Origin of the sequence: Lachnoclostridium sp. An196, from assembly GCF_002160135.1 — a bacterium.
Classification (GTDB): Bacteria; Bacillota; Clostridia; order Lachnospirales; family Lachnospiraceae; genus Hominiventricola; species Hominiventricola avistercoris.
In genome coordinates, this window is record NZ_NFJZ01000003.1 from 115344 (window position 1) to 171335 (window position 55992).

Consider the following 55992-nt stretch of genomic DNA (forward strand, 5'->3'; position numbering starts at 1 on the left):
GTAGAACGGGCTTTGGGACGAGATACAGTCAAAACAATTATTTTGAGAGAAAAAAGGCTGGAAGAAGAAAAAAGAGTGCAGAAGCGAAAGCAAAAAAGAAAGATGGACAGGGATGCCAGATAATAAAAAAGATATAAAATAAAGGGGGAACAGATTTAAAACTGCTCCCTTTTTCCATTATTATAATACCACAAAATTGCTCTGAAAACAAGACTACCAATGCTTTGGAGGCGGTGCTATAATTCTTTTCCAAATACGAAGATGGGGAGGGGTTCTTTTGGACAAGGACTGGATGGTTTTATTAAAGGGACAAAATCAACTGAGTAATGTGATTAAAACAAACGAGACAACGGAACGGTTTGGACTTTCCTTAACAGAGGAAGACGCTAAATTGATTTTAGCGGAACGGAAAAACGCACTGGCGGAACAAAAAAGAATTGAGCTTGGTGAAGGAATTGCGACAAAAATCATTTATGAATTTTGCGATTCTGAGTACATTCATCAAAGCAATTATGTAGAAACAATTATTCGATTGCAGGAAATATTTTATCTATATAAAAATGAAATGCATGATGAAATTACAGATGATGAACTTCTCCATTTAATGAAAGAACAGTTTGAAAATATATGTTTTGGCGATTTGGATTATTTAGAGAGTACCTGCCTTGCTAATTTTGCAGAAGCAATCCGGGCTGGCTACGAAGGATATAAAAGTTCGGACGGCTATGGAGAATATTCAAAATTTGATGATGTAAAGAGATGGGATTATGACTTGTATCTTGAAACCCTGAAAGAACTCTGTTGGAGGTAAATCTGATGGACTATGAAATGGAAGAATTAGTGCCGATTGTGGGCAAGCTGGCTGAGAAATATACATCACATGAAAGTACATCCATAACCTACGAAAAAGCAGAACAGCTTATGGGGGCTGTCTTATATTGTATTCACGAATTATGGGAAAGCAGTGGAAATGCGCCGTCCCTAAATGAAAAAATACCAGCGCAGAGAGCGTATGAAATAGGTGCGGAATATGTTGAGAAAAAGACAGAAGAAGCACTGGATTTATATAACAGGATTCTGCCGGAATTTTGTCACTATGAAAATAAATGTCTGTATGATACTTTTGTTAAAGGGATACCAGAATTTTTCAAGTGGTATGATATCCAATTTGAACCTCAAAATACAATTTTGACTCTTGATTATCCTATACTGAAAGATATTTCAGAATATACAGGAATAGATAAGATTTTTGAATTTATCAAGGCTATTGGTCTGGAACAAAAATTTTTGAAATTATTTCCTGCAGGTTACGTTATAAATGTCTTGTCAAAGGATAACGGAAATTGGAAGGAATCAATGGATAATATATGTGAAATAGTTTTTATCCATGTAATAGGACATATAATACTGGGGAAATCCTTGACAGTAATTGAGTTGGAAGAAGCCGATTATTTTTATATGCAGGAGATGTTTGAACAGACTGATTTGGAGGATATAAAAAAACACTTGGAGGCTGCATTTGAAATTTTTATAAAGAATTACTATGAAAATGACAGAGAACTTTTGAATTATCTTTCAGAGTCTATCGGTGGTATCGTTGCCCGTTTGAAAAATGCTGCTGATAATAAAGTGCTTCGCAATATGATTTAACGCTTGTAGTTATCCAATAAGTGTTTTTAAATTGGCATTTGGTAAGAATTTTAGAGTGATATAATGAAGATATGAAATGTTTTAATACTTATACCTAGAAATGTATTCCTACCGTGTAACAATTCAGAAATAGGTTGTCAATCTTGGTCAATTTGTTATAATAAAGTCGTGGCAGAATTTTTATAAAATAGTCTGTTGCATTTAATAGTATGCCAATTCTTTAATTTGGTTGCTAAAGGATGAATTCTAAGAAGGTAAAATTATGTTTGGAAAAAGGGAAAATTCAGTAGAAGAGTTACAAGAAAAAGAAGCTGATGTGATGGATATTTTAAGTAAAATGATTGAACTTGAGAAAGAGAAACATAAAGTAAGTCCCATAAAGATAACGGTATGTATTGTTGGGGGCATTGCAACGATTATGTTTGTTGCTCTTCTGTGTTACAGGTTAATCAAGACGGACTTTTCTTTTGATAGTATATTATCTATTTTATTAGCATTTTTCTCTATTTTTATTTCAATTTTCTTTTATTTTAAAGCAGATGAAACAAGTACAAATTTTTATAACTCATCTTATGAATTTATGAAAGATATTTCTGTTACTTTAGGAAAAATAGAGGAGAGATTTGGGGAAAAATTAAATAGTCTTAACGATAAGGTATCTCATTTGGATAGGATTAGTTCGGAAGCTAGTGAGGAGATTGAGGATAAAAAAGATGATAAGGATAGTATTCTTAATGATCTAATGGATAAAGCAAACTTGAATGAAGAAGAAAGAAATAAATATAAAAAAGAACTTGAAGAAAAAGATAATGAAATAGAATGGTTGAGAAGAAATAAATTTAGAGCAGAAAGAGAAGCAAGGGCATTAAGGAGAAGAATTTCTGAGGTGGAAGATGAAAAAAATAATATAAGAATTCCAACAAAAAGCATGCTTGAGAATCTTTTAGTAACACATAACACAAGTCGCTTTTCAGCAGCAGGTATGCATAATTTGCGCAAGTTGGGAATTATAGATGAAAATGGTAACGTTAGTGAGGAGACCATTCTTGAAATGCTAAATAGTAACTATTAACGCGTGGCAACATTTTGGCAACGGAAAATCAGTAAAGCAAAATAAATGATGTAATTGAAGTAAAAAACGGTGTGGATTAATACTAAACTTAAACAAATATAGTTAACAACAACGAAGAACACGCCGAGTTTGAATAATTACATTTTTACTCAGATTACATTAAATGGCAGATATTCTACGGGTATCTGCCATTTGATATATGGCATATGGTTATAGTTTTAAAAAGATTTTTTGTTGCCAGTGCGGATAAATTATCATACACATTATTGACACCAAATATGACACCACATATAATGTAAACAGGAGGTATTCAAATGTCAAAATGGGATAAACTATTAGTGCGTATCTGCACTTTATCGAGAGACCTCCGGTTTGATGAGCTGCGGAAAGTATTAGAAAGTTACGGTTACAAAATGAATGCTCCAAGAAGTGGGAGTAGTCATTATACATTTCGAAAATCTGGATGTCAGCCAATTACGATACCAAAGCATGAACCAATTAAGAAGGTTTATGTGGAACTTGTGAGACAGGTTGTAGAAAGTGAGGCGAGAAATGATGAAGACGCTGAATGATTATATGAAGATGTCTTATCGAATGGAAATCGTAGAAGATAAAGATGAAGGCGGATATGTGGTTTCTTATCCTGATCTGCCGGGCTGTATTACATGTGGACAGACGATTGAAGCTGCGGTTGCAAATGCGGTAGACGCCAAGAAGGCATGGATTGAAGCTGCACTGGAAGAAGGAATTGAGATTCACGAACCGGATAATTTAGAAGATTATTCCGGACAATTTAAACTAAGAATTCCTCGGAGTCTGCATCGGTCTCTGGCAGAGCATTCTAAAAGAGAAGGGATCAGTATGAATCAGTACTGTGTGTACCTCCTTTCTAAGAATGACGCAGTTTATTCAAAATAGAGAAGTCTACTGCAGTGGAACATATAAGATGAGTGGCAACATTTTGGCGACAGAAAATCAGTAAACCAAAATAATTGATGTAATTGAAGTAAATATCAGCATGAATTCGCGCAAAACTTAAACAAATATAGTTAATAACATCAAAGAACACGCCGAGTTTGAATAACGGACAGAACCCCGGAAATGCTGATAAAATGGGCATTTCCGGGGTCGATTTATGTCTGTTGGTTCTAAAATGGCTCTAATTGTTTTCTGCGAAGTTATTTTCGGAATAATAGCGGAAGGCTTTCACAATATATTCACTGCTTCCTGCACCATGTTTTGTGTCAAATACTTTGCTAAGATAATCATTAGAATAAGTGTCAATCATCATTCGGCAGTAATTTTCCGCACTTCCAACCAGCAGTTTTGAGGTAGTGGTTTGTATGCTGGCTATGATTTCCTCTACAATGCTTTGAACCGGTTCCGAAGCCACATCTTCCCCTTTATGGGAAGCCAGTTTCAAAAATTTATCCTCTGTCCGCATTTCTTCCGTTATCTGTGACTGCCACTTTTCCATAATTTCAGAGAAATGTTCCAGATTATGCTTCATTTCTTCGGTATATTTTTCAATACTGCCAAACTGCTGGATGGCGAGTTTTGCCACATGTTCTTCATCATCTCTAATTTTCTGGATGAACATATCAAAATTTTCAATACTTCCCCAGTGCTGGATAACGGTTTCTGTCTGATTGGATTTGAAATCTTCCAAAGCGTTGATGTAATCAGATAGGTCAAATTCTTTAAAGCTCATACATTGCTCTCCTTTCTCTAAGCGTTCGAGAAGCTGTATAAGCCGGTCAAGACGCCCCCGTTTCAGCAAGAACAGTTCTTTTTGCTTTTTAAAAGCAGCAATCCTGTCAAAATCTGGTTTCTCCAAAATCTCTTTTATTTCTTTTAGTGGAAATCCCAGCTCCTTAAAAAATAAGATTTGTTGTAAGGTCTGTAATGCGTTATCATCATACATTCGATAGCCGGCTGCAGTAAGTTCGCTTGGTTTCAGCAGCCCGATTTCATCATAGTATTGAAGGGCCCGTATGCTGACGCCTGTCAGCTTGGCAACCTGACTTATACTTTTCATCAAAACAGCTCCTCTCAGTAAAGGAAAAACAGGACTGACCGGTCATATCTGTTATGTTTTCCCTGAAAAAAGAATACCGTATCACGCGGCGTGAGAGTCAAGAGAATTTGACGAATATTTTTCCGGATTACCGGACAATTAAGGCTGCCGCATCATCTCCGCCGCTATCTCCAACCCCATCAGAATATACCTGTTGGCCTCCCGGAATCCATAATCAGCGATATCCCGCGGCTCCCATGCCGCAGCGTCCAGATTGTCTGCGCCAAAGAGGAATTGGACAATAGGTATATTCCTGAACTTTGCGACGGCCAGGGATGCCGAGCATTCCATATCGACGGCAAGACAGCCCTGCTCTTTCCGCTGTTTGATAAGGTCTGGGGTCTCCCGGTAAATTCCGTCTGTGGTCCAGATTTTTCCAAGGACATAGGGGATGCGGTGTTTTTCAAAACAGTGCCTGGCAATATTTACAGAGGTGGTCTCCGCAGTGATTTCCTCGCTTTTTTCAATATAATGGTAGCTGGTGCCTTCATCTCTGATCGCGGAGGTCGGAATGATCATTTTGTTTTCGGCTGCAGACTGATTGAGAATGCCGCAGCTTCCGAATTGTATGATTTTTTTCGCGCCTAATGCGATCACTTCTTCCAGTCCTGCCACGCAGGCGGGAGCGCCGACACGGGAAAGGAACAGGCCTATAGACAGATTCTGATATCTGACTTCATAGACGGGCAGCATGCCATTGGCGGTGCAGAGTTCAGCAATTACCTGAGCATTATGATTTGTGACAAATTCGGTAATGATGTTTTGTGAGAAGGTAGTGATACAGATTTCCGGGAATCCGGGCAAGGGCATCACACAGTCAGAAGGATTGATAAAAGCGGTTGCTTCTTGACTAAATTCATCGAAAATAGTTGCCATGGCATTTACTCCTTTACGATTATTTTTCGGATCTGTTCTATGATCCCCTGCGGGATCTCCTCATTGATGGGCATGAGCTTACTGTACATCCGTACGCCCTGGTAGGAAAATATGATTAAATCAAATACCGGCCGGATATCTACAAGGTTAAATTCTCCCGTCTGGATACCATAGTCCAGTAAATTTTTCCATGCCTTGAAGGATGCAAGGTATTGCGCGTACAGTTCATTTTCTGTTTCTGAAACGTCTGCAATGGAAAAATATTCATAGATTGCCAGACTTAATGAAGCCTGGCCGTCCAGCATTTCTGCTTTGTATTTCTCCAAAACCTCATTTAATATTTCCTTTGCCGGTATATTTTGCGCTATTTTTTCTGAAAAAGTATCTTCCTGCCGACTCATAAAGTCATTTATGATTTCCTTGAAAATTTCCTGAGTACTTTCATAATGGCAATATAAACCGCCGCGGCTCAATGATGCCGCTTCGCAGATATCTTTCATTGTAACCTGTTTAAAGCCCTTGCTGGCAAATAAGCCGCAGGCACATTTTTTTATAAGTTTTCTGGTCTCTTCTCCTCGTTTATTTATCATATCGCACCGTCACTTTCCGACACATATGTCTGAAAATAATTATACGACACGAATGTCGTAAAGTCAATGGAGAAGAGCACCTGTTTATCAGCGAATCATGGATTCTTTGGATTTCTTGTTTGTGGATAAATAGACAGAACTATGGTAAGATCAAAGTGCAAAGATAAAAACGCAACGTAAGAGATGTCTCTTACAGAGCCGGTAGGTAGCCCGGCCGCACCTTATGGTGTAAGTAACCCTCCCTCCTTAGGGTCGTCCATTCTTTGTTCATTATATTTTTTAAGGAGGAATTGTCATGGACAAAGTATCGGGCAGATTGACAGTATTTTTTGAGGAACCATTCTGGGTAGGTGTTTTTGAACGCATATCGGAGGGCGGGTTATCCGCATGCAAGGTCACATTTGGTGCGGAACCGAAAGATTATGAGATATATGACTTTGTTCTGAAAAAATACGGTCGGCTGCGATTCAGTCCGGCTGTGGCAACTGATGTAAGAGAGGCGGGGCGCAATCCTAAACGGGTGCAGAGGGAAGCGCGAAAACAGGTAGAGAGCACTGGAATAGGTACAAAATCGCAGCAGGCTTTGAAATTACAGCAGGAGCAGTGGAAAACGGAGCGGAAGAATGCGAACCGGGAAAGGCGGGAAGCAGAGAAAGAGCGTAAGTTTGAGCTGAAACAGCAGAAAAGGAAAGAGAAGCATAGGGGCAGGTAACAAAGCCCCGGAAAGGCACACCAATGATCGAAGTCGAAATAAAGCTTCCCATCCCGGAAGCGGATAATTTCAAAGCAAAGCTCCTGAACCTGGGTTTCCGGGAGAGCGGTTATCTCCAGGAGCACGACACCTATTTTGACAATCCGGAAGGCTCCATACGGGCAAACGGCCAGGCGCTCCGGGTGCGGGTCACGAAGGATCCGGGAACCGGAAAGAGCAGCACCCAGATTAATTTCAAGGGGGAAAAGCTGGACAGGCAGACGGCGGCCCGCCAGGAACTGGAGACGGGTGTGGAAGACGGAGCCGTCTGCCGTGAGATCCTGCGGGCGATTGGATACGTTCCGGTCACACCGGAGGTGCGGAAAGACCGGCGGATGCTGTGTATGGATCAGGTGACGGCGTGCCTGGACCGGGTGGATGGTCTGGGAGATTTCCTGGAGCTTGAGATTCTGGTGGAGAGGGAAGAGGAGCGGGACGCGGCGGTCGGCAGGATAGAAGATATCCTGGGACATCTGGGATACCGGTTGTCCGATACCACGCACACGTCTTATTTATCCATGCTTCAGAAAAAATACAGTGGTGTATGATGAGGGGGAATGCGGGATGAAATTAAAGAATATATTGATTGTTGTAAAAGATATCGAAAAGGCAAGGCAGTTTTATCATGAACTGTTCGGGCTTGATGTGCTTTTGGACAACGAGGGCAATATGATCCTGACGGAAGGGCTTGTGCTCCAGGGTGAGAAGATCTGGAGAGAAGGTCTCGGAAAGGACGTGGTTCCGGAGAGCAATGCCTGCGAGCTGTATTTTGAAGAACGTGACATAGAGGCGTTTGCCGGGAAGCTGGAACGGCTGTATCCTTCCATCCGGTATGTCAACCGGCTGACGACGTACAGCTGGGGACAGAAGATGATCCGCTTCTATGATCCGGACGGAAATCTGATAGAAGTAAGAACGCCTGTGTAAACACTCACAGCTCGCGAAATGTATGAACTCGGTGTTGCAGCGGCACGGTTTCTCTGATATACTCATCCTGCACGTGCGAAAATGAAAGACAGGAAGGGGTATGCTGTTTGAAGAACAACGGATGTACGATTGTACCAGGCCGGGAGGCTTGCGTGCAATAACCCGGCAAACCTCCCGGAGGATTTGGATATAACAAATACTTTCAGGAGGAAAAACAGTGAATCGAGAAAATAAACGAAAAAAATACGAAAAACATTATTATAAAAACCATGCCTGTACGGACACCTTCACATGCAAGGTGTGCAGGCGGCTGGTGGTCCCGGAGGGAGCAGGCTCCGGACACAGGAACCATTGTCCGAACTGTCTGGCCAGCCAGCATCTGGACAACGAGCCCGGAGACAGAGAAGCGGACTGCGGCGGAATCATGGATCCGGTGGCTGTGTGGGTAAGGAAAAACAGAGAATGGGCGATCATTCACAGGTGCCGGATCTGCGGCAAACTGTCATCAAACCGGGTGGCTGCGGACGATAACCCGATGAAACTCATGTCGATCGCGATGAAACCTTTATGCGAACCTCCGTTTCCGGTGGAGCGCATCGAGGAACTGACCGCGCTCATGGGCGGCGAGGGATCGGTCCGTTGAGAAACGTATACGCCGCCCCGGCCCGGAGAAGCGATAGTAAGGAATAAGATATGGTTACTTGCGAGGACATTTTAAATCTGAAACTGGACGGCATGCAGCTGATTGCCGGGAAAAAGGGGCTTCACCGCATGGTGTCCTGGACGTATATGGTACAGACCAGGCCCTATGCGGACCACATGAACCGGGGAAATTTCGCGCTGATCGTGGTGGATTATGTCAGATTTGACTACGAAGAAGCCGCGCGCAGCATGGAAGAGCTGAACGAACTGGGCATCTCCGGCCTGGCTGTTTCCACGGTGGACGACAGGGAGGAGGTGCCCCAGAGCATGATCGACCGGGCAAACGAGCTGGAACTTCCCCTGTTTTACATCCGCTGGGAGGGAGCTTCTTTCGTGGACATTGCCCAGAGCATCGGCAGCCTGATCGTGCAGACCGGGGTGGAGAATAAGAAAACGGGAGATTATCTCTACAATCTGTTGTTTGGCTATGAGATCAATGACAAATACGTGGAGAAAATCTCCGGCCAGTTCGGGCTGGACTTTTCCAGACCGTACCGGGTAGGCGTGATTGTGATCGACCGGAAATACGGCGTCAACCTGGAACAGGATGAACATACGTATGAATATTATGCGGACTGCCTGAACCGGGAAGTGAACAACATGAAGGGAAGCTCCATGTTCATGCGATTCCTGAATAAATTTGTACTGCTGTTTGAAGCGCGGGAAAATAAGGAGATCGAGCATGAACTGGAGCAGATCTTACGCAGACTGGACGACAAGCCCCAGTTTAAGGGCCTGATCCGGAGCACCTGTATCCTGGGGGCGGCGTATAAGGATCCCCGGGATTTTGGACAAAGCTACCAGGAAGCGAAAAATCTCATTGCCAAGAAGGATATCCTGCCCAATCCCAAGAATAAAAAAGTGCTGAGCGCCAGTTCCATGGGTATTTACAAATATATGTTCAACAGTGGAAACCAGGCGGAGATCCTGGATTACTGCAATGAAAAGCTGAGGACGCTGGAGGAATATGACCATGCCAACGGCACCTTTCTGCAGGATACGCTGCTCGCCTATTACATGAACGGGTTCAGCGTGGGGAAGACGGCGGAGGCGCTGTTTATCCACCGGAACTCCCTGCAGTACCGCATCAACAAGATTGAAGAGCTGCTGGGAATGGAACTGGACGATTACATGGAATATCTGAATCTGATTAACTGCATATTGATAAAAAGGCTGATGTTCTCATAGTTACTGTGCAAAATGACAACTATGACTGTGCGTTTTGCATATTGAAAAAACAGTTATGTTTGATTAAAATGCTCATATCAGCAAAGGCGCTGGGGAAATATTTCCCTGGCGCCTTTTTTGTTGAAATCTTTTTATGAAGCTGCACGGCAGCGGAGGAGGAATGTTATGAAAAAAAGAAGATTTTTGACAGTGATGATGACGGGTATGATGGCGGTATCCATGCTGAGCGGATGCGGCTCCGGTTCCAGTTCCGCGAGTTCCGCGGGAACGGAAACCGCGGAGAGCACAGGCTCCGCAGAGGAAAGCAATGTACTGAGAGTCGGCATGGAATGTGCCTATGCTCCGTTTAACTGGACGCAGGATACGGATATGACTCCGGATGGAAGCACCGCGGAGCCTATTTATGGTTCTGACTATTATGCTTACGGCTACGATGTGGCGGTGGCGCAGATGCTGGCAGAAGAGATGGGCATGGAGCTGGAGATCCACAAGGTAGAATGGTCTTCCATCGGAATTTCCATGGATGCCGGAGATTATGACTGTATCATCGCCGGTATGGGGCGCACTGCGGAAAGAGAGATGTCCTACGCGTTCACAGAACCGTATTATTACAGAGACAACTGTATCGTGGTAAAGAAGGGCGGAGCTTATGAGAACGTGACCGGACTTTCCGATCTGGCAGGGACAGGGTGCAAGGTGACGACACAGCTGGGTACCGGCTGGGTACCGCTTCTGGATCAGATAGAAGGCGCTGAGACCGGAGCGAATTACGAAACGACTTCAGAGTGTTTTATGGCGATTTCCAATGAAACGGCAGATGTGTGCATCGTGGATCTGCCGACGGCTCAGTCGGCGGCGCTGACCAACGACGATCTGGTAGTCATTACCCTTGACGAAAACGATACGTTTACCGATGACGACGAGATGGTCAACGTGTGTATCGCCACCAGAAAGGATGACACGGAACTTCGTGACAAGATCCAGGAAGCGATGGATTCCATCGGCTGGAACGACAAGGAGCAGATGGATGAACTCATGAGCGAAGTGATCACGCAGCAGCCGGCGGCGAACTAGATCCGTGGCATTGCCCGGATGAATCCTGGTGACTGATCATACGAGCCGGTAAAAAGGATAAAGAGAGGTAACAGCATGTTAAATATATTTTCGATTGAAAATCCGGAAAATTCCATTGAGTGGATGATTTTTCTGGCCAATAAATATTCCAGTATGTTTTGGGAAGGGACCAAACTCACCCTGTTCATCGCAGTGCTGGGAACTCTTCTGGGATTCGTTCTGGGTTATGTGATAGGGATTATTCAGGATGCGAAGATCAGTCAGGGCGATCATGCAGTCAGGAAAACACTGCTCAGGCTGATAAAATTCATCGCATCCGTGTATGTGGAGATATTTCGGGATACCCCTATGATCGTGCAGGCGATGATTATCTATTTTGGTATCAGGCAGGCCAATATCGAGATCACTCCCGTAAGCGCGGGCGTTCTGGTTACGGTATTAAATACCGGGGCGTATATGGCAGAGACCGTCAGGGCCGGTATCGGTTCCATCGATCTGGGGCAGAGAGAAGGCGCGTGGGCCATGGGTATGTCCCCCATGAAGACCATGGTGTATATCGTACTGCCCCAGGCGTTCAAAAATATCATCCCGGAGATGGCCAATACCTTTCTGACCAATCTGAAGATGACTTCCGTGTTGAATGTCATCGCCGTACAGGAGCTTTTCATGGCGGCCAAAACCGTGGGCGGCAATTACTATAAATATTTTGAGTCTTACCTGGTTATCGCGGTGATCTATTTTGTACTGTGCTTTGCGTTCAATAAAGTCTTCAATTTCCTGGAGAAGAGGATGGAAGGAAAGAGCGACTATGCGCTGGCGGTCGAATATATGGATAATGATTAAGGAGAATTGATATGAGCGAGACGATTATTTCTGTTCAGGATCTGAGCAAATCCTTCGGGGATCACGAAGTACTCAGAAAAATAGATATGGATGTTCACGTGGGAGAGATTATCTGCATCGTCGGTTCTTCCGGTTCCGGAAAGTCCACGCTGCTCCGGTGCATCAACCGCCTGGAGCGCCAGACGTCCGGAAAGGTCATGTTTTACGGGAAAGAGGTCCGCGACGTGCAGAGGGAAATCAATGAATACCGGTCCAAAGTGGGTATGGTGTTCCAGTCGTTTAATTTGTTTAACAACATGACGGTTCTGGAAAACTGCATGCTCTGTACCAGAAAAGTGCTGCATCTGCCGAAAGAGGAGGCGTTTGACCGGGCGATCACCCACCTGAAGGCGGTCGGCATGGCTCCGTATATTCATGCAAAGCCGTCTCAGCTGTCGGGCGGACAGAAGCAGAGGGTGGCCATCGCCAGGTCTCTCTGCATGAATCCGGAAGTGCTTCTGTTTGACGAGCCTACTTCCGCCCTGGATCCGGAGATGGTGGGCGAGGTGCTGAACGTGATGAAGCAGCTTGCTACGACCGGGCTGACCATGGTGATCGTGACCCATGAGATGGCGTTCGCGAGAGACGTATCCACCCGTACGATCTTCATGGACGGAGGATATGTAGCGGAGGACGCGCCGCCTTCCCAGCTGTTCACCAATCCGAAAAATCCCCGGACCAGAGAATTTCTCAGCAGATACCTGGCCGGGTAGAGAGACAGGAGGCATGTGATATATGGATAATTTTGTTGTTACATTCGCAAGAGGATTTGGTTCCGGCGGGAAGGAGATCGCGTCGTGCCTGGCCAAGGAACTGGGAATCCACTGTTATGAAAACCGTATCCTGACGCTGGCCAGCCAGATGAGCGGGTTAAATGAGAATCTGTTTAAGGAAGTCAATGAAAAGATCCGGGACAACGGCGGTTTTGCCAGTTTTATGCGCGGACTTCCCAGAGCGAGAAACTATATTGCCCGGAATGAAAAATTTGTGTCGGACGACAAGCTGTTTGAGTATCAGAGCACGATCATCAAAGATCTGGCCGACACGGAGTCCTGCGTCATCGTGGGAAAATGCGCCGATTATGTGCTCAGAGGCCGTCCCAATGTGGTCAGCATCTACATAGAAGCGCCCAGGGCGTTCTGCGTAGAGCGGACGATGAACCGCATGGGCGTGACGGAGGAGGTCGCACATGCGACGATTTCCAAGACCGACAAGTACCGCGCGCAGTATTATGAGCATTACACTCATGGAAATTACTGGACGAATCCGGTGAATTACGATATGACTCTGAACAGTGAAAAGGTGGGAGTCTATAACTGCGTAAGAACCATTGAGCAGTATCTGATTATCAAGGGACTCATCACGCCGGATATGATCAGGCCGGCGGATCATTCAAAACTGGAGAAATAAACAGAACAGGGAGGAACGTTATGAAACTGGCAGATACGGGACTGACCGCACAGGATATTAAAGACAAAGTAAACAAATATATGATCGAGACCTATGAAAGGTTTGATTTCCTGGCGGAGACAGCCAAGGATCAGTATATCTATGATGAAAAAGGAGAAAAATATCTCGATTTTTATGCGGGCATCGCCGTCAATTCGGCGGGCAGCTGCAACGAGAAAGTCGTGGAGGCTGTCGTGAATCAGGCGAAGACCCTGATGCATACGTTCAACTATCCGTATACCATCCCGCAGGCGCTTCTGGCGGAAAAGGTCTGCACCACCATCGGCATGGATAAAATCTATTTCCAGAATACCGGTACGGAGGCAAACGAGGCCATGATCAAGATGGCGAGAAAATACGGAATCGAAAAATACGGCCCCAACCGCTACCATATCGTGACTGCCAAGATGGGCTTTCATGGAAGAACCTTTGGTTCCATGTCAGCCACGGGGCAGCCGGGAAACGGGTGCCAGGTCGGTTTCGGCCCCATGACTTACGGATTTTCCTATGCGCCGTACAATGATCTGAAGGCTTTCAAAGACGCCTGTACGGAAAATACCATCGCAATCATGGTGGAACCGGTGCAGGGCGAAGGCGGCGTACATCCGGCGACGCAGGAGTTCATGCAGGGACTTCGCGAATTCTGCGACGAGAACGGGATGCTGCTCCTGCTGGACGAGGTGCAGACCGGATGGTGCAGGACCGGTAAAGTCATGAGTTATATGAATTACGGCATCAAGCCGGATATTGTATCCATGGCGAAAGCGCTGGGCGGCGGCATGCCCATCGGAGCCATCTGCGCCACGGAGGAAGTGTCCAGGGCATTTTCCGCAGGCTCTCATGGAACCACCTTCGGCGGACACCCGGTCAGCTGCGCGGCGGCGCTGGCCGAGATCGATGAGCTGATGGACAGAAACCTGGCGGACAACGCGGCGAAGATGGGCGCGTATTTCATGGAAAAACTGAAAACACTGCCGCACGTGAAGGAAGTCAGAGGCCAGGGACTGCTCATCGGCGTGGAATTTGACGATACGGTCAGCAGCGTGGATGTGAAGCATGAATGTCTGCACAGACATCTGCTGCTCACGGCGATCGGAGACCATATCATCCGTATGGTTCCGCCTCTGATCATCGACGAGAAAGACTGCGACGAGGCGTATGAGATCATCAAGGCTTCCGTTGAGGCTCTGAGTTAAGGCGGTGGAGCAGGATGGAGACATTTTCTTTTTCAATACCGCAGAATGTGATCTTTGGGAAAGGCAGCCTCGGGAAGCTTCCGGAGGCGGCGAAGGCGCTGGGGAAGAATAAGGCGCTGATCATATCCGGACCGCATCTGAACAGGATCGGCATGGTAGATAAATGCCGGGCCGCCCTGAGCGCGGCGGGGATCGGGAGCGGGGCGTTCACGGAGACGGAAGGGAATCCCAGTACGGAGACCGTGGAGAAAGCGGTGGAAGCATATAAAAGCAGCGGAGCGGATTTCATCGTGGCATTTGGCGGAGGCTCTCCGCTGGATGTGGCGAAAGCGGCCGGCATCCTTGCCACGTATGGAGGAAAGATCACGGAATACGAGGGCGGAGGGAAAGTACCCGGACCCGTCGTTCCCATGATCGCCATCCCCACCACAGCGGGGACCGGTTCGGAGGTGACTTCTTTTTCCGTCATCACCGATCACAGCCGCAATTACAAGCTGTCAGTGTCCAGCAATTATCTGCTGCCTGTTTATGCTATCCTGGATCCGGAACTGATCGCCAGCGTCCCGGCGGGAACGGCTGCGGCATGCGGCGTGGACGCTATGGTGCATGCGTTGGAGGCGTATCTTTCTCTGGCGGCGTCTCCGTTTTCCGATATGTTCGCGCTGAAAGCCCTCCATCTGATCGGAAAAAATCTCCGCGCTTACGCGGCGAACCGCGGGAATGAGGCGGCGGCAGAAGCGATGATGATGGGTTCCCTGTTCGCGGGCATCGCGTTTTCCCATGCCCGGCTCGGGGATGTGCACGCCATGAGCCATCCGGTCAGCGCGTATTTCAACGTGGCCCACGGAGTCGCCAATGCGATCCTGCTGCCGGTTATTGTGGAGTACAACGAACTGGCGGATCAGGGAAAATACTACGACATCTACCGCTGCGTGGCAAAAGCGCCGTTGCCGGAAGCCATGTTTTCTTCCCATATGCTCACGGAAGAGCTCCGGGCGCTGAACATGGAACTGGGCATTCCGTCCTGCCTGAAGGAGGCGGGCGTGAAAGCGGAATATTTTGACGCCATGGCGGAGAACGCCATGAAGAGCGGAAATATATCGGTCAATCCCAGAAGCACGACAAAAGCGGATGTGCTGGAATTATACAAAAAAGCATTTTAAATCAATACCCCCGGATCTCAACCGCGGTATAGGTATGGCTGTAATGATACCCCAGCTTTTCAGCAAGGGCGAGGGACGTCCGGGTGTGGGCGTCCCAGCTGGGATACAGATCTCTTTTCCGGCATTCCAGGATCAGCTTCGCGGCACAGGCGGCGGCCAGCCCCCTGCGGCGGAATCCTTCCTTCGTGTCCACCTCGATCTCGATCCCGTTCCGGTACCTGGTGTAGGAGGAAGCGCCGGATACGACAGCGCCGTCCTTCAGGACCACGACGCCCAGGCCGAGGCGGCGGAAGCTGTCATAATCAGGAAACTGTGACACCAGATCGGAGCACCAGGCCTCCGAACGGCACAGTTGATAAGCATGCTCGTCGATCAGGGAAAGCTGGCAGCCCTCAGGCAGGGCAGCGGCGATCTGCATCAGACGGTTTTCATCAAACACATCCGGCTCCTTTCTGGTCGCATAACGTGAGACGGAGCGGGCTTTCGCTCCCCAGGCGAGGAGAATCCTCTCTTCCCAGGCCTTGCTGCCGGGAACCATGAGGATAAAATCTTTGGTATATCCGGACGGCCGGAACGCGGCCAGTTCTTCGCAGGGTTCTCCTGCAAAAAATGCAAAATCCCCGATAAAAGCGGCGGCAGAAGCCGGACGGCGCGGGTCATCGGTGTAAATTTTCCCCATGATCCCCTGCAGACAGGACCAGATCATGGTTTCTTCCCATCCGTCGTACAGAGAAAGGACGGAACAGGGATCAGTGATTTCATGGATCATACGGGTCACCTCCGGAAAGTATTTACAGCTATTTTATCAAAGGGAACGCCTGATCCCCGTGATAAAAGTATTCGTTGTCCACCTGGTTAATCATACTGCTGCTGCCTTCTTCAGACTCGTCCCATTCGGCGATGGCTTCAACGGACAGGCGGTCAGGATCCACTTCGAGGATCTGAAGCGTGTCAGGAAAACGCCCGTAGAGATAAAGAGCGTCCGGACTCCACGTGACATCATAAAAGCCGGTGCTGATCTCCGCCGCCGTCAGGGGACCGGACAGAGTGATCTCTTTACCGGCAGTTTCCGCGAAGGAATAGTACATCAGCGTGGTCCCCATGTCGGCAAAATAATAGATTCCGTTCTTTGTGATGGCTAATACGTCCCAGGCGTCAAAAAGAAACTGCTCGTCCCCGGTATCGACGTCTCTCAGGAAGAAACGCTTGTCTTTCTCATCTTTTAGCTCCTGCAGGAGGACTTTGCCGTCCAGCAGTTTCGCGCAGGACGGGGAAGGGATGACTTCCTGTCCGGAGTCCTCTGTCATTTCCGGCGCCGGTTCTTCTGTCATTTTCCCTGTTTCGTTTAAAACATATGAATGATATGTAATGGCGCCTCCCGGTTCGGCGGTCTGGATGAAAAGCCGCTGGCCGCAGACCTCCAGATTTCCGATCAGATCGTCAGAAAAGAGCAGTTCTCCGTATTCGGAAGTATCACAGTCATAATAAAAGACGGAGTTATTCCACCGATTTTCCATGGAGTCACTGTCGCTTTGGCAGCATGTAAAATAAAGTCGGCTGCCATACGAGGTCAGCCCTCTGCCGAATGGAATGGATACGGCGCAGAGCAGTTCCCAGTTTTCAGAACCCTTTTTCCGCCTGTAAAGGCCGTCCGGGAACTGCCGGTAAGTATAGCCGTCCATGTAGTAAATTCCGCGGTTATAGTAGTGGTTGATCCAGCTTTCGGTTTCTTCGGCGGTATCCGGAGGACCTTCCGGTTCGGCAACGGATACCGCTGCCGGAACGGATCCCTCAGCGATGTCCGGGGATTCCTGCCGCGCACAGCCGGAGACAGCCAGAATTTGAGATAATAAAAGAAAAGATAGTAAAAATTTTGTTTTCAAGGGGGGGGTACTCCTGTTGTTAATAATTAGACAAACGACTAATATATAACGTAACATATAGAAGGAAATAGTGCAAGTATGTTTTCAATATGCTGAAATCTTGAATTATGAATTTACAATTCCAAAATTATTTTCTCTATATAAAGTGATATTGCAATATCGAGAAATGCTAGGAGGTTTGAAAATGGGCATTGTGAAAATCAATCATACTGGAAGCAAACTGCCAGTATACGAGACAAATGGTGCGACGAAGCAGATCGGAACGATCTATCCCAACGAATTATTTACATGGATCAGTGAATGGAAGCAGCGGAAGGCTCGGGTGTTTATACAGAAATTATCAGAGGTACGAATGCGTTTGTCGATTTAGGATATGACAAGGGATCGACTTTTACATCTAACGCATCTTTAATCGGATCGCTGTAAGACTAAGACAATATGGAGGTAAGTTATGGATTTAAAAGTATTACAGGCGCAGAGATGGTATAACGATACCTATGCGGGTACGTCAGGGTATGTAGAAATCGCAGAAGACGGGATCACAGGAACCGGAACATGCAAGGCGTTTGTGCGGGCACTCCAGTATGAGCTGGGACTTGATGTGGACGGTTCATTTGGAAAAGGGACATTGAGCAGCTGCCCGACGATTGGATCAGGATCGGATCCAAGTTTGATCAAGATCATTCAGTGCGGATTCTACTGCAAAGGATATGAATGCGGCGGGATCGACGGGATCTATGGAGCATCGGCGCAGTCGGCTGCGAAGACCTTCAAGGAGGATGCCGGATTTGAGGACGAAGATGGGAACATGCAGCCGGTCTTTATTCAGGCGCTGTTAAACACGGATGCCTTTAAACTCGTTAATCAGGGGATCAGCTACGTCCGGGAGGCCCAGCAATATCTGAACAGGAATTATGTCAGAAAGACGGGAATCATTGGACTGATCGCCTGCAATGGTATTCCTGACCGCAATATGTCCAAAGCAGTCATTATCGCTTTGCAGTATGAAGAAGCCGGGAAGACCATGAACGGAGTAGACGGAATCTATGGAAATAACACTCTGAACAAAGCTCCGGAACTGGCTCTGGGAAGCACAAAAGAAGAGTATGTACGAATCGCCCAGATGTGTATGATGCTGATGTATAACAACCGGTATGTATCAGGTGTATATGACAGCTTTTTTGAAAATACAGTGAAGAGTTTTCAGGAGTTCTACTGCCTGACCCAGGATCCGGGAGTAGTCCCGGGAGTGATTGGAAGAATTACCTGGGCTTCTCTGCTGAGCAGCAAAGGAGACACGTCCCGTACAGCGACGGCCTGCGACTGCTCTGAAAGGATCTTAAGCGATGCAAAAGCACAGAAGTTGAAAGAAACTTATGATATTGTGGGGAGGTATCTGACGGGAACTGTCGGGGGCAGCAAACCTAAAAATCTGACGATTCTGGAGATTAAAATTTTAGCCCGGAACGGACTGCGTATCTTTCCGATTTATCAGGACGGAGGCGCGTCACCGGATTATTTCTGCAACGAACAGGGTATAAAGGACGCCGAGAAAGCGATCGAGGCGGCGAAAAATCTGCATATACCGGATAATACTATCATTTATTTTGCTGTGGATTACGATTACACGCAGGATCAGGTGATCAGCAAAGTAATTCCGCATTTCCAGGGGATCAAAAGTGTGTTCGACGCTTCTTCCGTCGCAAATTACAGAATCGGCATCTATGGCGCGAGAAACACCTGTACGCTGGTGAGTGAGGAAGGGCTGGCAGTCAGCAGTTTTGTAAGTGATATGTCTACCGGCTACAGTGGAAATCTGGGCTATCCTCTCCCGGATAACTGGGCCTTTGACCAGATTCTGGAATACACGGTCCAGGCTTCGGACGGAACGAAGTTTGCGGTAGATAAAGATGTGGCGTCTGGCCGGGATACGGGCTTTTTCGGCGGAGATCTGTGCGGAGGAGAAGATGAGACAGACTATACAAAACATGCAATGACGCTTCGGGAAGACGGATATTATGAATGCCCATTTTGCGGAAAAAGTGTAATCTCTCCGTTCGTTCAGGATGAGCAGATTCTGTCGGAGAATGATGCTTTAAAAATAAAAGCACTGACATATATGTACGGCGCTTCTATGGGCGATGATACATATAGAAATATATTATACGCAATTTGCCTGGAAATGAACAGAATAAGAACGAAAGAAAGTTATAATGGGAAATATGGGTATAGTGATGAGAATGGCGACTGCCTGCTGATTCCTCCCGAAGGACTATATAATGACACAGATTTTATGGTCTCAGCCTATGAACCGGAAGAGATAACCTCCCAGAATATTACTTTCTATAACGGCATTTTCTCAACATTCGTTGATTCATTGTATGGATTGGCAGTAGACGCAAAATATAAACTGACGCTGGGAGAAATAATAGCAAAATTACTCCAGGGCACAGATCCCCCTGTGATATCTTTATATGAAATTCTGGTGGAACTGGCTGAAACAGCCGGACAGACTGAATTTGTGATCATTCTCAATCTGCTTAAACTGGGCATTGATATTAACGAGGCAGAGTCTAAATCGGAGGCGGAAATTGGCGATATTGGAGTTCGTGTTAATTTAGAATATCCGAATCCGAATGGCAGAGAAGCTGTTGTGATTTTCAATAAAGAAGGAAAATTTAAAAGTGTTGCATTTTAATTTTTGATTTCCTTCTGAATATCTGATATAGAGGGGCTGCCGCACGGATTGAGTGCGATAGCCCTTTCTTAAAAATATGGTCTAAAAAAATTAATCATTTGGTTTACTGTGGGAAATCCGAAAGCTTATGATATTTTAATAAATATAATATTATAAAAAGTAAACTAACAATAGTTGTTAAAAGAAGCTGTTGAAAAACTATTTTGCCTGGCCAATATAGTGATCCGGGAAAATAGTATGCGATAATGTTGTAAAATCGAAGGAAGATACTTGCCAGCCTGAAACGGAAAAAAAGGAAATTATAAATTCTCAGACAAAAGCTGATAATCCAATAAAGTAAGAGCCATTTGCATAAAAGTTTATCTTGAAGGAGTATTAACAATAACAGATGCCCAGTAATTAAAAAAACAGTGGATAAAATATGTATGGATTCGTATTTGTGTAAATAAAGTGAAAAAAAATTACTAAAGAAAGTGATAAGTTCAATTGGAATGAATATATATAGCGGAAGTATTTTTTTGTCTCTTATTTGATATTTCATAGTAATCCTCCAATAAAAGTGATACCCATATTATACATGGATTTTTGTTAGACATCAATCTAATAAATTTTATTTTTCCAACTTATTTTTTATCTCTTCAATGTTTTCCTGAATCTCTGAGAGGATGGAAAACTTTTCTGTCAGGACGTTGATCAGATTCAGGTATTCTTTCTCGCGGCTTTCCTGCTTTTCTTCCATTTTTTCATGGTGCTTGATTGTATAAAGAAATAGTGAGATGAACAGCAGAACCCATATACCCTGGGAAGTGGCTGCTTCTAATAAAGTGGTTTCCATTTTGTAGGTTCCTTTCGTGTTTTTATGGTAAAGAGATAATTTTAATGTGAATGTAAACGGAATATTATCTGGCATATAAAATTTCCAGATAATGCCATAGAATAGGAAAAATCAACCATGAACGCTTAATTTCTAATGCTATGGAAGATAAAATATATCCATGGCATAGGAGGATCGGGGATGGAAGATTTGCTTGTCCAGATGGGAAAACGGATGCGGAAAAGAAGGAAGCAGCTTCGCCTGACGCAGGAGGAACTTGCGGAGAAAGCAGGGATTACTCCCCAGACTGTATCGACTGCTGAACTTGGAAAGAAGGCGATGAAACCAGAAACGATAGTCTGTGTATGCAAGGCTCTTCAGGTCAGCACGGATTACTTACTGCTTGGGAGTATAGGTTCAGACGAACAAAATGAACTGTTCATGAGAATATCCCGCTTATCAACGAATCACTACAGATATCTTGAAGAAATTATCATGAGCTATTTGTCGGCTGTTGAGCCAAAAACCCAATCTGGCATACAGAAAGACAAATAAAATGCAGAATACCTGTTTACATTACATATGTCTTTTTTCTCTTTATGTGTTGCATGGAGGGAAAAAAGATGGATTTATACGAATTGATACAGCGCGCCCGAAAGAAGGACGCAGACAGTTGTTATGAGATTATTGTAAAATTTGAAGGTCTTATAAAGAAGTACGCCAGAAAACTGGCATATGAGGACGCGCAGAGTGATTTGATATGTTTTTTGGTGGAGCTGCTCTATAGTTTCCCGTTAGAACGTCTGAAAAACAAAGATGATGGATATATAGTTTCGTATCTTGCGCGATGTATAAAGAATCAATACATATTACTGCTGAAAAGGGAAATAGAAAAGAAACGCGAAATCTATTTCACGGAAATGTCAGAAGCGCAGGAATTTAGGGTGAAAACACAGATGGCTGTGGAAGATTGCTATGAGGGACTGATTTTCATAGAGATCAAGGCGATATTGAACAAAAAAGAATGGTTTATTATTGAGCAGATTTTTATAAAAGGTAGAACTGCGGCAGAGATCGGGAACTTGATGGGAGTAACCCGGCAGGCGGTGAACCTGATAAAAATCCGTTCTTTGAAGAAAATCAAACGGGTATTGAGCCCGGAAAAGTAAATTCTCATTATTTCTTTTTTCAAGATTATCAAAATTTTTATTTCCAGTAAAAATCATATATTGATTGACACTTTAAGTAAAATTTGCTACTCTTATATTAGACATATGACTAATAAAAGAGTAGCAAAATTATTATTAAAAATGTTGCTGAAGTTTACAAATAGGTCGTTTTACATCTCTTTTTTGTATATATGAAAGGGGGTGTAATATGAGAGCGATATATATCAGGAGCCCGTGTTATAGAATCGTGAGTTGTAAATGGTATTAATAATAAAGCAGCAAGGAGAAAATGATATGAAAACACATATGGTAAACAGCGGGCCAAGCCTGAAGGTCTATAGAACAAGCAACTGTCCGTCAGATGAAGTGATCGGAACCATTTATTATGATGAATGCTTTATCTATATCAGCAAGCATTCAGGCTATAATACAGATTATATCGGTTTCCGTAATTCAAGCGGACAGTACAGCACAGGATATCTGGAACAGCAGATGGCAAACAAATATGGCTATGCGCTGCATAACTATGGATTCCTGTCATCCAATATAGAAAATGAAAGATCTTATCGTTTTAAACTGCGGGAACCGTTGAATGTTGTCAATAACTCCGGTACAGTCGTGGTACGGTTGAACGCCGGGGATTGCGTGTACTTAAAGTCTTCTACAGCGGGTGAAAGCAATCCTCAAAATGTCAGCATCGTTGGATACAGGAAAAATGGCGACGATATTCCCTATGAAGGATTTGTTACCTTAAATTATGCATCTGGCTCTATGATCAAGAGTAATTTCTGCCTGTACAAAGGATAATGAAAGTATGGTCCGCGGGAAAACAACTGATTCCCGCAGACCATGATAGTAGCCAGTCCCGGAGGATCCCCTATGAACCAGTCCTTTATCATATACATCATACAAAATATGCTTCTGATCAGCCTGTTTACGCTTGTCCTTTTCTTTATTGGACGCCGGGTCCCGCTGAAGGCGGGACATGCGTGGAGAAAATGGCTGTGGGCGGTTCTGGCGGTCCGGCTGCTGCTGCCAGTTCCGGTATCTGTGAAGCTGCCGGTTCCGGAAAACGCGGCGGGAGCAGAGGAGGAGACAGAGTATTCTGCCGGAGGAAGCGGGGAAGAAGCAGAAGCGGTCCCTGCGAAAGCGGCGTCCGGTGATACGGCGGCCGGGCCGGAAGGATACGCTGCCCGGCCGGAAGGATCTGCCGGAGCCGGGGGCTATGGCAGGCGAGCGATGGAATGGCTGTACATGCACCGGGTTACGCTGGCTGTGATATGGGCGGCGGGAGCGTTATTCTTTCTGCGTTTCCGCCTGTCCCAGTATCTGCATACCAGGAAGATTTATCTGGAGACGGCGCGTCCCTGTGAAGATCCGCAGGTGCTCCGTACGGTCCGGGACGCGGCAAAGAGCTGCCGCCTGTTTTTCGTGCCGGAGGTGTGGGTGCAGGAGGAGATCAAAAGCCCGATGCTTTTCAGGTACTGGCGCCCCTGCATCCTCCTGCCGGACGAGAGCTACGATGCGGGGGAACTGACGATGGTGATCCGCCATGAACTGACCCACGCGGCAAAGAAGGATCTGTGGTACAAGCTGCTGATCGTGGCTGTCTGCGATATTTACTGGTTCAATCCTGTATTCCGCCTGATGAAGCAGTCGGCTTTCCAGGACGTGGAATACGTCTGCGATGAAAAGATAACCGGAGATATGGATCCGAGAGAACGCAGCGCCTATGGGGAAGCGATCTTGAAAACCACGGACGCAAGTCGGACCGGGAAAGGAGCGCTCACAGCCAGGTTCGCGTCAGACCGGGGCCTGGTAAGAAAACGGCTGGAGAATCTGTTTGTTTCCAGAAACAGGACGGCCGGTCCGGCGCTGTCAGCTGTATTTGCCGCTGTATTTGCGGCGGGCATGCTTGCGGTACCCTGGGAGGGACAGGCGTCAGGAGCATCTGCAGTCCGGCCTTCCGACCCGCCGGCGCAGGAGAAGCCGGCGGAGGAGGAAGAAAAGGAGCCGCCGGCCTGGGACCGCATCGTGAGCCGCCGGGCGGACGCCATGTACGGGGTGACGGCGGAGCAGGAAAGAGAGATGCAGAGCTATATCGAGGAATTCCATGTAAAGATGGAGTTCGCGGCTGGTACCGGCATGCTGGAGGATTTACAGGATCCGGATTCCGTGGCGTGGAATTACTTCTTTGAGACCGGCGATGTCCTGATCGGAGGAAACATGGAGATGACAGATCAGGGCGAACAGTGGTTTCCGCTGCGCTATCATAATGAATACAGCCTGGAAGACCATCTGGAGACACTGGAAAGATTTAAAGGTTATGTGCAGGGGGAGCGCCTGAAAACAGATTTTGACCGGATGATTCTCTGCGTGAAGGAGATCAGGGAGGAGAAAAGTGTGGACGCGGTGGTCCTGCTGCATGAACTGCTTCACGATCTGGATATCTATTTCCTGCGGTACGGCACCATATCCGCCATAGGGCAGACCGTGGGAGAGAATTCCGAGGAATATTACGGCATTCTGAGAGTATATGAAGATTGAGGAAGGAGAAACTCATATATTGACATTTCTTCCGATTAAAGGTAGTCTTTTTCATAAAGGAGAAGAACTGCATGAAAAAACTGCCCGATGCGGAACTGGAATTGATGATGATTATCTGGGAAGCCGAAGAACCGGTTACGCGGATGTATATAGAAGACCACATGGACGAGGGACGGGACGTATTGCCCAATACAGTGCTGTCTCTTTTGTCGCGCCTGGAAAAAAGAGGCTTTGTCAGGAAAGACAGGCGGGGAAAGACCAACTATTACAGCGCGCTGGTTCCCAAAGAGCCGTATCTGAAGGAGGCGGGCCGCAGCATCCTGCACAGGATGTTCCACGGGTCGCTGAAAAATTTTGCCGCGGCGCTGTATGAGGGAGAAGAGATCGATCCGCAGGAGGCCGAGGAACTGTATCGCTTCCTGGAAGAAAAGAGAGAGGGAAGGTAGTCCGTTGAAGAAATTACTGATCTATTTGAAAGATTACAAAAAGGAAACCGTGCTCGCGCCGCTGTTCAAGATGCTGGAGGCATCGTTTGAACTGTTTGTACCGCTGGTCGTCGCGGCGATCATCGACGAGGGGATCGCCAGCCAGGACCGGCTTTTTATTTTGCAAAGATGCGGGATTCTGATCCTGCTGGGGCTGATCGGCCTGACATGCTCCGTGACGGCGCAGTACTATGCGGCCCGGGCGGCGGTGGGATTTACCGGGCAGCTTAGAAGAGCGCTGTTCCGGCATATTCAGAGCCTTTCCTACACGGAGCTTGATACCGTCGGGACTTCTACTCTGATTACCCGCATGACCAGCGACATGAACCAGGTGCAGAACGGACTGAACCTGACGCTCCGCCTGTTCCTGCGTTCTCCCTTTGTGGTCTTCGGAGCCATGATCATGGCTTTTCAGATCGACGTGAAGTGCGCGCTGATCTTTCTGGTGACGATTCCGGTGCTGTCTGTGGTGGTATTCGGCATCATGCTGATCTCCATGCCGCTCTACCGCAAGGTGCAGCAGAGGCTGGACGCCGTGCTGGGGATCGCCAGGGAAAACCTGATCGGCGTCCGGGTGCTCCGGGCATTCTGCAAAGAAAAGGAAGAGACGGAACGCTTCCGGCAGAAAAACCAGGAACTGACCGGCCTGCAGAAATACGTGGGAAGGATCTCGGCGCTTCTGAATCCTCTGACTTATGTGATCATCAACCTGGCCATCATTATCCTGATCCGCACCGGAGCGGCGCAGGTGGAACTGGGGATACTGACCCAGGGACAGGTGGTGGCGCTCTACAATTACATGTCCCAGATTCTGGTGGAGCTGATCAAGCTTGCCAACCTGATCATCAGCATGACCCGGGCGGCGGCGTGCGCCAACCGGATCCAGTCGGTGTTCGAGATACGTTCTTCCATGCCGGATACGGCGAAGGCGGCGCCGGACAGAGAGGAAGGGACGCCTGCGGTGGAATTTTGCCATGTGAATCTGCGGTACGCGGACGGCGGAGAGAATGCCCTGACAGATATTGATTTTACGGTGATGCCGGGAGAGACGGTGGGCATCATCGGCGGCACGGGTTCAGGAAAAAGTTCTCTGGTCAATCTGATCCCGCGGTTTTATGACGCCACCGGGGGCAGCGTCTGTATCTACGGACACAGCGTGAAAGAATATCCCGTGCGGAGTCTCAGAGAACTGGTCGGCGTAGTGCCCCAGAAAGCCGCTCTTTTCCACGGGACGATCCGGGACAACCTGCGTTGGGGAAAGAAAGACGCCACGGATGAAGAGATCATGGAAGCGGTCCGTACCGCCCAGGCAGAAGAGGTGGTCCTGGGGAAAGAGGGAGGATTGGATTATGAGATCGAGCAGGGAGGCCGCAATCTGTCCGGCGGCCAGAAACAGCGGCTGACCATCGCGCGGGCGCTGGTTGGAAAGCCGAAGATCCTGATTCTGGACGACAGTTCTTCGGCGCTGGACTATGCCACGGACGCCGCCCTCAGAAAATCCATCGGGGCGCTTTCCGGACAGATGACGGTATTCATCGTGTCCCAGAGGGCGTCTTCGATCCTGCATGCGGACAAGATCCTGGTCCTGGACGACGGAAAAGTCGTAGGCGCGGGCACCAGCGAAGAACTCCTGCAAAGCTGCGAGGTTTACCGGGAGATCTACGAGACGCAGTTTCAGAAGGAGGCGGTGAACGGATGAAAGAACATGGAACACAGACCGGGACTCTGAGAAAAGTGATGCACTACCTGAAAAGGTACTGGCTCCTCATGGCGCTGTCGATCCTTTTTGCCGGGCTGACCGTGGCCATGACCCTGTACATCCCGATCCTGGTGGGACGGGCCGTTGACCTGATCGTCGGGCCGGGAGCAGTGGATTTTGCGGGGATTGCCCGGATACTGAAGGAGGGCTGCGTCATCATACTGGCAACGGCGCTCCTCCAGTGGCTGATGAATATGATCAACAACAAGATCACCTACCAGGTAGTCCGCGACGTGAGAAATGAAGCGTTTGAGAAGATCCAGGAGCTGCCGCTCCGTTATCTGGACCGGCACCCGTCCGGGGAGGTGGTCAGCCGGATCATCGCGGATGTGGATCAGTTCGCCGACGGACTGCTCATGGGCTTCACACAGCTTTTTACCGGAGCGGCGACGATCCTGGGGACCCTGGTCTTCATGCTGACCATCAACGTATGGATCACCCTTCTGGTGGTGGTGCTGACGCCTCTGTCCTTATTTGTGGCGAAATTCATTGCCACGCACACCTACGATATGTTCCGCCTGCAGTCGGAGACGAGAGCGGAGCAGACCGGGCTGATCGACGAGATGATCGGCAGCCAGAAGGTGGTGCAGGCATTCGCCATGGAAGAGAGGATCCAGGAGCAGTTTGACGAGATTGACCGGAGACTGGAAAAATGCTCCCTGAAAGCGATCTTTTATTCTTCTCTGACCAACCCGGGGACGCGGTTCGTAAACAATTTGGTGTATGCCTGCGTGGCGCTGGCGGGAGCGCTGGCGGCCATCGGAGGGGTGATGACCGTGGGCGGACTCTCTACATTCCTGAGCTATGCCAACCAGTATACCAAGCCGTTTAACGACATTTCCAGCGTCGTCACAGAGCTGCAGAATTCGCTGGCATGCGCGGCGAGGATCTTCGAACTGATCGAAGAGCCGTCCCAGGTACCGGACGCGGCGGACGCGGAAGAGCTGAAAGGCGCCGCCGGACAGGTGGAGCTTGAGCATGTGTATTTTTCTTATGTCAAAGAGAAACCGTTGATAGAGGATCTGAACCTTTCCGTGAAGCCGGGCCGGCGGATCGCCATCGTAGGACCCACCGGATGCGGAAAGACGACGCTGATCAATCTGCTCATGCGTTTCTATGATGTGGATGAGGGAAGTATCCGGATGGACGCAAAGGATATCCGTCACCTGACCAGAAAAAGTCTCCGGAGCGCCTACGGTATGGTGCTGCAGGATACGTGGCTGAAGAGCGGGACGATCCGGGAAAATATCCTGATGGGAAAGCCGGACGCCACGGAAGAAGAGATGATCCGGGCGGCAAAAGAAGCCCATGCGGACAGCTTTATCCGCAGGCTTCCGGCAGGGTACGATACGGTGATTCAGGAAGACGGAGGAAGCCTGTCCCAGGGGCAGAAGCAGCTGCTGTGCATCAGCAGGGTCATGCTCTGTCTGCCTCCGGTGCTGATCCTGGACGAGGCTACCTCTTCGATCGACACCCGTACGGAGATCCGGATACAGAAAGCGTTTCAGAGGATGATGGAAGGGAGGACCAGCTTTGTGGTGGCCCACCGGCTTTCCACGATCCGGGAGTCGGATGTGATCCTGGTCATGAAAGACGGCCATATCATCGAGCAGGGAAATCACGAAGAGCTTCTGAGGAAAAACGGTTTCTACGCGAAGCTCTACAACAGCCAGAATCTGTAGGATCCTAAAGCGGCGGTTTCGGAAAAGCCTTGTACATTCCGGAACGGGAGAGTAAAATAGACGAAAAGCAAGGAGGAAGACATCTATGAACATTATAGCGACAGACAAAGCTCCGGGAGCCATCGGGCCTTACTCCCAGGGGTATGAAGTAAACGGAATGATCTATACATCCGGCCAGATCCCGGTAGATCCGGCGACGGGAAATATCCCGGAAGGGATCTCGGCTCAGGCGGAACAGAGCTGTAAAAATGTGGGAGCCATCCTGGAAGCTGCCGGAAGCGGTTTCGACAAAGTGGTCAAGACCACCTGCTTCCTGGCAAATATGGAAGATTTTACGGCGTTCAACGAAGCCTATGCAAAATATTTTGTATCCAGACCGGCGAGAAGCTGCGTGGCGGTAAAGGACCTGCCCAAAGGCGTGCTCTGCGAAGTGGAAGCGATCGCGGTGAAATAAAAATACGGGGATGCTGCAGATGGCTGCGGCATCCCCGGTATTTTTTATTTCACTTCGTTGGGAGTTTCCTCTCCGCGCTCGAAGATCTTCGCGTTTTCCAGCGTGGTCTTGGCGATGGCGGCCAGCGCTTCCTCTGTGAAGAACGCCTGGTGGGACGTGATCATCACATTGGGGAAGGACAGGAGCCTTGCGGTGACCGAATGCTCCAGGATCTCGTCGGAACGGTTCTCATAGACGTTGGGACCTTCCTCTTCATATACGTCCAGGCCGACTCCGGAGAATTTGCGGGCGCGGATTCCTTCGATCAGATCGTCGGTCTTAACCAGCGCGCCGCGGGAAGTGTTGACCAGAAGGACACCGTCCTTCATCTTCTGGATCGTATCATGGTTGATCAGATGATAGGTATTGTCCATCAGCGGGCAGTGCAGGGAGATCAGGTCGCTCTGCGCCAGCAGTTCGTCCAGCGTCACATAGGTGACGAAATCCTTCAGGTCCGGATTCTGGAATACGTCGTAAGCCAGGATCTTCATGCCGAATCCGCGGCAGATCCTTGCCATGGCCGCGCCGATCTTGCCGGTGCCGACGATGCCGGCGGTTTTCTGATAGAAATTAAAGCCCATCAGTCCGTTCAGGCTGAAGTCGTTCTCACGGACTCTTACGTAGGCCTTGTGCAGTCTGCGGTTGACGGCCAGCGCCAGCGCCATGGCATGCTCAGCCACAGCTTCCGGAGAATAGCTGGGAACGCGCAGGACGCGGATGCCGAAACGTTTCGCCGTATCCAGATCCACGTTGTTGAATCCGGCGCATCTTAACAGGATCAGTTTGACGCCGCACAGATTCAGGACCTCGATGGTGTCGTTGCTGATATCGGCGCTGACGAAAGCGCAGACAGCGTCGTAGCCATGCGCCAGTTCGGCGGTGAACGGCGTCAGTTCCGTTTTCAGGAATTTTACTTCAATATCCGGGTAGTTGACCAGTTCTTTGGTGAAAGATTCTTTATCATAACTCTTAGTATCGAAAAAAATGATTTTCATAGAAAAACCTCCTGTTTTCTGATGTCCGGCATCATCATATCAGATTGTTAAATAAATGTCAATATCTGACCGGGACGCCGTTGACTTCCACATAGTCTTCAATGGGGATAACCAGGCACGGCCGGCCGTCGATGATACGGGTCTCCATCAGGGCTGCCCGCTCGGGACTGATTTTGACGACGGCGTCCGGGGTGCGCACTTCCAGCGCTTTCTGGCTGGTCAGGTTCGTGGCGAGAAATTCAGCCTTTTCGCCTGCCGCGCGGTCAAACTGTTCGTCAAACTGATCCAGAATTTCTTCTGTGGCGCCGTTTTCCGCCAGCAGCTGTTTCATCTCCGGCTTCTTCAGAGTGGGCGGTTCCGGCAGATCTTTCTTTTCCTCGATGAGTTCGTTCAGACTCTCGTGGATATTGACCACGGTTTCATAACTGCAGGCGTCTCCCAGAGATTCTGTGAGCAGCTCCTGGAACGTTTCCTTCTGGCCTTTGGCAGACAGGGGAGCGGCGCAGCCGAACAGCCCGTCCATCAGGGACGGCTGAAGGATCTCCGGGTTCCGGGTATAATAAAGCATACTGTGCAGATCGGTGTTCCGGTCGTTGAAGGCGGGGAAGAGGAATCCCGCGTCGGGAGCCTGCACGATCCAGTCCCGGATCCGGTCTTCGATACTGTTCTTTTCTGCGTTGTAGCAGAGTCCTGCTTTGGACAGTTTGACCGGGCAGATACTGCAGAGCAGATATTCATAGGTGTCGTCGGAAGCGTCGAACATCTCCATGCCGTCCGACGCCTTTTTCGGGATATCATATGCCGCGTGGATCAGTATGATATAGTAGTTTTCCCCATAGGCATAGTTTTTTATGATTTTTTCGTAGAATTCTTCCAGCAGAACATCGTCTTCCAGACGGCTGTCGCGCAGCTTCAGAAGCCATGCCTGGGCGCCGTCCGGCATTTCCTGGTCGGTGGGAAAGTCCAGAGTGATCAGATTCTTTCCCACTGTGCCGGACAGGGTCTTGCGGAAAATATCATAATATTTAAAGGCCTCTTCCTCCGGAAGAGAGAGAAACGCTTCTTTTAATTCCGTGCGGATCTCTTTTTCAGCGTCCACATAGCAGCCGCAGATGCGGGTGATGGCACAATTCTCATTGGTGAATTGTTTCCTGATTTCCAGGGTTTCTTTCTTATTCATAAACAGATTCCTTCCCTTGTTGTTCTGACACGACGCCGAAGGCGTCAGGCCGCATGTTTTTATTATAAGGACAGCGGGGAGAAAAAGCGAGAGAAAATTTTTTCGGCAGATTTTACAGGAACCGACTCTTTTTTCCGTGAAAAGGTCAAAAGGATGGGGAAGGTCTGCCCGTTTGCACAAAAGACGGACGGGAGGTTTGGAGAAAACCCATATGGCGGAAAAACGGAAATGCATTTATACTGAAGACCAGGAAAACAAGTAAAACCAAAAGAAGGAGATCGAGGATGGCAAGTATTCAGTTAAAGCACATTTATAAAAAATATCCTAATGGGTTTGAAGCAGTGAAAGACTTCAATATGGATATCGAAGATAAGGAGTTCATCATCTTCGTAGGTCCGTCGGGATGCGGAAAATCCACTACGCTACGTATGATCGCGGGTTTGGAAGACATTACTTCCGGAGAACTGTACATCGACGGAAAACTGGTGAACGATGTGGAACCGAAAGACAGGGACATCGCCATGGTATTTCAGAATTACGCGCTGTATCCCCATATGACCGTATATGAAAATATGGCGTTTGCGCTGAAGCTGCGCAAGATCCCCAAAGACGAGATAGACCGGATGGTGCGCGAAGCGGCAAAGATCCTGGATCTGGAAGCGCTGTTGGACCGGAAGCCCAAGGCTCTCTCCGGAGGACAGAGACAGCGTGTGGCCATGGGAAGAGCCATCGTCCGCAATCCGAAAGTATTTTTGATGGATGAGCCGCTCTCCAACCTGGACGCAAAACTGCGTGTACAGATGAGAACAGAGATTTCCCGGCTGCATCAGCGCCTGGGCACAACGATCATCTACGTGACCCATGACCAGACGGAGGCCATGACGCTGGGAACCAGGATCGTGGTCATGAAAGACGGCGTGATTCAGCAGGTAGATTCGCCGCAGAATCTGTACAATGCACCCAGGAATCTGTTTGTGGCAGGTTTTATCGGTTCTCCGCAGATGAACTTTGCGGACGCGCTCTGTGAAGAAAAAGACGGAAAGGTCCTGCTGAAGATCGGCGAGCACAGCATCTGTCTTCCGGAGACAAAGGCAAAGGCATTGAAAGAAGGCGGATACGTCGGAAAAACTGTGGTGATGGGAATCCGTCCGGAGGACGTCTATGATTCGGAAGATATGCTTCAGAAATATCCGGACAGTGTGCTGGAAGCAGTGATCAGTGTCTACGAACTTCTGGGAGCAGAGGTATACCTTTACTTTGAGGTTAACGGCGTCAATATGACAGCGAGGGTGAAACCGACCACAGAAGCAAGGACCGGAGATACGGTGAGATTCGCGCTGGATGTGGAAAAAATCCATGTGTTTGACAAAGAAACAGAGCTGGTAATCACCAACTAAAAGATCTGCGCGGGGCGTCGCATATGCGGCGCCCTGTTGTTTTTTGCAGGTGTGTATGCTACACTGAATCTGCAGGATGGTTGACACAGTCTGTGTGTGGGATTATAATATATTACAGTTGTAAGAATTTCGGAGGAAGATCATGACATCAAACCGACTGCTTCAGGAGTGCCTGGAAGATTTTACCGATATCTTACGGCTTCCGATGGCGCTTTACGATCAAAACAGAAACTGTGTGGCAGGAGAGGAGCCGGAGCCGCCGGACGCGCAGACATTTGAAAATTTCAGCGATTCGGCGGCAGATATGCAGGCATTGGGAAACCGCTGCCTTTTCAGAGTAGGAGATGAGCAGGGATATATCCTTTCTGTCAGCGGAAATGCCAAAGACAGTTACTCTATGGGACAGCTGGCGTGCCGGCAGCTGGAGAGACTTCTGGAGATTGGATATAAAAGAGAAGACCGCAGCCGTTTTGCCCATGATCTTCTGCTGGATAATCTTCTGCCGATGGACATCGCCGGTTACGCGAAGCAGATGCATGTGGATACCGGATGCCGGTGGACGGTTTTCCTGGTGGAAGGAAGAGGCTGTGAAGCGGCGGATATTCAGATGATTCTGAAAAATATCCTGGCCAACCGCACGATGGATTTTGTGGCGCCCATGGAGGAACATACGGTGGCGGTGCTTCGCAGTATGAAAGAAGGGGAAGGCAGAGAGGAGATGGAAGAGCTTGCCCATGTGTTTGTAGACACGGTCAGCGCGGAGACTTTGGCCCGTATCCGGACTTCCTGCGGGACGCCGGCAAAGACTCTGCGGGAAGCCTCCAGATCCTACAAAGAGGCGAAGATGGCGCTGGAGGTGGCGGAGATCTTCGACAGTTCCCGGACTGTGATCACATATGAGCAGCTGGGGATAGGGCGGCTGATCTATCAGCTTCCGGTACCGCTCTGCGAGATGTTTTTGCGGGAAGTATTCGGAGACTGCGATCCGGAAGAGATGGACGAGGAACTGCTGTCCACGATTTACCGGTTTATGGATAACAATCTGAATCTGTCCGAGACCAGCCGCCAGCTTTATGTACACAGGAATACGCTGGTCTACCGGCTGGAAAAGATGCAGCGCACTTTGGGACTGGACATCCGAAAATTTGAAGACGCTATGACGTTCAAGATTGCCATGATGGTGCGGGACTATATGAAATATCTGGAGAAAAGGGAGGATTGATGCCGTATGTCCGGGAAAAAGGAGAAAAGGCGGCATGAGAGAAATGTGCTGCTGGCGACCATCGGTTTGGTGTTGACGGCAGGACTTTTGATCCTGCTGGCGCTGTATCTGCTGTTTGGAGGCCGGAAAGAACAGGAACCGGTGGTATCGGCTGTGCAGGGCAGCCAGGAGGAACTGTCTCAGGAGACAGAAGAGGAGACGGAGGAAGATCCGCAGGCCTCTTACGAGCCGGAAGAGACGGGAACCCCGGTGGAGATCAGTACGGTGAAAGAAGTGGCAGGGGAGACGGACGAGACGACGACCGGTATCGACGTGTCGGAATTTCAGGGAAATATCGACTGGGACCAGGTGGCTGATACCGGTATCGACTTTGTCATGGTCCGTGTGGGGTACCGGACTGCCGGCAGCGGCGAGATCAGGGAAGACGCCTGTGCCCGGTACAATCTGCAGGAGGCGTCCGCCAGAGGCATCCATCTGGGTGCTTACTTTTTCTCCACAGCGGTAACGGAAGAAGAAGCCAGGGAAGAAGCCCGGTGGGTCTGCGAATTCCTGGCAGGATATCCGGTCACATATCCGGTGGCGTATAACTGTGAAGGGTTCCAGAGCGAGAGCAGCCGACAGTACGGGATGTCTGCAGAAGATCGGTCCGCGCTGGCGCAGGTATTTCTGGACGAAGTGGAAGCAGGGGGCTACACGGGGATGTTCTACGCGGCCCGAAATGAGCTGGAGGGCAACCTCTTGTGGGACGCGGACACGCTGGAACTGAAGTACCGGATCTGGGTAGCGCGCTACGGGGACGCTGTCTGGCCCGAGGCGGCGGAACCGGATTACAGCGGAGAATACGCCATGTGGCAGTACACCAATCAGGGAAGCGTGCCGGGTATCGATGGGGCGGTGGACCTGAATGTGGCGTACTTCGGTTATGAGGAAGCGGCGTCCGCGCAGGAAGAAGGGGCCGCCGAACATGTGGAAGCGGATCCGGAAGTGGGAGTGACCTTTGAAGAGGTAAATGAACAGGTGACGGCCAAGGACGAGGTAAACCTGCGCAGCACCATGGATCAGGGGGACGATTCCAACGTGGTGACCCGGCTCCTGAACGGAGATACCGCTACCCGCACCGGCGTGGGAAATAACGGGTGGTCGCGTCTGGAATATAACGGACAGACGCTCTACGCCGTATCCAGTTATCTGACTGCGGATCTGAGTTACACTCCTCCTGCGGAAGAACCTCAGAGCGAGTTCAAGACACAGTTTACCACGGTCAGTGAAAACGTGACGGCGAAAGAAGTGACAAACCTTAGGAACCGTCCCAGTGTGGAACCGCCGTCGGAAGTGATTGTCCAGCTTCATAACGGAGAAGTGATTACCCGTACCGGAGTGTCCGATGTGGGCTGGTCCCGGGTGGAATATAACGGACAGACGCTGTATTGTATCAGCAGCTATTTGCTGGTAGTGGAATAAAAGTCAAAAAGTACTTGCAAAAGTTGGTCGGTTATTGTAGACTCAAATCAGAACAGGTCTACAACAACCGACCTTTTGCATGGAGGTACCTAATTATGGAAGAGACAAGGATGAGCAACAGCGATTATCGTTTTATGCAGATCGTGTGGCAGCATGCGCCGGTAGGTTCGGGCGAACTGGTGAGGCTGTGCGCGGAGGAACTGGGATGGAAGAAATCCACGACTTATACGGAGATCAAACGGCTGAGCGAGAAGGGATTCCTGAAAAATGAAAACGCGGTGGTGGAGCCGCTGATCTCCATGGAAGAGGCTCAGAAGAGAGAGAGCGGCGCTTTTGTGGAACGGACATTTTCCGGATCTCTTCCGGGATTTCTGGCAGCGTTTCTGGGTGGGAAAAAACTGTCGGCAAAAGAGGCCGATGAACTGAAAAAGCTGATTGATTCCCACCGGGAACAGGAAGGAGGGGCAGAGTGAACTGGCTTGGCGATTGTTTCCTTCAGATCCTGAATATGAGCGTTACGGCAGGCTTCTGCATTGCCGTGATCCTTCTGATCCGTCTGGTGTTTTGCAGGGCGCCCAGGAAATATCTTTATGCGCTGTGGCTGATTGCCGCATTCCGTCTGATCTGCCCGGTATCGGTAGAGAGCGGGCTCAGTCTGTTTAATCTGAGTGCGGCCCCGGTGGGAACGGATTTCCAGCGACCCGGATACATGGAATATTTTTCACCGGATCAGGGACATGCGGCCGCAGGCGCCCCGGCGGCTGACGGTGTGAACGGTGCGGCCCCGGCGGGAACGGACGCCCTGGAATTGTCAGAGAACGCGGGGAATGCGGCGGATCCGGCAGGGACCGTCAGGCAGGAAAGGACTGTCTGGGAGACCCGGACGGGGCGGGCAGTCACTGTGGGAAGCCGGATCTGGCTGGCGGGTATGGCTGTATTTCTTATATATTTCTTGCGAAGCTGCGGGAAAATATACCGGGAGGTGCGTATGGCGGTCCGGACAGAGGACAATGTCTATGAATGCGACGGGATCTCATCCCCGTTTGTCTTCGGAATTCTGCGTCCCAGGATTTATGTGCCCTGCGGGATGCCCCGGGATCAGAGAGAGATGGTCGTGCTCCATGAAAAATGCCATCTGAAAAGGAAGGACCATCTGGTCAAACTTCTGTCGTTCGTGCTTCTTGGGATTTACTGGTTTCATCCCCTGGTCTGGATCGGCTGGCGCTGCATGTGCGGAGATATGGAGATGAGCTGCGATGAGCGCGTACTGGAACAGATGGGAGCAGACCGCAGGACGGAATACAGTCGGACTCTCCTGGCGCTGGGGACGGAGACAGGAGCGGGGGGAAGCCTGCCGCTGGCGTTTGGAGAAAATGATGTGGAGAAGCGGGTGCGTCATGTGCTGGCTTTTCGGAAACCCGCACTGTGGATGGGGGCGGGCGCGGCGGTGCTTTTTATCGCGGCGCTGATCTTTCTGGGGACCAACGGGACCGGCCAGAGTACCGGCAGCAGTGAGGAAGAAGAGCCGGCTTATTCGGCGGAAGCAGAGACTTTATATGAGAACCGCAATCCCTATGTGGGTGACGCATCCGCCAACGGACGGCTGATCGGCGCCATCGGGGAAGCGCTGCCGGACAGCCCGGTAAACTCGCTTGGCTTTCATACAGAACTGCAGACCAGTACGGAACCTTATGAATTTCATTTTGTTCTGGATGAGAGGCCCACGGCGGAAGAGGTGAGCCGCATGACAGACACCTCTGTGCTGATGTTGGCTTTGACGGACAATCTGGGAGAAGTACAGTGGGTATATCAGACGGGACAGGAGGCGTCTGAGGTGCTGGCTGCCTGGAATATACAGGAGGCCGGGGAATACTGCGGCGTCGAGGATATAAAAGCGTATGGAGATTCGCCGGAGGCGGTGCAGGAGCTTCTGGACATACTGGCACGGACAGGGACAGGCGAAAACAGCGGCGGGGAGACGAGAACCTCCGAAGAAAGCGGCGTTTCCGGTGACCCGCAGGAACTGTCTTCGGAGGAATTCCTTGCGTGGTACAGCAGCCTTCCCCTGGAATTGTATGAAGAAGCGGTGCCCTACGAGCAGAATCCTTATGACCCGGAACGGGATTATATGGTGATTCTGGCGCAGACGGAAGACGGGGCGGTTACAGTGTATGGGTTCAGCGGCGTGGAATATGGCCAGCGTGGGATTACAGTGGACTGGAAGATGACACCGGATGGAGACAGTAATCACACGTATTATGACTGGTGGTGGAATCAGAACTATGGACATTATGATGTATTTGAGGCTGACTATGACAGCGACGGCCGGGAGGAAATCGCTCTGGTGACCATGGACGGAACGGGAACCGGAGTGTATGTGGAACGCCTGAATGTGCTGGAAACCTGGGATACCGGGCATTTGGAAGCATTCGAGTTTGATCCTCTGTTTCAGCAGGAGGAATGGCAGCGCTATATTGACTGGAGCCTGGATCGGGAAAATCATCTGGTACAGATCATTCGCAAGGATTCCCCCGATTCTGTGCCGGTTCTTTCGCTTTCTTATGGAGACTGGACTGAAGAAGGCGGAGAAGCCGCCGGATTCAGCATTGGAGATCAGGTTCGCTTCCGGATCGGAGAAGAGATCTGGGTGGATTATGACGTGGCCGTTGTCATGGAAGGATTCGTGACTCCGCAGTATCCGGAATCGGGGAATAACAGACTGAGCTTCCGGGTGCTTTATCACGATCCGGCATCCGGCCGGGAAAAGCCGTTTGAACTGACGGATCTTCAGGCGCCGGAGCAGTAAACCGGGCGATATGAGGAAGAAGAGAAACTGTGAAAAAAGTCGGGAGACGTTGCGCGGAGTACTCGGGCATGCTACTATAAAAGCATGATCAGGAGGTATATAAGATGAGAGCAGGAGGCATATTGTGTTCGGTGGCGAGCCTTCCTTCCAAATACGGGATCGGCTGTTTTTCCAAGGAGGCGTATGCGTTTGTGGATTTCCTGGCAGAAGCGGGCCAGCGATACTGGCAGATTCTTCCGCTGGGACCTACCGGATTTGGGGATTCGCCGTATCAGTCTTTTTCCACGTTCGCGGGGAATCCGTATTTTATTGATCTGGAGACGCTGATCAAAGAAGGGGTACTGACCAAGAAGGAATGCGAAGCGTGCGATTTTGGAAAAGATCCGGAGACCGTTGATTACGGAAAGCTTTACGAAGAGCGCTATGCGCTGCTTCGCAAGGCTTATGAGCGCAGCAATGTGGGCGAGAATCATGCTTTTCATGAGTTCCAGGAGAAAGAGCGGTACTGGCTCAGGGATTATGCGATCTTCATGGCGGTGAAGAAGCGCTTCGGGGATGAGCCGTGGAATGAATGGGCGGAAGACATCCGGTTCCGTCTGCCCAATGCCATGGAGTATTATCAGAGAGAACTGTATTTTGATATTGAGTTTCATGAGTATATGCAGTATCTCTTCCAGCGGCAGTGGAAGAGTCTGAAACAGTATGCCAATGAGAAAGGGATCCAGATCATCGGTGATATTCCGATCTATGTGGCTTATGACAGCGCGGATGCCTGGTCCAATCCCGCACTGTTCCAGTTTGACAATAATCGGATGCCTACAGCGGTGGCAGGTTGTCCGCCGGATGGATTTACGGCAGCAGGTCAGCTTTGGGGAAATCCGCTCTACCTCTGGGATTATCACCGGGCGACCGGATTTGAATGGTGGATCCGCCGGATCTCCAAATGTTTCGAGTGGTATGATATGCTCCGGATCGATCACTTCCGGGGGTTCGACGAATACTACGCGGTTCCGTACGGCGACGAAGACGCTGTTCGGGGCCATTGGGAAAAAGGGCCGGGGATCGAGCTGTTCCGTACCTTGAGATGGAGACTGGGAGACCGCGCGATCATCGCGGAAGATCTGGGATATATGAAGCCCTCGGTAAAAGAGATGGTGCGGGAAAGCGGCTATCCGGGCATGAAAGTGCTGGAATTTGCTTTTGATTCACGGGATTCCAGTGACCGAAGTGAATATCTGCCCCATAATTATACACGTAATTGTGTGGTGTATACAGGCACCCATGATAATGAAACATTGGTGGGATGGCTGGAAAGTATTTCCAAGAAAGAAAGGCAGATGGTCAGGGACTACCTGGGACGGCCGGAAGAATCCGGCAAGGAACTGGCTTTTTCGCTGCTTCGTCTGGCGGCGGCCAGCGTGGCGGATCTGTGCGTAATTCCATTGCAGGATTATCTGGGGCTGGATAACCGCGCCAGAATCAACCAGCCTTCCACAATCGGGAAGAACTGGCGCTGGCGTATGAAAAAGAAGACGCTTTCAAAAGAACTGGCAGAAAAGATCCGTCATCTCATGGAATTATACGAGAGAATATAACGTTCTTTTCTGCCCTGCAGCCTGGCGGATCAGTCCGCCAGAGTCATAAAATCGCCGCTCTGCATATCAGCGGCCAGATCGTCACAGAGGATTGCAGTGCCTTCGATCGCGGACACATCTTCGATGGGTTCGGCGTCGGAGACGCTGCAATAATTTTTTCCATCAAAAGTGAGCAGTACGGTTTCTGCTTCGGCTCCGCCGCCGGAACGCTCCATGATCAGGCCGCGGCCCTGGCCGTTTGCGTCGTCTGTTACCAGGATCGGATTATTGGCCAGCGAGAAATCCTGTACGACAGCCATGTTGTCGGAGGGTTCCAGCCACAGGGCGGTGGATCCGCCGCTTCCGGAGAAGGAAGGACCTACAACAAGGGCGAGGATTTCTTCATCATCGTCGTCATCCAGATTGACATAATTGTAATAATAACGGGTTTCTTCCCATTCATCTTCCGGAAGCTCAAAATAGTCGATAATTGCTCCCTGGATGACTACGCTGGGATCGCGTTCGGAGTAAACCCGTTCTATGTGGGAAGGCAGCCACGCGCCTGTTTCCGTTTCCATGGGCGGCGCGGGTATTTTGTCAGATGTTTCGTCTGAATACAGTTCCGAATCGTCTGCTGCGGCAGGAGTTTCTGAATTCTGGGGCTGTGAGCTGTCTGTTCCTTTAAGAATGCCGGAAACAGAACCGCAGCCGGCCAGTAAGGCCATGCAAGCGCCGGTCAGGCAAATCCACTGTATTTGTTTTCTTTTCATATCGTTTGTCCTCCAATTAAATAATTTGTATGATATATTTATTAGACCCCCAAAAACACGATTTTAGTTCATCTAAATGGTTTAAGAATTTCTGAAGATTACAGATCCTGTTTTCACGCATATCATATCCCGGCATAAAGTAAAAGGAGAATGTATGGAAAAGGAAGCTGTTTATGGAATCAAACATGAATTGTTTTTGGGGATCAAACAACAGAAGAGCCGTATACATCCCGGTGAGCGGTACGATCACCCAGATGCAGAGAATGGCCGTCAATGGAAACGGATATGGCGGGTGTACCAAGATGATTACCGTGGAGGATGAAAACGGCGTCATCACGAATTTTTTCATCAATCCGAGTACTTATGTGGTGGGATATGAGACCCTGTATGAAGGATTGCCGGTAACGGTCTTTTACAATGGAAATCTGCCTGCGCCCATGATCTACCCTCCTCAGTATATGGCGGCGGTAGTCGCGGTGCAGATGGAAGGACAGATGGTGGCGGTGGGATATTTTGACCAGAACCTGCTGGCGGCGGACCAGTCGCTGCAGCTGAATCTGGACGCGAACACCGAAGTGGTGACTGCGAACAATCAGCTTTTCCTGGGGAATCCGGGCGGACATACGCTGGTGGTGCTCTATAACCAGACGACCAGGAGTATCCCCCCGCAGACGACGCCGGAAAAGATCGTCGTGCTCTGCGGCAGATAAATACAGTTGATGCAGCAGGGCCGCCGGGAGAGGTATGCTTCCGGCAGCCCTGGAAAATTTCTTGTGGGATTTTTCCCTTTTGTCTGGTAAAATATGAAAGCGTAAGATCGAATATTTAAAGGACAGGAGTGTGACTGGCTGATGGAACGAATCAATAAAGTCGCTCTTATAGGTCTGGGCGCGATCGGCTCATATTTTGCCGACCGGCTGCAGGATGAACTGGGGGACGGTCTGCGAATCATAGCGGGCGGCGAACGCGCGGACCGGCTGCGGCGGGACGGTATGGTTATCAACGGAGAGAAAAGATATTTTCACATTGTTTCGCCTGAAGAAAAGAGGGATGCCGCCGATCTGGTGATTGTCTCCACGAAGATGACCGGTTTCCGGCAGGCGTTGGAGGATATCAGAAATCAGATTGGGTCGGATACAATTATCATGACTCCGCTGAACGGCGTGGAAAGCGAGAGCGTGGCGGCAGAATATTACGCGAGGGAAAATATCCTGTATTCTTTGATGCGTGTCAGCAGTGTAAAAGATGGCAATAAGGTCACTTTTGACCCGGCGGCTTCCTTTGTGGAATTTGGCGATGCGGTCAACGAAGAAGAACATTTGTCGCCAAATGTGCTTCTGGTGAAAGATTTATTTGACCGGACGGATATCTGCTGTAAAATCCGACCGGACATGCTGCAGGCGATCTGGGAAAAGTTCGTATGCAACGTGAGTGAAAACCAGGTGGCGGCGGTACTGGATATCCCCTTCGGAGCCTGGGGCTCCTGTGAGGCGGCCAACCGGCTCAGGGTGGCGACGGCAGCTGAGGTAATCAAAATCGCGCAGAAGAAAGGAATCGTCATCGACGATCACTATGCGGAAGAACATCTGGCTCATCTGAAACGGGTGCCTGCTGCAAATAAGCCGTCCACACTGCAGGATATTCTGGCAGGGAGAAAAACGGAAAAAGATATGTTTGCCGGCACGGTTATCCGTATGGGAAAAGAACTGGGGATCCCCACGCCGTACAATGAATTCCTGTATGACGCGCTGACGGTGCTGGAAGAGAAAAATGCTGGGACAGTTGAAGGAATCTGACGGACAAGCTGACGCTTTGAAGCGCGGCCGGGAAGAACGGGCTTGAAACCCGCGCTTCCCGGCCGCTTGTTTTGTGGATGGACGGCTTTACAATACTTCCAAAAGCTCTTTTTCATCCATCTCCGGATGTGCTTCGATGGTTTCGGCCATGTGCCGGATCTTATCCTCGGACTCTTCCAGCATATCTGCGATCTCCGTGGCAGTAAAGCCTTTAGCCAGCTTTTTTCGAATCTGTTTTAAAAGAAGAATATCCATCCCTTCCTCCATTCCCTGTGTGCGTCCTTCCTCTTTTGCTTCCATTCTGTCATAATAGCGCTCTTCCCAAGCCTGCATATATTTCACCCCGATTTGTTCGCTGAGCTTGACCTTCTGAACTCTTTGGTGGATGCGCACCATCCGCTCGCTTCCTGTATGAGCGGCCGCTTCGTCAGTGGTATTTTCCAGATAATGCAGAAAGCTGATCAATTCCGGTGAGGTCTCGCTGTCATTTTTTCCTCTGGTATTAAGAAAAATTCGCGTGGCCCCATCCTGCAGTATGCAGCCGGGCTCTTCCTGACACGTTGCGCGGAAAGTGTAGACATAGCGTCCATACCCGAATAGATCAAACGGAGCAATCATAATAATGTAGGACGGATTCAGCGTGCTATAGTCCGGCACGCCAGGTTCCAGCAATGAAGTGTCAAGCATGGACTGATAATACCGGCTGCGCCTGGCGAGATCGGACTGCTGTTTCTGCTGCATTTCTGTGTTGTAGACGGCTTTTTCTTCATCCATGGAGAACACGTCCATACGGATGGATCGAACAGATGGAGAAACACGGAATTCTTTTTCTGTCTCCCCCCTGGCTCAGCAGCGGTATGTTCCGGCCAAAGATGATGGAAAGCACATCCTGCTGTGTCTGGAGATCTTCCATGACCATATCAAAAAGGAAACGGTCTGTCAGATTCAGGTCTTTCAGCGGTTTGATTGATTTGATATCATGTTTCATTTTGCTACATCAATTGTATCATAAATGGTTGGTAAATGACATAGAAACGTGAAAAAGTTAATAATTCTCTTTTCTATCACCGCCTTCTTGTATGAAATTGTAAAACTGGATTCTTCTGGCGAACCGCCCTGATTATTTTTTCAGACAAACATAGTATAGCAAATGCAAGAGAGTGTTGCAATAAAAGATGGTGTTGGGAAATGGAGGATTATGTTACAAAATGCAAAAGGGACTGCGCTCTGACAGATAAACTGTCAGGGCAGCAGTCCCTCTTTTGGACACGTTAGCTATTTTTACCGATCCCACTTATCACACAACGACTGAATCTGGCTGGTAAACTTCGCCAGATCTTTGTTTGCGCCTCCTTCGTTGTGGTAGATGACCTGCATCAGGCGTTTGCCTGCTTCCACCAGACGGGCAAAGACTTCGTTCTTGCGTTTGGTGGACGGTTTCTCCGCGGCTACCGGGATCTTCAGTCCTTCTTTGATCCAGACGCCTGCGGCCAGGTCGTACAGCGCGCCGGAGAACGGGGCGCAGGCAGGGGCGCCGTATTTTTCGGTCAGCAGAGATGCAAATTCATCACAGACTTCGTCTTCCCCGTGGACAACAAAGACCATTCTGGGAGCAGGCTGAAAAGCTCCGGCCCAGCGCAGCAGTCCGTTCTGATCGGCGTGTCCGCTGACTCCTTCCAGCTTGACGATCTCTGCTTTGACTTCGATCGTCTCGCCGAAGATCTTCACATATTCCGCACCCTCCAGCAGAGAACGTCCCAGCGTATTGTATGCCTGATATCCCACGAAGAGGACGGCGGATTCCGGCCTCCAGAGATTGTGTTTCAGATGATGCTTGACACGGCCGGCTTCGCACATGCCTGATGCGGAGATAATTACCTTCGGCGTGGGATCAAAATTGATCGCCTTGGAATCTTCGCTGGAGATGGCCAGACGCAGGTTCGGGAAACGGATCGGGTTGATGCCCTGGCGGATCAGTGCCATGGCGTCCTCGTCGAAGCAGGACTGAACATTTTTCCCGAAGATGGTGGTGGCTTCTATGGCCAGCGGGCTGTCCACATACACCGGGAAGTCAAAATTGATTAATCTTCTCTCTTTGATGTCCCGGATAAAATACAGCATCTCCTGAGTGCGGCCGACTGCGAAAGCCGGAATGACGAGGTTGCCGCCTCTGCGCAGAGTGCGGTCAATCACTCCCGCCAGCTCTGTCACGTAATCAGGGGGCGCGTTATGCGTGCGGTTGCCGTATGTGGACTCCATGATTACATAGTCCGCAGAATCCGTGGTCTTCGGATCTTTGATCAGGGGCTGGTTGATATTTCCGATATCTCCGGAGAAGACCAGTTTCCGTTCAATGTCTTCCTCTTTGATCCACAATTCAATAGAGGCCGAGCCGAGCAGATGGCCCACATCCCGGAAACGAGCCTGGACGCCGGGGAAAATTTCTATCTTCTGTTCGTAATCGCAGGGATGAAAAAGACTGATGGCGCCCAGGGCATCGTCCATGGTATACAGCGGAACATATTCTTCCGCGCCTGAGCGTTTTGCTTTGCGGTTGCGCCATTCTGCCTCGAATTCCTGAATGTGCGCGCTGTCGCGAAGCATGATGCTGCACAGGTCGTTGGTGGCAAAAGTGGCGATGATCTCGCCCCGGAAGCCATTCTTATACAGAAGCGGAAGCCGTCCGGAATGGTCGATATGCGCGTGCGTCAGGAGGACGCAGTCAATCTGGTTGACCGGAACAGGAATATCCTGATTCACATAGACATCCCTTCCCTGTTCCAGCCCGCAGTCAATTAAAATATGTCTGCCGCAGGCTTCTACATAATGACAGCTGCCGGTGACTTCGTGGTCGGCTCCTAAAAATCCCAGTTTCATGAAAGTACCCCCTGTTATTTTTATTCTGCCCCCGTTTTTCAGGAACAGTCCTCTTGTATTTAATTTTAACAATTTACAGGAAAGGATTCAATAGACAGATAATTTGTGTTGTGAGATAATAAAATCATGAGGGAGGGTGAGATGGAAATAAAGAAAAAGCGGATTTTTAAGTCCGGAGCCGTTCTGTCGGCCCTGATGGTAATTCTTTGGAATATGGTTTACAGGCCACTGCCAGATACAGATACAATGACAGCGTTGGAGGGATGGGTGGTTAATCACCAGCTTCCGGCAGAGATAGCGTCAGAGCTGCCGTATGATATTCTGTGTGATTTGAAAATACGTATGGGGAATTGCAGTTATAAAGTAGGTGAACTAAAAGACTCTTCTACAGATACACAAAAAAAGGTGGCGATTAGCATATGGTTTGAAGATAGTGAAAAAGATTTAGCTTATGTAAAAAGTTACTATGTGCAAAAAAATAAGAGTGTTTTTGCGATTCAGATGAAAAAAAGTATCGAATGTTCTTGGAACATCAAAGAATTAACACTACAGTCCTTTTCCTGTTTTGGATATATAAATCGTGGAGGAGAATACGACAAGGTTTATGAAACAGAGAGGGCGATGAGAGCAAAAATGGGAAGTTTTGAGACGGAATTTTCGGATTCGATTCTATTCAGCGGGATTCCTTTTGTGGTATTGACGTCTACTTTTGTTCCTGCCAGTCAGACGGTTGACACATTCGATTCTGTACAATATACTTATTAAACAGATCTGAAAAATATATTTTTGCGTTATACAGAAAAATATGTAGAGAAAGGCTACCGGACATATGTTCATAGCAGATAACTGGAAAGACTACGAGGTGATCGACACCTCCTGCAAAGAAAAACTGGAGCGCTGGGGAGACTATCTTCTGATCCGTCCGGATCCGCAGGTGATCTGGGATACGCCGAAGGAACATCACGGATGGAAAAAGCACAGCGGTCACTATCACAGAAGCGTCAAAGGCGGAGGCGAATGGGAATTTTTCGGACTGCCCCAGCAGTGGAGTATCGGATACCGGCTTCCGTCCGGAAAAGAGCTGACGTTTCATCTGAAGCCGTTCAGCTTTAAGCATACGGGGCTATTCCCGGAGCAGGCGGCTAACTGGGACTGGTTCTCGGAAAAGATCCGTATGGCGGGACGGCCTGTGAAAGTGCTGAATCTTTTTGCCTACACGGGAGGCGCCACACTGGCGGCTGCCGCGGCCGGAGCCAGCGTGACCCATGTGGACGCCTCAAAGGGGATGGTGACCTGGGCGAAAGAGAATGCAGTGTCTTCCGGACTGGGAGACGCGCCGATCCGCTGGCTGGTGGACGACTGCCAGAAATTTGTGGAACGGGAGATCCGGCGGGGCAATCATTATGACGCCGTTATCATGGATCCGCCGTCCTATGGACGCGGACCCAAGGGAGAGATCTGGAAGATCGAGGACGCGATCCACCCGCTGGTAAAACTCTGCGTACAGCTTCTGAGTGATCAGCCGCTTTTCTTCCTTATTAATTCATACACGACAGGACTGCAGCCGGCGGTGCTGGCATACCTGCTGGGGACAGAACTGAAGAAATTTGGCGGAAAGATCGATTCCCAGGAGGTTGGGCTCCCGGTAAGTGAAAGCGGATTGATTCTGCCGTGCGGGGCCAGCGGCCGGTGGAGCGCAGAGTGACAGAAAGTCATGGGAAAAGTGCACAAAAACAAAGAGTTATATAAAAATATTTTCTTACAAAATTATCCTCGGAATTTGCAAAAAAACCTTGCCAATTCCGAGGTTTTCCTTTATAATAGCTCATGTTGTGACATTGATAGCGATGAAGCGTGAGGTTGCCGCGCAGGGCGCGGGTTTTTCCGTGGAGCGAATGTCAAGTTAGCAAACTGGCGACAAGTCACTGTACAAATTAATGAGTCCTTTGATCAGAAAGGAAACGACGTGTGAGTATCATCGTGATACGCACGGGAGTGTGTACAGTCACCGCTTGTCGTACTGGCAGTTAAAAGTACGAATAAGGAGGCGACTTTTTTTATGGCAAGTCAAGTAATGAGAATCACAATGAAGGCATATGATCATCAGCTGATCGATGCATCCGCAAAGAAAATCATCGAAACGGTGAAGAAGACCGGCTCCAAAGTGAGCGGACCGGTGCCGCTTCCCACGAAAAAAGAAGTGGTTACGATTCTTCGTGCGGTACACAAGTACAAAGATTCCAGAGAGCAGTTCGAACAGAGAACGCACAAGAGACTGATTGACATCATTGCGCCTACGCAGAAGACGATCGACGCTCTGTCCCGTCTTGATATGCCGGCTGGCGTATATGTCGACATAAAAATGAAAAACAAATAAATCCTGCGGCTAGAATGAACGCGAGAGCGTTCCGCTGTAGAGAAAACAGGAGGAAACGAAAAAATGAAGAAAGCTATTTTAGCAACCAAGGTCGGAATGACCCAGATCTTCAACGAGGACGGAGTCCTGACTCCGGTAACCGTTCTGCAGGCTGGTCCGTGCGTGGTAACCCAGGTGAAAACCGTGGAAACCGACGGATACAATGCGGTACAGGTCGGCTTCGTTGACACCAGAGAAAAACTGGTAAACAAACCGAAAAAAGGACACTTTGACAAAGCGGGCGTTGCCTATAAGAAGTTTGTCAGAGAGCTGAAGTTAGAGAACGCTGCAGAGTATGCAGTGGCACAGGAGATCAAGGCAGACATCTTCGCCGCAGGCGACAAGATCGATGCGACCGCCATTTCCAAAGGTAAGGGATTCCAGGGCGCGATCAAGAGACTGGGTCAGCACAGAGGACCTATGGCTCACGGTTCCAAGTTCCACCGTCATCAGGGTTCCAACGGCGCCTGCTCCGATCCGAGCAAGGTGTTCAAGGGAAAAGGAATGCCCGGACACATGGGATCCAAGCAGATCACGATCCAGAATCTGGAGATCGTGAGAGTAGACGCTGAAAACAACTTACTGTTGGTAAAAGGTGCGGTACCAGGCCCGAAGAAAGCCTTAGTTACTGTTAAAGAGACCGTAAAGACCGGTAAGTAAGGTTTGAAGGGAAAGGAGGAACACAAACATGGCAAACGTAGCTGTTTATAATATGGAAGGCAAAGAAGTTGGCACGATGGAGCTGAACGACGCAGTGTTCGGCGTAGATGTAAACGAGCATCTGGTTCATATGGCAGTCGTTGCACAGCTTGCAAACAAGAGACAGGGAACCCAGAAGGCAAAGACCCGTTCTGAAGTTTCCGGCGGCGGAAGAAAACCGTGGAGACAGAAAGGAACCGGACATGCGCGTCAGGGTTCAACCAGAGCTCCGCAGTGGACCGGCGGCGGCGTAGTATTCGCTCCGACTCCGAGAGATTACACGATCCGTCTGAATAAGAAAGAAAAGAGACTGGCTCTGAAGTCCGCACTGACCAGCAGAGTACAGGAGAACAAGTTCATCGTTCTTGACGAGCTGAAGTTCGACGAGATCAAGACCAAGAAGATGCAGGCAGTTCTGGATGCTCTGAACGTATCCAAGGCGCTGGTGGTTCTGAATGACAATGATGCCAACGTGATGATGTCTGCAAGAAACATCGCAAACGTTCAGACAGCTTTGACCAACACGATCAACGTATACGACATCCTGAAATACAATACGGTCATCGTTACCAAGGCTGCTGTTGCAACCATCGAGGAGGTATATGCGTAATGGCTGATATTAAATATTATGATGTAATCCTCAAACCGATTATCACCGAGAAGAGCATGGACGCTATGAGCGAGAAAAAATATACTTTCCTGGTTCATACGGAAGCGACCAAATCTCAGATCAAAGAAGCGGTAGAGAAAATGTTCGCGGGAACGAAAGTGAAAAGCGTGAACACCATGAATTACGACGGAAAGAACAAAAGACGCGGTATGGTGGTTGGAAAGACTGCCAAGACCAAGAAAGCGATCGTTCAGCTTACCGCAGACAGCAAGGATATCGAGCTGTTTGAGGGACTGTAAAGATCAGAAACTATACGCCCCCTACGGGCGTGATGACAAAACGTAGAGTTGAAAGGAGATAAACGTAATGGGAATCAAAACTTACCGCCCATATACACCTTCCAGAAGACATATGTCCGGATATGATTTCGCTGAGATCACCAAAACGACTCCAGAGAAATCTCTGGTCACTTCTCTCAAGAAGAATGCCGGACGTAATGCCCAGGGTAAAATTACTGTGAGACACCGCGGAGGCGGATCCAGAAGAAAATACAGAATTATCGATTTCAAGAGAAGAAAAGACGGTATCCCGGCAAAAGTGCTCGGTATCGAGTACGATCCGAACAGAACCGCAAATATCGCGCTGATCTGCTATGCAGACGGTGAGAAAGCATATATCCTTGCACCGCAGGGCCTGACCGACGGCATGACCGTTATGAACGGACCGGAGGCTGAGGTACATGTAGGAAACTGCCTGCCGCTGGAGAATATCCCGGTTGGTACTATGGTGCACAATGTAGAGTTATACGCAGGCAGAGGCGGACAGCTGGTTCGTTCTGCAGGCAACGGAGCGCAGCTGATGGCAAAGGAAGGCAAATACGCTACCTTAAGAATGCCGTCTGGTGAAATGAGAATGGTACCGATTAACTGCCGCGCAACCGTAGGCGTTGTGGGCAACGGCGAGCACAACCTGATCAACATCGGTAAAGCAGGCCGTAAACGTCACATGGGTATCAGACCTACCGTCCGCGGTTCTGTTATGAACCCGAACGATCATCCGCATGGTGGTGGAGAAGGAAAGACCGGTATCGGCCGTCCGGGTCCGTGCACACCGTGGGGTAAACCGGCACTTGGCCTTAAGACCAGAAAGAAGAACAAGAAGTCCAATAAACTGATCGTAAGAAGAAGAGACGGAAGAACTATCAAATAATTAAAGGAGGTTTCACCTAATGGCTCGTTCATTAAAAAAAGGACCATTTGCAGACGCAAGCTTACTGAAGAAAGTGGACGCGATGAACGCAAGCGGACAGAAGACGGTCATCAAGACCTGGTCCCGCCGTTCCACCATCTTCCCGCAGATGGTTTCCCATACAATTGCAGTTCATGATGGAAGAAAACATGTGCCGGTATATATCACCGAGGACATGGTAGGACATAAGCTTGGAGAATTCGTTCCCACCAGAACCTACAGAGGCCATGGCAAAGACGAAAAAAAATCCAGACGATAACAGTTAAATTTTGGAAGGAGGTTACATCTAATGGCTAAAGGATCCAGAAGTCAGATCAAAAGAGAGAGAAATGCGAAAAAAGATACCAGACCATCTGCAAAATTATCTTATGCCCGCGTTTCTGTTCAGAAAGCGTGCTTCGTATTAGATGCCATCAGAGGTAAAGACGTACAGACAGCGCTCGGTATTGTTACCTACAATCCGAGATACGCTTCTACGCTGATAGAGAAATTATTAAAATCCGCGATCGCGAACGCGGAGAACAACAACGGAATGAGTGCTGACAATCTTTATGTGGCAGAATGCTATGCGGATAAAGGACCGACCATGAAGAGAATCAGACCGAGAGCACAGGGCCGCGCTTATCGTATCGAGAAGAGAATGAGCCACATCACCATCGTGCTGGATGAGAAGAAATAAGGAGGAAAGTCATGGGTCAGAAAGTCAATCCACACGGACTTAGAGTCGGTGTTATCAAAGACTGGGATTCTAAATGGTACGCTGAGGCTGATTTCGCCGACTGCTTAGTTGAAGATTATCAGATCAGAAAGTTCCTGAAGAAAAAATTATACAATGCGGGTGTTTCTAAGATTGAGATCGAAAGAACTTCCGACCGTGTAAAAATCATTATCTCCACCGCAAAACCGGGTATGATCATCGGCAAGGGCGGTTCCGAGATTGAGAAGGTAAGAGCAGAGCTGCAGAAAATGACCACAAAGAAAGTGGTAGTAGATATCAAAGAAGTGAAGAGACCGGACCGTGAGGCACAGCTGGTTGCTGAAAATATCGCACAGCAGCTGGAGAACCGTATCTCCTTCCGCCGCGCGATGAAGTCCTGCATGGGCCGCGCGATGAAATCCGGCGCAAAGGGAATCAAAGCTTCCTGCGCAGGCCGTCTGGGCGGAGCGGATATGGCTCGTACGGAGACCTACTCCGAAGGTACGATCCCGCTGCACACTCTGAGAGCAGATATTGACTATGGTTTCGCTGAGGCAGACACCACCTACGGAAAGATCGGCGTTAAGGTTTGGGTCTACAAGGGCGAGGTACTTCCCACAAAGGCAGCAAAGGAAGGGAGCGATAAATAATGTTAATGCCAAAAAGAGTAAAACGCCGTAAACAGTTCCGCGGTACGATGACTGGAAAGGCGCTTAGAGGTAATAAGATTACAAATGGTGAATACGGTATTGTCGCTACGGAGCCGTGCTGGATCAAGTCCAACCAGATCGAGGCAGCCCGTGTGGCCATGACCCGTTATATCAAACGTGGCGGTAAAGTCTGGATCAAGATTTTCCCGGACAAACCTGTAACCAACAAACCGGCTGAAACGCGTATGGGTTCCGGTAAAGGAACGCTGGAGTACTGGGTGGCCGTTGTGAAACCGGGCCGTGTAATGTTCGAGATTTCCGGAGTTCCGGAAGACGTTGCAAAAGAAGCATTGCGTCTCGCTACCCATAAGTTACCCTGCAAATGCAAGATCGTTTCTCGCGCAGACTTAGAAGGCGGTGATAACAGTGAAAACAAATAAGTATGTAGAAGATTTAAAGGCAAAATCAGCTGCAGAACTGAATACAGAATTAGTAGCTGCTAAGAAGGAACTTTTCAATCTGAGATTCCAGAACGCAACCAACCAGCTGGACAATACGGCGAGAATCAAAGAGGTTCGCAGAAATATCGCCCGGATCCAGACTGTTATCGCACAGAAGAATGCGTAAGGATGCATAGAAGGATTTCAGTTTGAGAAAGGAGATAGAAATCGTGGAAAGAAATCTGAGAAAAACACGTGTTGGAAAAGTCGTAAGCGACAAGATGGATAAGACGATCGTGGTTGCAGTAGAGAACCATGTAAAACATCCGCTTTACGGAAAAATCGTGAAGAAAACTTATAAATTGAAAGCACATGATGAGAATAACGAGTGCGGAATCGGCGATACCGTAAAAGTTATGGAGACCAGACCGCTGTCCAAAGACAAGAGATGGAGACTGGTCAGCATTATTGAGAAAGCCAGATAGGAGGATGCCGCAATGGTACAGCAGGAAACAAGACTTAAAGTTGCTGATAACACCGGTGCAAAAGAATTACTCTGCATCCGCGTTATGGGCGGCTCTACCAGAAGATATGCAAACATTGGGGACGTGATCGTTGCCAGCGTTAAAGATGCAACACCAGGCGGTGTTGTTAAAAAGGGCGATGTGGTCAAGGCGGTAGTTGTCCGCACGGTAAAGGGCGCACGCCGCAAAGACGGTTCTTATATCAAATTTGACGAGAACGCAGCCGTAATCATCAAAGAGGATAAGAACCCGAGAGGAACCCGTATCTTTGGACCGGTGGCAAGAGAGCTTCGTGAGAAACAGTTCATGAAGATCGTATCCCTTGCTCCGGAAGTATTATAGGAGGTATCGGAATATGTCTACAATCAGAATCAAAAAAGGCGACACTGTAAGAGTCATTGCCGGTACTGACAAAGGCAGCGAAGGCAAAGTCATCGCAGTGAACCATAAGAAAAACACCGTTCTTGTAGAAGGTGTGAATATGATTACGAAACACACAAAACCGTCACCGGCCAATCAGCAGGGCGGCATCATCCGTCAGGAAGGACCTATCGACGTTTCCAACGTGATGTACGTGAGCGACGGAAAAGTATCCAGAATCGGTTACAAGATGGACGGGGACAAAAAAGTCCGCGTGGCAAAAGCAACCGGTAAGGTGATCGATTAATTTGGAAGAGAGGAGGTCCAGGAAAGTTGAGTAGACTCAGTGAACAGTACAAAAATGAGATCGTAGACGCTATGATCAAAAAATTTGGCTATAAAAACGTCATGGAAGTGCCGAAGCTTGACAAAGTCGTCATCAATATGGGTGTCGGCGAGGCTAAGGAAAACGCGAAAGTATTGGATTCTGCCGTAAAGGATCTGGAGACCATCTCCGGACAGAAGCCGGTGCTGACCAGAGCTAAAAATTCCGTGGCAAACTTCAAGATCCGTGAAGGCATGGCGATCGGATGCAAGGTTACCCTGCGCGGCGAGAAAATGTATGAATTTGTTGACCGTCTGGTAAACCTGGCACTGCCGCGTGTCCGCGACTTCAGAGGCGTAAATCCGAACGCGTTCGACGGAAGAGGAAATTACGCGCTTGGTATTAAAGAACAGTTGATTTTCCCGGAAATTGAATACGACAAGATCGATAAAGTAAGAGGTATGGATATCATCTTCGTGACCACCGCGAAGACCGATGAGGAAGCCCGTTATCTGTTAAGTCTGTTCAATATGCCATTCGCAAGATAGGAGGGAATTTCATGGCTAAGACATCGATGAAAATCAAACAGCAGCGCAAACAGAAATTCTCTACCAGAGAATATAACCGCTGCAGAATCTGCGGACGTCCGCATGCTTACCTGAGAAAATACGGCATCTGCAGAATTTGCTTCCGTGAACTGGCCTACGCAGGACAGATCCCGGGTGTGAAGAAAGCAAGCTGGTAAGCCGAGAAAACAGGAAAGGAGTCTAGATATGACAACGAACGATCCGATTGCAGATATGCTTACAAGAATCCGTAACGCGAACACTGCTAAACACGATACTGTGGATGTCCCCGCTTCCAAAATGAAGCTGGCGATCGCCGACATCCTGGTAGATGAAGGATATATCGCAAAATATGACCTGGTGGACAATGGAAATTTCAAAGATATCCATATCACCCTGAAATACGGCAAGGACAAGAATGACAGAGTCATTTCCGGCCTGAAGAGAATTTCCAAACCGGGTCTGAGAATTTACGCAGGAAAAGAAAATATGCCGAAAGTGCTCGGCGGACTGGGCATCGCTATTGTTTCCACAAACAAGGGCGTGATGACCGACAAAAAAGCGAGAGAGCTGAACGTAGGCGGAGAAGTTTTGGCCTTTGTTTGGTAACTTGATCCGCAGAACTGAAAACAGAAGAGGCGCACAAGCCTCTTCCGAAAATCTAAGTAAGGAGGATTACAGATTATGTCCCGTATCGGAAGATTACCGGTAGCTATCCCGGAAGGAGTAACCGTGACAGTTGCCGAGGGAAATAAAGTGACCGTAAAAGGTCCGAAAGGAACGCTTGAGAGAGTGCTTCCCGCTGAAATGACGATCAAGGTAGAAGACGGCCATGTGGTTGTCACGAGACCGAATGACTTGAAGAAAATGAAATCTTTACACGGTTTGACGAGAACCCTGATTTCCAACATGGTGACAGGCGTTCATACCGGATTTGAGAAAGTGCTTGAGGTAAACGGTGTTGGATACCGCTGCTCCAAGTCCGGCAAGAAACTGACTCTGAACCTTGGATATTCTCATCCGGTGGAGATGATGGATCCGGAGGGTCTGGAAGCAGTTGTGGACGGCAACAAGATCACTGTCAAGGGTATCGACAAAGAAAAGGTCGGACAGTACGCAGCTGAGATCCGCGATAAGAGAAGACCGGAGCCGTATAAGGGCAAAGGTATCAAGTATGAGACCGAGGTTATCAGACGTAAAGTTGGTAAGACCGGTAAGAAATAAGTAAGGAGAGTGTAAAGATGGTTAGTAAGAAATCAAGAGCCGAAGTTCGCGCCAAAAAGCATTACAGATTACGCAATCACATCAGCGGAACCGCTGAGAAACCGCGTCTGGCAGTGTTCAGAAGCAATAATCATATGTATGCTCAGATCATCGACGATACGGTAGGGAACACTCTGGTATCCGCTTCCACTCTTCAGAAAGAAGTGAAGGCTGAGCTGGAGAAGACCAACAACGTGGATGCTGCAGCATATCTCGGCAAAGTGATCGCCGAGAGAGCACTGGAAAAAGGAATCAAGACCGTGGTATTTGACCGCGGAGGATTCATTTACCAGGGCAAGATCGCAGCGCTTGCAGAAGCAGCGCGTGAAGCAGGTCTGGAATTTTAGAGGAGGAGGAAAAAAGACATGAGACATGAGATCATTGATGCGAATCAGTTAGAACTGACAGATAGAGTAGTATCAATCAAGCGTGTTAGCAAGACCGTCAAAGGCGGCCGCAGCATGCGTTTCACAGCTCTGGTAGTCGTTGGTGACGGAAACGGTCACGTCGGCGCTGGTCTTGGAAAAGCCACTGAAATTCCGGAAGCAATCCGCAAAGGAAAAGAAGACGCTGTGAAGAAACTGGTAACCGTTGCGCTGGATGAAAACAAAAGTATTCCGCACGACAATTTCGGAAAGTTCGGAAGCTCTTCCGTACTTCTGAAAAGAGCTCCGGAAGGTACCGGTATCATCGCCGGCGGTCCGGCCCGTGCCGTGGTAGAGCTGGCAGGTATCAAGAATATCCGTACCAAGTCTCTGGGTTCCAACAACAAACAGAACGTGGTACTGGCAACGATTGAAGGCCTGGCGGGACTGTCTTCTCCGGAGGAAGTCGCAAGAAAGCGCGGCAAGTCCGTAGACGAGATCATGGCTTAAGGAGGAGAATGAACATGGCAGAGAAATTAAAAATCACATTAGTAAAATCTCCTATCGGTGCAATTCCGAAACAGAGAGCGACCGTAGAGGCGCTCGGACTGAGAAAGCTGAATA

Annotated in this window: 67 protein-coding genes and 2 pseudogenes (2 of these 69 running past the window's edge); 57 read left to right on the forward strand and 12 right to left on the reverse strand. The window is 49.0% G+C overall.

All coding sequences use genetic code 11. The annotated features are described in order from the left end of the window. The 6 genes from B5F29_RS04975 to B5F29_RS05000 form a co-directional block, all read left to right on the forward strand. A protein-coding gene (locus tag B5F29_RS04975; RefSeq protein ID WP_087153575.1) for a plasmid recombination protein crosses the window boundary here: on the forward strand, positions 1 to 123 show its 3' end. Its footprint begins 1170 nt before the window's first position; the window shows 123 of its 1293 coding nt (coding positions 1171–1293); its start codon lies off the left edge, out of view; the stop codon is at positions 121 to 123. Between the two features lie 154 nt (positions 124 to 277). Beyond that, on the forward strand, positions 278 to 811 hold the full coding sequence (locus B5F29_RS04980) for a DUF6323 family protein (protein ID WP_087153576.1): 534 nt from the start codon (positions 278 to 280) through the stop codon (positions 809 to 811). A gap of 5 nt (positions 812 to 816) precedes the next feature. Further along, positions 817 to 1650, forward strand: a complete 834-nt coding sequence (locus tag B5F29_RS04985; RefSeq protein ID WP_087153577.1) for a DUF6179 domain-containing protein — start codon at positions 817 to 819, stop codon at positions 1648 to 1650. A gap of 262 nt (positions 1651 to 1912) precedes the next feature. Continuing rightward, the gene (locus tag B5F29_RS04990; protein WP_087153578.1) at positions 1913 to 2722 is read left to right on the forward strand and encodes a hypothetical protein; all 810 of its coding nucleotides are present in this window, start codon (positions 1913 to 1915) and stop codon (positions 2720 to 2722) included. 314 nt (positions 2723 to 3036) lie between these two features. Beyond that, positions 3037 to 3294 carry a type II toxin-antitoxin system HicA family toxin gene (locus B5F29_RS04995; protein ID WP_087153579.1) on the forward strand — a complete coding sequence of 86 codons (258 nt, stop codon included), beginning with the start codon at positions 3037 to 3039 and terminating at the stop codon, positions 3292 to 3294. Beyond that, the gene (locus tag B5F29_RS05000; RefSeq protein WP_087153580.1) at positions 3278 to 3640 is read left to right on the forward strand and encodes a type II toxin-antitoxin system HicB family antitoxin; all 363 of its coding nucleotides are present in this window, start codon (positions 3278 to 3280) and stop codon (positions 3638 to 3640) included. Before B5F29_RS04995 ends, B5F29_RS05000 begins: the two co-directional genes overlap by 17 nt. Before the next feature lie 241 nt (positions 3641 to 3881). Here B5F29_RS05000 and B5F29_RS05005 read toward each other — a convergent pair whose 3' ends face one another. The 4 genes and pseudogenes from B5F29_RS05005 to B5F29_RS17145 form a co-directional block, all read right to left on the reverse strand. Beyond that, on the reverse strand, positions 3882 to 4760 hold the full coding sequence (locus B5F29_RS05005) for a MerR family transcriptional regulator (protein WP_087153581.1): 879 nt from the start codon (positions 4758 to 4760) through the stop codon (positions 3882 to 3884). A 138-nt stretch (positions 4761 to 4898) separates the two neighbouring features. Next, entirely contained in the window at positions 4899 to 5675 is a 777-nt protein-coding gene (locus B5F29_RS05010) for a nucleoside phosphorylase (protein WP_087153582.1), read from the reverse strand. 5 nt (positions 5676 to 5680) lie between these two features. Then, positions 5681 to 6001 carry a TetR family transcriptional regulator C-terminal domain-containing protein gene (locus B5F29_RS17020; RefSeq protein WP_330397527.1) on the reverse strand — a complete coding sequence of 107 codons (321 nt, stop codon included), beginning with the start codon at positions 5999 to 6001 and terminating at the stop codon, positions 5681 to 5683. Positions 6002 to 6148: 147 nt separating this feature from the next. Then, positions 6149 to 6265: pseudogene (locus B5F29_RS17145) on the reverse strand (TetR/AcrR family transcriptional regulator); the annotation flags it as partial. Between the two features lie 295 nt (positions 6266 to 6560). On the opposite strand from B5F29_RS17145, the gene B5F29_RS05020 reads away from it, so the two are divergent. The 11 genes from B5F29_RS05020 (at position 6561) to B5F29_RS05070 (ending at position 15597) form a co-directional block, all read left to right on the forward strand. Then, positions 6561 to 6977 (forward strand): YjdF family protein, encoded by a 417-nt coding sequence (locus B5F29_RS05020; RefSeq protein WP_087153583.1) that lies wholly within the window; start codon positions 6561 to 6563, stop codon positions 6975 to 6977. Positions 6978 to 7000: 23 nt separating this feature from the next. Continuing rightward, positions 7001 to 7564: a class IV adenylate cyclase gene (cyaB, locus tag B5F29_RS05025; protein ID WP_087153584.1), complete on the forward strand. Its 564-nt coding sequence runs from the start codon at positions 7001 to 7003 to the stop codon at positions 7562 to 7564. Between the two features lie 16 nt (positions 7565 to 7580). Then, a complete protein-coding gene (locus B5F29_RS05030; RefSeq protein ID WP_087153585.1) occupies positions 7581 to 7943 on the forward strand; it encodes a VOC family protein in 363 nt (120 codons plus the stop codon). A gap of 217 nt (positions 7944 to 8160) precedes the next feature. After that, complete coding sequence (locus B5F29_RS05035; RefSeq protein ID WP_087153586.1) at positions 8161 to 8586, forward strand: RNHCP domain-containing protein; 426 nt, start codon at positions 8161 to 8163, stop codon at positions 8584 to 8586. 50 nt (positions 8587 to 8636) lie between these two features. Next, positions 8637 to 9833: a PucR family transcriptional regulator gene (locus B5F29_RS05040; protein WP_087153587.1), complete on the forward strand. Its 1197-nt coding sequence runs from the start codon at positions 8637 to 8639 to the stop codon at positions 9831 to 9833. 165 nt (positions 9834 to 9998) lie between these two features. Beyond that, positions 9999 to 10907, forward strand: a complete 909-nt coding sequence (locus B5F29_RS05045) for a transporter substrate-binding domain-containing protein (protein ID WP_206414177.1) — start codon at positions 9999 to 10001, stop codon at positions 10905 to 10907. A gap of 75 nt (positions 10908 to 10982) precedes the next feature. After that, positions 10983 to 11750 carry an amino acid ABC transporter permease gene (locus B5F29_RS05050; protein WP_242955583.1) on the forward strand — a complete coding sequence of 256 codons (768 nt, stop codon included), beginning with the start codon at positions 10983 to 10985 and terminating at the stop codon, positions 11748 to 11750. Between the two features lie 11 nt (positions 11751 to 11761). Beyond that, positions 11762 to 12502: an amino acid ABC transporter ATP-binding protein gene (locus B5F29_RS05055; protein ID WP_087153588.1), complete on the forward strand. Its 741-nt coding sequence runs from the start codon at positions 11762 to 11764 to the stop codon at positions 12500 to 12502. 22 nt (positions 12503 to 12524) lie between these two features. Further along, positions 12525 to 13199, forward strand: coding sequence for a cytidylate kinase-like family protein (locus B5F29_RS05060; RefSeq protein ID WP_087153589.1), 675 nt, complete (start codon positions 12525 to 12527; stop codon positions 13197 to 13199). Positions 13200 to 13219: 20 nt separating this feature from the next. After that, a complete protein-coding gene (locus B5F29_RS05065; protein WP_087153590.1) occupies positions 13220 to 14434 on the forward strand; it encodes an aspartate aminotransferase family protein in 1215 nt (404 codons plus the stop codon). Positions 14435 to 14448: 14 nt separating this feature from the next. Next, complete coding sequence (locus B5F29_RS05070; protein ID WP_087153591.1) at positions 14449 to 15597, forward strand: iron-containing alcohol dehydrogenase; 1149 nt, start codon at positions 14449 to 14451, stop codon at positions 15595 to 15597. A 1-nt stretch (position 15598) separates the two neighbouring features. Here the strand turns inward: B5F29_RS05070 and B5F29_RS05075 are convergent, their stop codons facing one another. Both B5F29_RS05075 and B5F29_RS05080 read right to left on the reverse strand, forming a co-directional pair. Further along, entirely contained in the window at positions 15599 to 16366 is a 768-nt protein-coding gene (locus B5F29_RS05075; RefSeq protein ID WP_087153592.1) for a GNAT family N-acetyltransferase, read from the reverse strand. Positions 16367 to 16394: 28 nt separating this feature from the next. After that, positions 16395 to 17480 (reverse strand): hypothetical protein, encoded by a 1086-nt coding sequence (locus B5F29_RS05080; protein ID WP_087153593.1) that lies wholly within the window; start codon positions 17478 to 17480, stop codon positions 16395 to 16397. A gap of 184 nt (positions 17481 to 17664) precedes the next feature. Between B5F29_RS05080 and B5F29_RS05085 the strand changes: the two genes are divergently transcribed. Both B5F29_RS05085 and B5F29_RS05090 read left to right on the forward strand, forming a co-directional pair. Then, complete coding sequence (locus B5F29_RS05085; RefSeq protein WP_087153594.1) at positions 17665 to 17850, forward strand: hypothetical protein; 186 nt, start codon at positions 17665 to 17667, stop codon at positions 17848 to 17850. Positions 17851 to 17931: 81 nt separating this feature from the next. Next, on the forward strand, positions 17932 to 20178 hold the full coding sequence (locus B5F29_RS05090; RefSeq protein WP_087153595.1) for a glycoside hydrolase domain-containing protein: 2247 nt from the start codon (positions 17932 to 17934) through the stop codon (positions 20176 to 20178). 610 nt (positions 20179 to 20788) lie between these two features. Here B5F29_RS05090 and B5F29_RS05100 read toward each other — a convergent pair. Next, a complete protein-coding gene (locus tag B5F29_RS05100; RefSeq protein ID WP_087153720.1) occupies positions 20789 to 21013 on the reverse strand; it encodes a BhlA/UviB family holin-like peptide in 225 nt (74 codons plus the stop codon). 180 nt (positions 21014 to 21193) lie between these two features. On the opposite strand from B5F29_RS05100, the gene B5F29_RS05105 reads away from it, so the two are divergent. The 8 genes from B5F29_RS05105 (at position 21194) to B5F29_RS05140 (ending at position 29088) form a co-directional block, all read left to right on the forward strand. After that, positions 21194 to 21547, forward strand: coding sequence for a helix-turn-helix domain-containing protein (locus B5F29_RS05105; protein WP_087153597.1), 354 nt, complete (start codon positions 21194 to 21196; stop codon positions 21545 to 21547). A gap of 68 nt (positions 21548 to 21615) precedes the next feature. Beyond that, positions 21616 to 22161, forward strand: a complete 546-nt coding sequence (locus B5F29_RS05110; RefSeq protein WP_162608367.1) for a sigma-70 family RNA polymerase sigma factor — start codon at positions 21616 to 21618, stop codon at positions 22159 to 22161. Positions 22162 to 22455: 294 nt separating this feature from the next. Beyond that, positions 22456 to 22968, forward strand: coding sequence for a hypothetical protein (locus B5F29_RS05115; protein WP_087153599.1), 513 nt, complete (start codon positions 22456 to 22458; stop codon positions 22966 to 22968). A gap of 72 nt (positions 22969 to 23040) precedes the next feature. Further along, on the forward strand, positions 23041 to 24708 hold the full coding sequence (locus B5F29_RS05120) for a M56 family metallopeptidase (protein WP_162608368.1): 1668 nt from the start codon (positions 23041 to 23043) through the stop codon (positions 24706 to 24708). A 71-nt stretch (positions 24709 to 24779) separates the two neighbouring features. Beyond that, entirely contained in the window at positions 24780 to 25154 is a 375-nt protein-coding gene (locus B5F29_RS05125; RefSeq protein ID WP_087153601.1) for a BlaI/MecI/CopY family transcriptional regulator, read from the forward strand. A gap of 4 nt (positions 25155 to 25158) precedes the next feature. Beyond that, complete coding sequence (locus B5F29_RS05130; RefSeq protein ID WP_191411415.1) at positions 25159 to 26892, forward strand: ABC transporter ATP-binding protein; 1734 nt, start codon at positions 25159 to 25161, stop codon at positions 26890 to 26892. Further along, on the forward strand, positions 26889 to 28634 hold the full coding sequence (locus tag B5F29_RS05135; RefSeq protein ID WP_087153603.1) for an ABC transporter ATP-binding protein: 1746 nt from the start codon (positions 26889 to 26891) through the stop codon (positions 28632 to 28634). The genes B5F29_RS05130 and B5F29_RS05135 overlap by 4 nt, the downstream gene beginning before the upstream one ends. Before the next feature lie 85 nt (positions 28635 to 28719). Continuing rightward, a complete protein-coding gene (locus tag B5F29_RS05140) occupies positions 28720 to 29088 on the forward strand; it encodes a RidA family protein (RefSeq protein ID WP_087153604.1) in 369 nt (122 codons plus the stop codon). 44 nt (positions 29089 to 29132) lie between these two features. On the opposite strand, the gene B5F29_RS05145 is transcribed toward B5F29_RS05140, so the two are convergent. Continuing rightward, positions 29133 to 30122 (reverse strand): 2-hydroxyacid dehydrogenase, encoded by a 990-nt coding sequence (locus tag B5F29_RS05145; RefSeq protein ID WP_087153605.1) that lies wholly within the window; start codon positions 30120 to 30122, stop codon positions 29133 to 29135. Between the two features lie 58 nt (positions 30123 to 30180). Further along, a complete protein-coding gene (locus B5F29_RS05150) occupies positions 30181 to 31302 on the reverse strand; it encodes a DUF4317 domain-containing protein (protein ID WP_087153606.1) in 1122 nt (373 codons plus the stop codon). A 284-nt stretch (positions 31303 to 31586) separates the two neighbouring features. Here B5F29_RS05150 and B5F29_RS05155 point away from each other — a divergent pair, with 284 nt between their 5' ends. The 6 genes from B5F29_RS05155 to malQ all read left to right on the forward strand — a co-directional run bounded on the left by B5F29_RS05155 (position 31587) and on the right by malQ (position 39783). Continuing rightward, entirely contained in the window at positions 31587 to 32699 is a 1113-nt protein-coding gene (locus B5F29_RS05155) for an ABC transporter ATP-binding protein (RefSeq protein WP_087153607.1), read from the forward strand. Positions 32700 to 32841: 142 nt separating this feature from the next. Further along, the gene (locus B5F29_RS05160) at positions 32842 to 33921 is read left to right on the forward strand and encodes a PucR family transcriptional regulator (protein ID WP_087153608.1); all 1080 of its coding nucleotides are present in this window, start codon (positions 32842 to 32844) and stop codon (positions 33919 to 33921) included. Positions 33922 to 33927: 6 nt separating this feature from the next. After that, entirely contained in the window at positions 33928 to 35382 is a 1455-nt protein-coding gene (locus tag B5F29_RS05165; RefSeq protein WP_087153609.1) for a GH25 family lysozyme, read from the forward strand. A gap of 95 nt (positions 35383 to 35477) precedes the next feature. Beyond that, positions 35478 to 35855, forward strand: a complete 378-nt coding sequence (locus B5F29_RS05170; protein WP_087153610.1) for a BlaI/MecI/CopY family transcriptional regulator — start codon at positions 35478 to 35480, stop codon at positions 35853 to 35855. Further along, positions 35852 to 38188 carry a M56 family metallopeptidase gene (locus B5F29_RS05175; protein WP_087153611.1) on the forward strand — a complete coding sequence of 779 codons (2337 nt, stop codon included), beginning with the start codon at positions 35852 to 35854 and terminating at the stop codon, positions 38186 to 38188. The genes B5F29_RS05170 and B5F29_RS05175 overlap by 4 nt, the downstream gene beginning before the upstream one ends. 104 nt (positions 38189 to 38292) lie before the next feature. Next, positions 38293 to 39783, forward strand: coding sequence for a 4-alpha-glucanotransferase (malQ, locus tag B5F29_RS05180; protein WP_087153612.1), 1491 nt, complete (start codon positions 38293 to 38295; stop codon positions 39781 to 39783). A gap of 29 nt (positions 39784 to 39812) precedes the next feature. Here malQ and B5F29_RS05185 read toward each other — a convergent pair whose 3' ends face one another. Continuing rightward, positions 39813 to 40532, reverse strand: a complete 720-nt coding sequence (locus B5F29_RS05185) for a hypothetical protein (protein ID WP_087153613.1) — start codon at positions 40530 to 40532, stop codon at positions 39813 to 39815. 173 nt (positions 40533 to 40705) lie between these two features. On the opposite strand from B5F29_RS05185, the gene B5F29_RS05190 reads away from it, so the two are divergent. Beyond that, positions 40706 to 41242, forward strand: a complete 537-nt coding sequence (locus tag B5F29_RS05190) for a hypothetical protein (protein ID WP_087153614.1) — start codon at positions 40706 to 40708, stop codon at positions 41240 to 41242. A gap of 141 nt (positions 41243 to 41383) precedes the next feature. Further along, positions 41384 to 42328 (forward strand): ketopantoate reductase family protein, encoded by a 945-nt coding sequence (locus tag B5F29_RS05195; protein ID WP_087153615.1) that lies wholly within the window; start codon positions 41384 to 41386, stop codon positions 42326 to 42328. A gap of 87 nt (positions 42329 to 42415) precedes the next feature. Here B5F29_RS05195 and B5F29_RS05200 read toward each other — a convergent pair. After that, positions 42416 to 43316 (reverse strand): annotated as a pseudogene (locus tag B5F29_RS05200) (Rpn family recombination-promoting nuclease/putative transposase). A gap of 293 nt (positions 43317 to 43609) precedes the next feature. Then, entirely contained in the window at positions 43610 to 45205 is a 1596-nt protein-coding gene (locus B5F29_RS05205) for an MBL fold metallo-hydrolase RNA specificity domain-containing protein (RefSeq protein ID WP_087153616.1), read from the reverse strand. Positions 45206 to 45346: 141 nt separating this feature from the next. Here B5F29_RS05205 and B5F29_RS05210 point away from each other — a divergent pair, with 141 nt between their 5' ends. The 22 genes from B5F29_RS05210 to rpmD form a co-directional block, all read left to right on the forward strand. Further along, complete coding sequence (locus B5F29_RS05210) at positions 45347 to 45970, forward strand: hypothetical protein (protein ID WP_087153617.1); 624 nt, start codon at positions 45347 to 45349, stop codon at positions 45968 to 45970. A gap of 64 nt (positions 45971 to 46034) precedes the next feature. Beyond that, positions 46035 to 46910: a class I SAM-dependent methyltransferase gene (locus B5F29_RS05215; protein WP_087153618.1), complete on the forward strand. Its 876-nt coding sequence runs from the start codon at positions 46035 to 46037 to the stop codon at positions 46908 to 46910. Between the two features lie 354 nt (positions 46911 to 47264). Beyond that, positions 47265 to 47582 (forward strand): 30S ribosomal protein S10, encoded by a 318-nt coding sequence (rpsJ, locus tag B5F29_RS05220; RefSeq protein WP_087153619.1) that lies wholly within the window; start codon positions 47265 to 47267, stop codon positions 47580 to 47582. Between the two features lie 63 nt (positions 47583 to 47645). Next, complete coding sequence (gene rplC / locus B5F29_RS05225; RefSeq protein ID WP_087153620.1) at positions 47646 to 48281, forward strand: 50S ribosomal protein L3; 636 nt, start codon at positions 47646 to 47648, stop codon at positions 48279 to 48281. Between the two features lie 28 nt (positions 48282 to 48309). Beyond that, the gene (rplD, locus tag B5F29_RS05230; protein ID WP_087153621.1) at positions 48310 to 48930 is read left to right on the forward strand and encodes a 50S ribosomal protein L4; all 621 of its coding nucleotides are present in this window, start codon (positions 48310 to 48312) and stop codon (positions 48928 to 48930) included. Beyond that, on the forward strand, positions 48930 to 49229 hold the full coding sequence (rplW, locus tag B5F29_RS05235; protein WP_087153622.1) for a 50S ribosomal protein L23: 300 nt from the start codon (positions 48930 to 48932) through the stop codon (positions 49227 to 49229). Before rplD ends, rplW begins: the two co-directional genes overlap by 1 nt. 67 nt (positions 49230 to 49296) lie before the next feature. Further along, on the forward strand, positions 49297 to 50139 hold the full coding sequence (rplB, locus tag B5F29_RS05240; RefSeq protein ID WP_087153623.1) for a 50S ribosomal protein L2: 843 nt from the start codon (positions 49297 to 49299) through the stop codon (positions 50137 to 50139). Positions 50140 to 50158: 19 nt separating this feature from the next. Next, the gene (rpsS, locus tag B5F29_RS05245; protein WP_087153624.1) at positions 50159 to 50437 is read left to right on the forward strand and encodes a 30S ribosomal protein S19; all 279 of its coding nucleotides are present in this window, start codon (positions 50159 to 50161) and stop codon (positions 50435 to 50437) included. Between the two features lie 30 nt (positions 50438 to 50467). Next, the gene (rplV, locus tag B5F29_RS05250) at positions 50468 to 50857 is read left to right on the forward strand and encodes a 50S ribosomal protein L22 (RefSeq protein WP_087153625.1); all 390 of its coding nucleotides are present in this window, start codon (positions 50468 to 50470) and stop codon (positions 50855 to 50857) included. Positions 50858 to 50868: 11 nt separating this feature from the next. After that, positions 50869 to 51525, forward strand: a complete 657-nt coding sequence (rpsC, locus tag B5F29_RS05255) for a 30S ribosomal protein S3 (RefSeq protein ID WP_087153626.1) — start codon at positions 50869 to 50871, stop codon at positions 51523 to 51525. After that, on the forward strand, positions 51525 to 51965 hold the full coding sequence (rplP, locus tag B5F29_RS05260) for a 50S ribosomal protein L16 (RefSeq protein ID WP_087153627.1): 441 nt from the start codon (positions 51525 to 51527) through the stop codon (positions 51963 to 51965). Before rpsC ends, rplP begins: the two co-directional genes overlap by 1 nt. After that, on the forward strand, positions 51952 to 52152 hold the full coding sequence (gene rpmC / locus B5F29_RS05265) for a 50S ribosomal protein L29 (protein WP_087153628.1): 201 nt from the start codon (positions 51952 to 51954) through the stop codon (positions 52150 to 52152). The genes rplP and rpmC overlap by 14 nt, the downstream gene beginning before the upstream one ends. A gap of 43 nt (positions 52153 to 52195) precedes the next feature. After that, positions 52196 to 52450 (forward strand): 30S ribosomal protein S17, encoded by a 255-nt coding sequence (gene rpsQ, locus B5F29_RS05270; protein ID WP_087153721.1) that lies wholly within the window; start codon positions 52196 to 52198, stop codon positions 52448 to 52450. A gap of 12 nt (positions 52451 to 52462) precedes the next feature. Beyond that, on the forward strand, positions 52463 to 52831 hold the full coding sequence (gene rplN, locus B5F29_RS05275; RefSeq protein ID WP_087153629.1) for a 50S ribosomal protein L14: 369 nt from the start codon (positions 52463 to 52465) through the stop codon (positions 52829 to 52831). A 13-nt stretch (positions 52832 to 52844) separates the two neighbouring features. Beyond that, complete coding sequence (gene rplX / locus B5F29_RS05280) at positions 52845 to 53156, forward strand: 50S ribosomal protein L24 (RefSeq protein WP_087153630.1); 312 nt, start codon at positions 52845 to 52847, stop codon at positions 53154 to 53156. A 26-nt stretch (positions 53157 to 53182) separates the two neighbouring features. Further along, positions 53183 to 53722: a 50S ribosomal protein L5 gene (gene rplE / locus B5F29_RS05285; protein WP_087153631.1), complete on the forward strand. Its 540-nt coding sequence runs from the start codon at positions 53183 to 53185 to the stop codon at positions 53720 to 53722. A gap of 11 nt (positions 53723 to 53733) precedes the next feature. Beyond that, positions 53734 to 53919 (forward strand): type Z 30S ribosomal protein S14, encoded by a 186-nt coding sequence (locus tag B5F29_RS05290; RefSeq protein WP_087153632.1) that lies wholly within the window; start codon positions 53734 to 53736, stop codon positions 53917 to 53919. Positions 53920 to 53947: 28 nt separating this feature from the next. Further along, a complete protein-coding gene (gene rpsH, locus B5F29_RS05295) occupies positions 53948 to 54349 on the forward strand; it encodes a 30S ribosomal protein S8 (RefSeq protein WP_087153633.1) in 402 nt (133 codons plus the stop codon). 75 nt (positions 54350 to 54424) lie between these two features. Further along, a complete protein-coding gene (rplF, locus tag B5F29_RS05300; RefSeq protein WP_087153634.1) occupies positions 54425 to 54964 on the forward strand; it encodes a 50S ribosomal protein L6 in 540 nt (179 codons plus the stop codon). Between the two features lie 17 nt (positions 54965 to 54981). After that, the gene (rplR, locus tag B5F29_RS05305; RefSeq protein ID WP_087153635.1) at positions 54982 to 55350 is read left to right on the forward strand and encodes a 50S ribosomal protein L18; all 369 of its coding nucleotides are present in this window, start codon (positions 54982 to 54984) and stop codon (positions 55348 to 55350) included. 18 nt (positions 55351 to 55368) lie between these two features. Next, the gene (gene rpsE, locus B5F29_RS05310) at positions 55369 to 55878 is read left to right on the forward strand and encodes a 30S ribosomal protein S5 (protein ID WP_087153636.1); all 510 of its coding nucleotides are present in this window, start codon (positions 55369 to 55371) and stop codon (positions 55876 to 55878) included. A gap of 14 nt (positions 55879 to 55892) precedes the next feature. Beyond that, on the forward strand, positions 55893 to 55992 hold the 5' portion of the coding sequence (gene rpmD / locus B5F29_RS05315) for a 50S ribosomal protein L30 (RefSeq protein ID WP_087153637.1). The gene runs 83 nt beyond the window's last position; only the first 100 of its 183 coding nucleotides appear in the window; the start codon lies at positions 55893 to 55895; its stop codon lies off the right edge, out of view.

Bases quoted from the DNA above. Each gene is read 5' to 3' on its own strand.
- B5F29_RS05000 (WP_087153580.1), top strand. From the start codon at position 3,278: ATGAAGACGCTGAATGATTATATGAAGATGTCTTATCGAATGGAAATC.
- rplC (WP_087153620.1), top strand. From the start codon at position 47,646: ATGAAGAAAGCTATTTTAGCAACCAAGGTCGGAATGACCCAGATCTTC.
- rplN (WP_087153629.1), top strand. From the start codon at position 52,463: ATGGTACAGCAGGAAACAAGACTTAAAGTTGCTGATAACACCGGTGCA.
- rpsE (WP_087153636.1), top strand. From the start codon at position 55,369: ATGAGACATGAGATCATTGATGCGAATCAGTTAGAACTGACAGATAGA.
- B5F29_RS05115 (WP_087153599.1), top strand. From the start codon at position 22,456: ATGAAAACACATATGGTAAACAGCGGGCCAAGCCTGAAGGTCTATAGA.
- rpsJ (WP_087153619.1), top strand. From the start codon at position 47,265: ATGGCAAGTCAAGTAATGAGAATCACAATGAAGGCATATGATCATCAG.
- rplW (WP_087153622.1), top strand. From the start codon at position 48,930: ATGGCTGATATTAAATATTATGATGTAATCCTCAAACCGATTATCACC.
- B5F29_RS05135 (WP_087153603.1), top strand. From the start codon at position 26,889: ATGAAAGAACATGGAACACAGACCGGGACTCTGAGAAAAGTGATGCAC.
- B5F29_RS05125 (WP_087153601.1), top strand. From the start codon at position 24,780: ATGAAAAAACTGCCCGATGCGGAACTGGAATTGATGATGATTATCTGG.
- B5F29_RS05110 (WP_162608367.1), top strand. From the start codon at position 21,616: ATGGATTTATACGAATTGATACAGCGCGCCCGAAAGAAGGACGCAGAC.
- B5F29_RS05030 (WP_087153585.1), top strand. From the start codon at position 7,581: ATGAAATTAAAGAATATATTGATTGTTGTAAAAGATATCGAAAAGGCA.
- rpsC (WP_087153626.1), top strand. From the start codon at position 50,869: ATGGGTCAGAAAGTCAATCCACACGGACTTAGAGTCGGTGTTATCAAA.
- B5F29_RS05210 (WP_087153617.1), top strand. From the start codon at position 45,347: ATGGAAATAAAGAAAAAGCGGATTTTTAAGTCCGGAGCCGTTCTGTCG.
- B5F29_RS05140 (WP_087153604.1), top strand. From the start codon at position 28,720: ATGAACATTATAGCGACAGACAAAGCTCCGGGAGCCATCGGGCCTTAC.
- rplV (WP_087153625.1), top strand. From the start codon at position 50,468: ATGGCTAAAGGATCCAGAAGTCAGATCAAAAGAGAGAGAAATGCGAAA.
- B5F29_RS05170 (WP_087153610.1), top strand. From the start codon at position 35,478: ATGGAAGAGACAAGGATGAGCAACAGCGATTATCGTTTTATGCAGATC.
- B5F29_RS04995 (WP_087153579.1), top strand. From the start codon at position 3,037: ATGTCAAAATGGGATAAACTATTAGTGCGTATCTGCACTTTATCGAGA.
- B5F29_RS05145 (WP_087153605.1), bottom strand. From the start codon at position 30,122: ATGAAAATCATTTTTTTCGATACTAAGAGTTATGATAAAGAATCTTTC.
- B5F29_RS04990 (WP_087153578.1), top strand. From the start codon at position 1,913: ATGTTTGGAAAAAGGGAAAATTCAGTAGAAGAGTTACAAGAAAAAGAA.
- B5F29_RS05120 (WP_162608368.1), top strand. From the start codon at position 23,041: ATGAACCAGTCCTTTATCATATACATCATACAAAATATGCTTCTGATC.
- B5F29_RS05090 (WP_087153595.1), top strand. From the start codon at position 17,932: ATGGATTTAAAAGTATTACAGGCGCAGAGATGGTATAACGATACCTAT.
- B5F29_RS05020 (WP_087153583.1), top strand. From the start codon at position 6,561: ATGGACAAAGTATCGGGCAGATTGACAGTATTTTTTGAGGAACCATTC.
- B5F29_RS05195 (WP_087153615.1), top strand. From the start codon at position 41,384: ATGGAACGAATCAATAAAGTCGCTCTTATAGGTCTGGGCGCGATCGGC.
- B5F29_RS05150 (WP_087153606.1), bottom strand. From the start codon at position 31,302: ATGAATAAGAAAGAAACCCTGGAAATCAGGAAACAATTCACCAATGAG.
- rplB (WP_087153623.1), top strand. From the start codon at position 49,297: ATGGGAATCAAAACTTACCGCCCATATACACCTTCCAGAAGACATATG.
- B5F29_RS05060 (WP_087153589.1), top strand. From the start codon at position 12,525: ATGGATAATTTTGTTGTTACATTCGCAAGAGGATTTGGTTCCGGCGGG.
- B5F29_RS05075 (WP_087153592.1), bottom strand. From the start codon at position 16,366: ATGATCCATGAAATCACTGATCCCTGTTCCGTCCTTTCTCTGTACGAC.
- B5F29_RS05155 (WP_087153607.1), top strand. From the start codon at position 31,587: ATGGCAAGTATTCAGTTAAAGCACATTTATAAAAAATATCCTAATGGG.
- rplX (WP_087153630.1), top strand. From the start codon at position 52,845: ATGTCTACAATCAGAATCAAAAAAGGCGACACTGTAAGAGTCATTGCC.
- B5F29_RS05045 (WP_206414177.1), top strand. From the start codon at position 9,999: ATGAAAAAAAGAAGATTTTTGACAGTGATGATGACGGGTATGATGGCG.
- rpsS (WP_087153624.1), top strand. From the start codon at position 50,159: ATGGCTCGTTCATTAAAAAAAGGACCATTTGCAGACGCAAGCTTACTG.
- rplD (WP_087153621.1), top strand. From the start codon at position 48,310: ATGGCAAACGTAGCTGTTTATAATATGGAAGGCAAAGAAGTTGGCACG.
- rplP (WP_087153627.1), top strand. From the start codon at position 51,525: ATGTTAATGCCAAAAAGAGTAAAACGCCGTAAACAGTTCCGCGGTACG.
- B5F29_RS05160 (WP_087153608.1), top strand. From the start codon at position 32,842: ATGACATCAAACCGACTGCTTCAGGAGTGCCTGGAAGATTTTACCGAT.
- B5F29_RS05050 (WP_242955583.1), top strand. From the start codon at position 10,983: ATGTTAAATATATTTTCGATTGAAAATCCGGAAAATTCCATTGAGTGG.
- malQ (WP_087153612.1), top strand. From the start codon at position 38,293: ATGAGAGCAGGAGGCATATTGTGTTCGGTGGCGAGCCTTCCTTCCAAA.
- B5F29_RS05185 (WP_087153613.1), bottom strand. From the start codon at position 40,532: ATGAAAAGAAAACAAATACAGTGGATTTGCCTGACCGGCGCTTGCATG.
- B5F29_RS05070 (WP_087153591.1), top strand. From the start codon at position 14,449: ATGGAGACATTTTCTTTTTCAATACCGCAGAATGTGATCTTTGGGAAA.
- B5F29_RS05085 (WP_087153594.1), top strand. From the start codon at position 17,665: ATGGGCATTGTGAAAATCAATCATACTGGAAGCAAACTGCCAGTATAC.
- cyaB (WP_087153584.1), top strand. From the start codon at position 7,001: ATGATCGAAGTCGAAATAAAGCTTCCCATCCCGGAAGCGGATAATTTC.
- B5F29_RS05010 (WP_087153582.1), bottom strand. From the start codon at position 5,675: ATGGCAACTATTTTCGATGAATTTAGTCAAGAAGCAACCGCTTTTATC.
- B5F29_RS05215 (WP_087153618.1), top strand. From the start codon at position 46,035: ATGTTCATAGCAGATAACTGGAAAGACTACGAGGTGATCGACACCTCC.
- B5F29_RS05190 (WP_087153614.1), top strand. From the start codon at position 40,706: ATGGAATCAAACATGAATTGTTTTTGGGGATCAAACAACAGAAGAGCC.
- rpsH (WP_087153633.1), top strand. From the start codon at position 53,948: ATGACAACGAACGATCCGATTGCAGATATGCTTACAAGAATCCGTAAC.
- rplF (WP_087153634.1), top strand. From the start codon at position 54,425: ATGTCCCGTATCGGAAGATTACCGGTAGCTATCCCGGAAGGAGTAACC.
- B5F29_RS05040 (WP_087153587.1), top strand. From the start codon at position 8,637: ATGGTTACTTGCGAGGACATTTTAAATCTGAAACTGGACGGCATGCAG.
- rplR (WP_087153635.1), top strand. From the start codon at position 54,982: ATGGTTAGTAAGAAATCAAGAGCCGAAGTTCGCGCCAAAAAGCATTAC.
- B5F29_RS05055 (WP_087153588.1), top strand. From the start codon at position 11,762: ATGAGCGAGACGATTATTTCTGTTCAGGATCTGAGCAAATCCTTCGGG.
- B5F29_RS05005 (WP_087153581.1), bottom strand. From the start codon at position 4,760: ATGAAAAGTATAAGTCAGGTTGCCAAGCTGACAGGCGTCAGCATACGG.
- B5F29_RS05165 (WP_087153609.1), top strand. From the start codon at position 33,928: ATGTCCGGGAAAAAGGAGAAAAGGCGGCATGAGAGAAATGTGCTGCTG.
- B5F29_RS05105 (WP_087153597.1), top strand. From the start codon at position 21,194: ATGGAAGATTTGCTTGTCCAGATGGGAAAACGGATGCGGAAAAGAAGG.
- B5F29_RS05100 (WP_087153720.1), bottom strand. From the start codon at position 21,013: ATGGAAACCACTTTATTAGAAGCAGCCACTTCCCAGGGTATATGGGTT.
- B5F29_RS05205 (WP_087153616.1), bottom strand. From the start codon at position 45,205: ATGAAACTGGGATTTTTAGGAGCCGACCACGAAGTCACCGGCAGCTGT.
- B5F29_RS05065 (WP_087153590.1), top strand. From the start codon at position 13,220: ATGAAACTGGCAGATACGGGACTGACCGCACAGGATATTAAAGACAAA.
- B5F29_RS04985 (WP_087153577.1), top strand. From the start codon at position 817: ATGGACTATGAAATGGAAGAATTAGTGCCGATTGTGGGCAAGCTGGCT.
- B5F29_RS05290 (WP_087153632.1), top strand. From the start codon at position 53,734: ATGGCTAAGACATCGATGAAAATCAAACAGCAGCGCAAACAGAAATTC.